Here is a 57,671-nt window from a genome sequence, read left to right as displayed (position 1 = left end):
ATCTCCGCCATTAGTGATACGCTGTATTTATTGCCTGAAACTCAAAATTGGGAAATGACACCACCGCAAATGGGCGCTTTGGAGGATGCCAAACAAGTTTTTACAGATTTTCAATCTTTAGAAAAACCAAGCAACTATGAGTTGAATATCAATGATGAAAGCTATGCATTACAAGAAAACCTAACTTTTCAACCCCTTTCTACACAAAGGTTGTTGACTCCTATTCGAGTAAAATTTGGAGCAAAACAAGTAAAGCAAGCCAGCCAACTGCGTCGTTGGGGAGTATTGGGTAAACCGTATGCAGATTTAGCCATTGAGGCATTAAAAGACACCCACGAAGTAGAGATAGGACAAGTATTGAATATCAGACGGTATGTCTATAATACCTCCGATACCCCTTTTAGCGATAGCACTTTTTTGCATTGGCAAATTATTCAGAATGGAGAAGTTTTGGAGAGTCAACAAGAGCCTCTTTCGTCTTTTGTGGCGCATGATTCAATAGCACTACCTGTTTTTTCAAAAGCATTTGAGCAGGCTGGCGACTATGTTTTACGTTTTGTGGTAAATCCATCTCGTAAACATGAAGCCAATTTTAGTAATAATTCAACCCAAGTTTTGGTAAACGTCAAACAAGATAATATCGCACCTACCATGCTTGTGCAAGTGAATGGGAGAATAGCCCAAAACTTCGAGCATTTTAGTCCAAATCCAACATTGGAAATACAGTTATGGGACAATAATCGCTTTGTTTTTTTGAGAAAAGAAAATGTAGAAATTTCGATAAAGCATTGCCAAACTTGTGCTTGGGTTGCTGGAAATAATTCTAACATTACCGCTATAACAGAGGAAAAAGGAAAGCTTTCGTTAACCTATCAGGCTACAGATTGGCTTAAAGACACCGTTTGGATAGCCATTAATGCTAGCGATAGAGTAGGAGCAAAGGTGTCGACTAAAGCATATCAAATACAGATGGTAATTGATGAGAAAGTTACTCCTGTTCAATTAAAGGTCTTTCCAAATCCTTTGCATACGTGGACAAGATGGAGTATTGAAAATTTACCAGAACATGATTACTGGGTAACTTGTCAGATTTTTGATGTCTCCGGGAAAAAGGTTTATGAGGTTCAACAGACAGTGAATGCGACCGAAAAAGAAATATTTTGGGATGGACGAAATCAAGAAGGTAATTTTTTGCCTAATGCGCTGTATTTTTACAAGCTAACATTACAAAATAAAGAACCAAAGGATTCGTTGTCGATAGCAGATACCTTTACTGGCAAAATTGTATTGGAGAGAAAGTGAAAATGATTTTCCTATTCCTCTTCAAATACTTTTGTCAAAATCACTAAATCACCCATTCGCTAATTCGCTCAATAATTATTCTATGTTAACAGTCGATATTTATAGTAAAAACACATGGTGGAAAATCGCTTTTCTATTCGTTTGCGTTATTATCGGGGCATTTTCCTTGTACTTCACTGACCGAATTGTTTCGAAATTGGAAGAACGAGAGAAAGATCAAATTCAACTTTATGCTGAGTCGTTTAAGTTTATGATGACCAATGATTTGGATAAAGATGTGAATTTCTTTTTCGAAAAAATCAAGAAATCTAATGAGAATATTACGATTCCTGTCATCTTGAAAGACGGTTCAGGATATTTGACCGCTTCAGAAAGTATCCAGATTCCACCGGGATTGAATTCAAAAGAGCAACAAGCTTTTTTGCGTGATAAATTGAATGAAATCATGCGTGATGATAACCCACCGATTGAGCTTGATATGGATTTTCATAAGGAATATGTATATTATGGAAATTCTCATTTGCTAAATATGCTTAGGTATTATCCTGTATTTCAGTTGATTGTAGTGTTGATTTTTGGCTTGGCAGCGTATCTGTTTTTTGATGCTTCACGCCGCTCTGAGCAAAATAGAGTTTGGGTAGGTTTGGCTAAAGAAACAGCACACCAGTTGGGCACGCCACTATCTTCATTAACAGCTTGGGTGGAGTTTTTTAAATCAGATCCTACTTTCGATCAAGAAATTGTAAAGGAATTAGAGAAGGATGTTCAGCGACTCGATGTAATCACGACACGTTTTTCTAACATAGGTTCGATACCTGTGCTCAAAGAAGAAAATGTAGCTGAGACCGTTGAGGTATTTTTGAGCTATCTCAAACGAAGAATTTCATCTAAAGTATCATTGACGATTGAAAATCATTTGACACATCCAACGGTCAAAATTAATAAGTATTTGTTTGAATGGGTTATTGAAAATATTTGTAAAAATGCGGTAGACGCCATGACGGGTGTGGGAGCGTTGAAAGTGACGATGGAAAATGGCAAACACAATCAAATTATCATTGATATTTCGGACACAGGAAAAGGTATCAGTAAACAGAATTTGAGTAAGGTTTTTAATGCAGGTTTCAGTACCAAAAAGCGAGGATGGGGCTTAGGTTTGACACTTGCCAAAAGGATTATCGAAAATTATCATAGTGGTAAGCTTTTCGTTAAATATTCAGAAGTGGGCAAAGGCACTACATTCAGAATCATTATTGCAGGTGTGAATGATGAGGAAGTTTAGAGAGAAAGGCTTGGGAGATATCTCAAGCCTTTTGTTTTCGAAACAAAACTACATTAGCATTGTTACTAAAGAGTAGTATTAGTAAAGCTATTACTACTCTTTTATATTTGTGGTAAAGTCGAAATGAAGTACTCCCCCAAACTAAGAAATATTTAGAAATAGCGTTGATGAATATATGAAGAAGGCAATTAATCCAGTCGTTGAATTAGTAAAGGCTTGGGAAGTGTTTGAGAACGAGAATCCAACAGGTAACTTGGAAGAATTTTGTCAGGATTACTTACAAAAACAACAATTAGCAAGATTTAAGCAAGTCGATGAAGAATATATACATCATACAGGAGGTAGAGTAGTGAAGCCATCCAACGGCCTAGGTAAAGCACTTGTTCGAGTTCAGAAGTACCTTCATTTTTATGTAAAAAAACAATGCAAAATCTACCAGTCGATAATATTGAAGATTTCGCGTACTTGTCAGATTTGCATTTCATGGGTGCTATGCGAAAAAGCGAATTAATTCATCGAAATATTTCTGAGTTTACCTCAGGCACCAATGTAATTAACCGTCTTATAAAGAATAACCTTGTAGAAGAATTTAATGATCCAGACGACGCGCGCTCAAAGCAAGTAAAAATAACATCATCGGGTGTGAGTTGGATAATGAGTTGTTTGCCCGAGATGATCAAGGTAGATGCAGTACTATTCCAAGTGCTTAAATCAGATGAAAGGGAATTGCTTTTTCATGTTCTAGCCAAACTCGATCGTTTCCATACCAGTGTTTATTCTGAAATGCGAGCGTTAGAAATTGAAGATATTTTGAAAAGAATCACTGGTAAAATATAAACTTATTTTCATGGGACTACCTTATGCTACAATTAAAAAGAATCAAAGTATTTCCTACGAAATTATTAGTACATTTTAACCTAGTACCTATAGCTCATAGACCACAATATGTTAATGCAAATTTATGTTGCATTAATACTCAGCATTATATTAGCTAAATTTCTACTATACCCAGCTTTTTTTAAGTAGGCATATTTTTTTTGATAATGAGACATTTGCATTTTTATACATCTTAAAAAGCTGAATATTCTATTCTCAATAGCTGTATCTGTCAGTATTGCTTGCCGGAATAATTCTTGAATCATATTTATACCCTTTCTAAGAAAACTATTGGATTTATAACCATGCTTTTTCTTTTTGATTTTTTGTACTTTAGCGTGAAAGTAAATTCCCATACTTATACAAACGGCATATGATATAGCGACTAAGGCAATGAGTTTTTTAATCTTTTTCAAACATTTTAAATGCGTTTTTTCTAAGTTAAAACCTCTACCTTTCAATCCTTGAAAACAAGTCTCTATAGTCCATCTTTTAGCATATAGCTGCCCCATAAATTCTACATTTACTGTACCCAATAAATATAAAAAATCACCGTTTTGCAAGGCCTTGACCCAAACATTGGCCACTACACCATCTACTAGACAATCTCTTAATATCACAGCTTTGTTAATTTTTAAATTCAAGCACTCTATTTTGAACACACTAACATCTGGTTTTTGTAATAAATGATGTTTTGGCAAGCGCATTATAAAATTTATACCATTGTCTTTCAGATATTTAATCCATGAATGGCCGATAAACTCACGGTCTCCAACTATGTATCCTATTCGTTCTTTGCCAATCAAATTTACACACATTTCTACGATAGCTTTACGGTCTCGGGTAGATGAATTTCCACTCTTATTATCCAACATTTCCCAATATAAAGGAAGCTGATAATCTCCACAACCTACTACTACCATCAAAATATTTATCTGACAGGAGCCAAAATCCCATTCTGTTCTATCAAGGCATAAACGTAACTTTTTATTAGTCGGTAAGAACTGCAACAACAGCAAAGCTACATAAAAATAATCAATATTAACCTCCCTGAAAAAATCCTGTATTCGAACTTCATTGGAGCTTAATTTAGCCTTGACATTTAGATGTTGAGCTACATCGCAAAATTGTATGGCACGGGCCGCCCCGATTTCTACTTTTTATTAATCCTAAAATAAATGAGCAAATGAATTTTTTGCGTGATAAATTCTTAACAATTGGAAATTTTGATAAAACACTGGTAATTTCGCTTTCGAGCCGTTGGTTCATGGGAAGTGGGATGTTTTGGAGCTTGGTAACTACAAAACTCTTACTTCCCTTTCTTTTTACCTAATTTGTCCCATTTTTTAGTAGGGTAGAGTACTAAATTTCTTATGTTAGTATAATGTTTCCTTGTATTCAATACATTGTCAACCTTCGTTTCTTCTATTTAGAGTGTTTGTTTTTGTTGTGTTTTGCTTTATAAAATGGTGTATCCTGTGTTGGCAGTACCATAAAATAAAAAAAAACAAGATAAAGTAATCTACTAACAAATCGAACCTGTTCTTCTTATAGCTTTACATCAAGAAAAAGGATATACTATTCGAGGTAGTCTTTTTGATGATTAGCTATTATTCTTATAAATAAATCAACCGTCTGAAAATATTCACTTTTAACTAGTTAGAGAGGTTTTGTCTCAAACTAGTGGTTATGTGTTTTGCCCAAAAATTGATATTTAGCATTGAATCTCAAGATTAAAAACAATATACTACATATGATTATTGAACTATTAAAATGAAGTTACCATGATGAAAAAACTACTTTTAATTTTATTAGTAGCTTCGATAAGTTTTAGAGGTTTTTCTCAACTTATCAAGCCTGTTGCACCTAAATCAAATACTAACTCGATTAAGTTCGGTATAGGGCTTTTAGGAGGTACAACACCCGGATTTGACGTTTCGGCTCGGTTTACGCCCAACATTTCAGTAAGATTGATGAACACATTTTTAAATTACACCATGTCCAACAAGTTAACAGTTTCAGATGAAGACATACAACTAAATGGCAACTTGGATATGAACGCACTAGGGTTAGGGGTGGAGCTTTACCCTTCGTCAAAAAGCTCATTTAAGTTTATTTTGGGACTTAGTTATATTCAGAAAGGACGTGTATTGGTTGTGGCTTCACCCACAGAGAATTACAAAATAGGTGAAACCGAATTTACTCCTAAGGAAATCGGAGAATTTAACTTTGATTTGAGTTACAATGGAGGTGTAGCCAGATTTATCGGATTAGGCTTTGGGAGAGCCGTCCCTAAAAAAAGAGTTGGATTTGGGTTTGAATTAGGTACATATTATTTGTCTGAACCCAAAGTATCTTTAACTGGTACTGAAAGACTAAGTAGCATGAGTGAGCAAGAAAGTAAAATTCAAAACAATATGAAAGATTGGAGGTATTGGCCTATGTTCAACCTTAGGTTGGCAGTAAGACTGAACTAAAAAACAAATCGAACACATACATTTTAATACGATACGGCTATGAATAAATTACCAAACATAACACTTTTTATGCGCCTTTCTGGAGTCCTAATATTGATCTTTGGCGCACTAAATGCCTGTCAAAAAATAAACCCATTTGAAGATTTAGAACTTACCGTAAATACCGATATTTACAAGGCTCCAGTATTAATTGAGTTTGTAGATGCAAACCCGGAAGTAAAGGGTCGTCCTCAGAATCTCAAGGTAACTATTTCGGGTCCAGGTAAAGATTTAGTACTGAGTGATGCAGGAAAAAAGAACTATACCCCATCAGGAAATGTATTAAGTTTAGTTTTAAATAAAAATGTTGCACCGACAACTAAAGCTCCTATTGAATTTACTGTGGCCGTCTCTGGGGAGGGTTATGTATCTACAAGCAAAACAATTATTATTACTGACCCTAAAGATGCTCTGAACTTCAGAGTTCCTCTTACAAATATTGCAACTCCACCTGTTGGAGCAGCAACAGAAAAAGCAACTGTAGACTTAAGTAAAGGGAAGAGTGTAGAAGTACCTTCTACTCCTGATAAGCCTGAAACAGCTAGTATTACAATTACTCCAGGCACAGAGATAAAAGATGCATCAGGTACGATTATTAATTCTAAAGAGGTGGCAGTAACAGTAGTGCAATATACCACCGAAACACAAGAATCAATAGAAAGCTTTCCTGGTGGATTTGCGGCAGAAAATGTGGCTATGAATAGTGGCTCATCAGTTGATGGCTCTTTTATAACGGGAGGGTTTGTTGCTGTCGAAATGGAAGCTGCTGGAAAAGATGTAAAAAGTTTCTCAAAACCAATTGAAGTTACTGTAGGATTAAATCCCGATTTGAAAAATCCCAATACAGGTCAGTTAATGAAGGAGGGAGATTCTATCCCGACTTGGAGTTATGATAGCGATACTGGAGCTTGGAAAGAAGAGGGGGTTGCAAATGTGATACGAAATAACAAAGGCGAATTGGTAGCACAATTCAAAGCTCCACATTTATCTTATTGGAATTTGGATTGGTTTTATTCTAGCTGCCGTTCGTGGGAGCCTCTTACATTCAATGTAAGCTCTAACGTTACACGTTATGCTAATAGCAATGATTTTTATGCAAAAGTGTATTGTATTAGTGAGGCTGGTGTGAAAAATTATGTAAAAACTATGTATGATTTTGATGTCACCAATGGTAATAGTTCAAACGGTCTTTTTAATGCAAATCCGCCGGCAAATTTTAAACTTCAAGTAGAAGTCTATTCGCGTCAAGGGGATACTTTTCTGGGGGCTACCTCACAATTTGACCCATGCTCTGTTTCATCAGTTCCTATTTCTCTTAATGTGAAAAGCCTACCAAGCTATTTGAATGTAGAGGTTGATTTTACTGCAAAATGTACTAATAAAAGCCTCAATATTAAGCCTTCAACATGGTTATATTTGATTAGTTTAGATTCATATACGTGGAACTATTCCTACGCTGTAAGTGGGAAGGCTAATTTCAATATAACGGAAGGAAAAACATATTATTTCTTTACCTACTACGATAATAAAACTTACGAAGGCAATGTAACATTCAACAAGACATCTTCTGTTATCACTGCAAATGGGAAAGGCATAACAGGAACAACGAGCTACAATCCAGTAACTGATATCGTATCTGTATTTGCAACATATGAGTCTGAAACCTGTAACTAAGTTTGCTATTCGAAGAGGTTGTCTAACTAAATTCTAATTGTAGTTATCCTATTAGTACTATACTTAGTGTTGTCTTAAAATGAAATTTATAGAAATGGTTTAGATTTCAGATGAAGTAATCAAACTCATGTATTGTGTTTTTTCTTAGACATAGTACATGAGTTTTTTATGAACAATTGTAAGACCATTTAAAAATAATTGCATCGTATATAGTTTACCGTAGAGTTTTTCATAGTGAAGCTATTGAAAATTTTCTCAAAAATTAGTCTTTCAAATTAGTTTTGTGCGAATATGTTATAAGTTAATAGTCTGATTATTAGACAAAATTGAAGTTCCGAGTTTAAGACTTTGTCTTGGACTGACGTTTAAACTGTTTAAAGGTCAGAGGAGAAGATTAAGTGTTTTGGTGAAACTTTCTCATAATCAAAAGGTTATAGTTTGTTTTGAGCTTTCGGTCGTTAGTGATGTACACTTGGTAAAATGCTTATCTGATTTCTTAAGAAATATATTCAAACGTTTAACCTATTGGGTATGGCTGAATACCTATCAACTAAAAACGGTATCGAATTAATTCGATACCGTTTTTAGTTGATAGCTTTTGTTAGTCAAACAAATCTAATTTAACCAAACCCTATTTACACAGAACGTCTGGCATAGAGCTATTGATAGAGTGAACGCTACCCGAGGTTACAGTTTGATTATCGTAGTAAAACAGAATACCACCCACATCAAACATAAAGTCATATACACCACCTCTTTTCAAAATAGTAGAAGTGGCAGTAATGATATTTGAAGCATTTCTAGTCGCTTTACCAACATAGAAATATCCATCACCAGGCTTTTTCGCATACATATGAATATTGTCAGCATTTGACGTTTTGTTTGCGTCTTTACACTTTAAGTTAGCTTGTAACTCGATAAAGTTTGGTGGTGCTGGCATATTGATTGTTGCTGACTGACCACTTGGATATGGGTTATTGACAGTTGTGATTACTTCACCTAATGAGTTTTTGACCACAATTTTAGTGATTTCATTTGGCGTAATGATAGAGTTATTTAATCTATCAGTCGTTTCAAACACAACTACGCCGTCGTTTACATCTACAATAAACGTTTCGCTAGCATATTGTCCAACTGAACCCCCAAATGCCAATGTATAAGTTTTAATAGCATTAATCATAGCAGGAGTAACATTATCGCCAAACGCTGCCTTTGCAGCTGCAATATCCGCTGGACTATTTGAGTTTCCTGCAACGGTAATACCATTGAATGACGCAAAAAATACAGAAGTTAAGTGGTTGATAGTTCCTTTTGCCTCTAATTTGCCATTAGCATTGGTTGTTAATTTTACACTCCCTTCATACTTAAAGACTTTTGTATCTTCGTCATAAGATGCAATCGCAATCAAATCGCCAGCTACTAAAGGCTTGCCTGTAGTTGGGTCAGTAGCTCCAGTTGGAAATTCCGTTTGAACATCAATTTGTCCTGAGAATGATTTTACTTTTTGGTTTTTATCATTCGAAATCTCAATGTCCATACCTACCACTGGTTTAAAAGTAAACGAAGGGATAGGTTGGTTATTTTTATCCAAAACCTTACTCACATCACCAAGGTCAATGTTAACAGGTGTCTTAGTGGCATCAGTTTTAGTAATTACCACATTCACGTTACCACCCACAGTTTGACCATCGCCATCTTTCATCGTAACACCCGATGGGATATTTACAGTTGCCTTTTCTTGTACAGTTGAAGTAGTCGAAGTAGCTGCAGCAATAGGGGTTGAAGTTGTTCCTGATGCAGGAACGGTAGCTGGTTGTTGAACCACAGATACACCTGCAGGAGGCGCTGCAATTTTGGTTAATTTAACAACTAAGTTCTGGTCTTTTGTACTAGTAATTTCTACAGGAGTAATGCTACGCAAGTATCCGTCAGCCTCTGCTATGATAAAAAATTTGATTGGAGCGTTTGCGCTAGGAACACTGTTTGATTTGGCAGCCAGGGTCAAAACATTTTGTTTTACCGCCAATGTTTTTCCACCAACACTATTTACAACCTTGGCTGTATCGGCACCACCAAGTGAGATTTTGATATTGCTAGGTAAGTCGCCCGCGCTAATATTGTCTGGTTGGAATTGAACAACAACATTTGAATTAGCAAGTGCTACTGGAAGTTTAAGCGTTACACCGTCGAGAGGGGGCGTACAGGCATACCAAGCACCAGCTAGCATAAAAGCACCTAAAATATATATAAGCTTTTTCATAAGTATTCGTTTTTGATTAAATTTTACCTTGTAGTTTAATTATTTATTCAGCTTGTAGGTAATGCTGAAAGTGATGTTTGGTACAAATGAGTAGTTTTTGATGTTTTTCTCAATATCAGAGATATTCTGGTCTGTCAAAATCGACTCAATCATGCCTGTACGAGGTACTGCTAGTTTAGGAGAGCCAGTGTAATATGTTCCCAAGTCAACCGAAAAACCTAGTTTGTGCTTAGGAATAGCTCTACCAAAACCAAGTCCTAGATAAGGACGTACTTTATTACCCGAAACAATCAAACGAGCCGTGCCAAATTCTTCCGCATCCAACTCTACATCTTTTGCCAATTTAAAACGCCCTGTTTTCTGAGCTGGCTCTACATCTACATAGAAGTCTCCACTACCGTAAGATACTCCACCAACTAACTTAAAAGAACTTTTCTTGAATGGATGCCAATCTACCTTTGCTCCCAAAAGCATAGAAGTTACAGTTGGATTAATCAAAACATCGGATGCTCCGTCTCCTAGGTTTACTTTAATAGGATTTTTTACGAAATTTTTACTGTCTAAAAATTCGGCCGAGATACGTAAATTAAACTTGCCAGGTTTTAGTTGTCTTGATAAACCTGCTCCAAAACCAAAACTACCAAATTGGATATTAATAGAGTTGCCTAGTGTAGGCTTGCTACTCTGTGCCGTTGCGGCATTGCCCATTAAAAGAGCAGAGAGGATTAAAAGGTAAAACTTTTTCATACATGAGAATTTTTAAAATGAGACTTAATAAAGCACGCTCAAATATCATTCTAAAAATTCTATGAATAGTACTTAATGGACGCAAAACTGAATAGAAATTTATTTTTCGGAGGATAAAAATCAAATAGGTCAAAAAATATCTTTTTAGTTATATTTTGAAAATAAAATTGTTTAGAAAAAAAAGGTTTTCGTATTGTATTGATAATGAGTTTGTTATGTCTACGGAAGGCTTTTCTACTCAATACTGAGTAGAAGATTACTGAAAAACTACAAAAACAAAAAAGTCCAGCCTTTCGACTGGACTTTCCTTTTTATGCTTATTCCCACTCAATGGTAGCTGGTGGTTTTGAAGAAATATCGTATACAACACGATTAACACCTTTTACCTTGTTAATAATGTCGTTAGATACCTCTGCTAAAAATTCATAAGGTAAGTGACACCAGTCAGCAGTCATACCATCTACAGATGTTACAGCACGAAGCGCAACTACCTTTTCGTATGTACGTTCATCGCCCATTACACCTACCGATTGGATAGGTAACAAAATTGCACCTGCTTGCCAAACTTGGTCATACAATCCTTTTTCTTTCAATTTCCCGATAAAGATTGCATCTACGTTTTGAAGAACATCTACTTTTTCTGGAGTAATATCTCCAAGAATACGAATAGCCAAACCTGGACCTGGGAATGGGTGACGACCCAAAATATTTGGATCAATTCCTAAAGTTTTACCTACTAAACGAACTTCATCTTTGAACAAAGTATTAAGTGGCTCAACAACCTTCAACTTCATGTAGTCAGGTAAGCCACCTACGTTATGGTGAGATTTGATGGTAGCAGAAGGACCTTTTACCGAAACAGACTCAATTACGTCTGGATAAATAGTACCTTGACCTAGCCATTTTACATCTTCAATTAAATGAGCTTCTTGGTCAAAAACATCAATAAATGTTTTACCAATAGCTTTTCTTTTTGCTTCAGGATCTGACAAGCCTGCTAACGCTGTATAGAATTGTTCTTTTGCATCAACACCTTTTACGTTCAATCCTAAGTTTTTGTAAGATTCAAGTACCTCTTCAAATTCGTTTTTACGAAGTAATCCGTTATCTACAAAAATACAGTATAAGTTTTTGCCAATAGCTTTATGAATCAATACAGCAGCTACCGAACTATCAACGCCTCCAGAAAGTCCTAAAACAACTTTATCATTACCTAATTTTTCTTTCAAATTAGCAACAGTCGAGTCTACAAATGAGTCCGAAGTCCAGTCTTGGCTACAACCACAAATGCCAACTACGAAGTTTTTCAACATATCTTTTCCTTCCAAAGAGTGAGTTACCTCTGGGTGGAACTGAATGCCGTAAGTAGATTCGTCTTTGATTTTAAAAGCTGCTACTTTCACTGAATCTGTAGAACCAATGATTTCAAAGTTTTCAGGAACAGACATGATTGTATCACCGTGTGACATCCATACTTGAGAGTCTTCCGAAACGCCTTCCCAAAGTTCAGATGATTGAACTTTCGTCATTTTAGCACGACCATACTCACGGTGTCCTGAGTTAAAAACCTCACCACCAGCAGTATGAGCTAGCAATTGTGCCCCATAGCAAATACCTAATAAAGGTAATTTTCCTCTGAAAAGAGACATATCCACACGTGGAGAATCCTCTTCACGTACAGAACAAGGACTACCTGAGAAGATAACCCCTTTTACATCGTCACCAATTTCAGGGATATGATTGAATGGATGAATTTCGCAATAGACGCTTAGCTCGCGCACACGACGTGCAATCAATTGCGTTACTTGAGAACCAAAATCGAGGATTAATATTTTTTCGGTCATGATACTTTGGAATTAGGATATTGATAATTAGGTGTTTAGCCTCTTAGCAAGTCCTACGTGTCTAAAAAGAAGGTGCAAATTTCGGAAAAAAATACATAGCTTATTCAAAAATGCTATAAAATATCTTCCTAAAAATGAAGGAATAGTGTCGTATGTCTCTAAAGTATGATGAATTATACAAGGTTTTTCATTTTTAATGTATTTAGAAATTAAAAACGGCATAAAGAATATTTTGTCTTTATGCCGTTTTACTTAAAACTGAAAGTAAATAAATTGCGCTGGTGCCTGATACATACCCATGAATAAGGTAGCGAAGATAATTCCGTAATATAGTAGCCAACGAAACCAAAGTGGTTTTTGGCTAAGTCTTTCTCTAATATGAACTCCTCTTTGTGCCCAATGAACGCTTTCCATCATAATAAGTGCCAAGATGACCACTACAAAATTGAGTTCGCCTTTGTTGAGCATTACATTTTTGGCAAAAAACTCACCATTACTCAATTGGTTTATTTGATGTGGTAAATCAGTAAATAAGTGACTCACAATGTAAGATGCCGTTTGGAAGTCTTTGGCACGGAAAAAAATCCAAGCAAAACTGGTTAGTCCAAAAATCGTCAATACCTGAAGAATATTGTAGAAAATAGGCCAAGTGTTTAAGCCAAGAGAACTTATAATTTTATTTCGAATATCCTTTGTTTGATTAGCGAAAATCAGATAAAAACCATGAATAGCTCCCCAAATAACAAAGTTCCAACTAGCACCATGCCAAATGCCACTTACTAGGAAAACGATAAATAAGTTCACTTCTCGACGCCATTTTGAGACCCTGTTCCCACCTAGAGAGATGTACAAATAGTCCCTAAACCAAGTAGATAGTGAGATATGCCAGCGACGCCAAAATTCTGAAATAGTTTTTGAGAAATAAGGACGGTCAAAATTCTTCATCAACTCAAATCCCATCACCTGTGCTGAGCCTAAAGCAATATCTGAGTAACCCGAGAAATCACAGAATATTTGAATTGAAAACAAGCAAGTCGCAATAATTAATGGCAAACCTGTATATCCTTGCGGATGGTCATATACTTGTCCAACCATAGCCGCTAATCTATCGGCAATGACTACTTTCTTAAACATCCCCCAAGCCATTAGCTTGAGTCCATTGGTTACATTTTTATAGTCAAAATAATGTTCCTCATGAAATTGATGCAGTACATTTTGTGGACGCTCTATGGGACCAGCTACCAGTTGTGGATAAAACATCACATAGAGCGAGTAAATCCCAAAATGCCTTTCTGCTTTTTGATTGCCTCGGTAAACCTCTATGGTGTAACTCATTGCCTGAAAAGTATGAAATGACAAACCAATTGGTAGAAGTATTTCTAAATAAGGAATAGGATTTTGAAGCGCAAAACCTTTTAATAACCAAGTGATATTTTCGTTAATAAAATTATAATATTTAAAAACGGCTAAAACCCCAATATTGGCAATCAGACTCATTACCAGAAACCATTTTCGCCGACTACCCTCGCTTTGTTCTATCAATATACCCGCGTAGTAGTCAACGATGATGGTGAAGCCTAGAATAACCATGTAAATGGGTACAAATGCCATATAAAAATAGCAAGATGCTACTAAAAGCCACAACCATCTGAATTTGTGCGGTAACAAGAAATAGCCAATCGTCACGATTGGGAAAAACACTAAAAATTCTATTGAGTTAAAAAGCATAATGTAAAAAATACCTGTAGGGGAGCCCCCTACAGGTTGTTGATTTCTTCTTCTGAGAGTCCAGTGAGCATTTTGATATTTTCAATGCCTAACCCCATAATCTTTGCTTGACGAGCTATGTGCCTTTGTTCTTCTTTTTTTCCTTCTAAAATACCTTCTTGGATGCCTTTTTCCATTCCCTCTTGAATTCCTTTCTCCATGCCTTCTTGGATACCCTTTTCCATTCCCTCCTGAATTCCTTTTTGAATTCCCTCTTTCAACCCTTCCTGCATACCTTTTAAGAGTCCTTCCTCATGGGCTGTTTCGACTGCATAATCGTAGGTGGCTTTATTGTCTCTAAATACTTTAAGACTGTATTCGTATCGTTCCCAATCCTCCCTATCCATTTTGGCTAGCTCAGCGACTTGAAAAGCGTGAGTAAATACTTCATCTTTAAACAACTCTGGAATGTTTTGAAAGTCTTCGAGGTTTTTGATAAAATACAACCATTTATCTAGTCTTGTAGCCAACTCATGTTCTTCTTTTTTGAAATTAGGCATTTCCAGATAGATATAAGTCAACTTGTCGTAGAAGACCTTTCCATGCTGATTTTTGAGATTGATGGTATGAACGACTTCTGATTTTTCAGGTTCAGATTCGTAATCATCAAAGGTGAAATCTAGCACGCCTATGCAGTATACCGCTTTGAGATTGTAGTTCCAAATACCTTTTTCAGCTTGTTCTCGAATCGGGAAAGTGGAATAGTAAATGGTTCTTTCTCTAAAATAATTCTGTTTGGCTTTTTGTAGTTCTACGATAAACTTTTCACCATTTTGATTTTCACAATAGATATCATAAATGGCTTTTCGGTCGTAGGGTGTAAAGCCTAATTGCTCATTGTTTTTGAAGGTGAGTTCTACGATTTGGTCTCTTTCGGGCAAAAGGGAGTTTAGGAAGTCAATAAGTTGTGGCTTACTGGCTTCTTCACCAAAGATTTTCTTGAACCCGAAGTCCGTAAATGGATTAAGATATTTTGCTTTCATGTTTATAAAGGAGTAGTTCTAAAATCCAAAGTTAGACAATTTTTATGATTTACTCTTTATAAAGATAGAAGCTTGATTTCCATGGTTTTGACCTAAAAGTCAAAACTGTCCAATAATTCTACAATTCGGTAGGTCCAAATCTTTCGTCCTTCTGCATTGGGGTGATTTTGAGAATCAAAATATAAAGCATCGTCCATGACACCCGTCAGACTATTTCCGATAATAGGACAAAATAAGGTGTTATTCAATACGCTTTCATACTGCTGAATAGCCTTCTGATTTTGTTCAAAATATCCTTGCGAGCAACTGCCTATTACCCAAAATAGTTTTGCTTGTTTTTGGGTGGCGTATCTATTAAAGCTATTTACTTCTTCGATTTGTTGATTTAGGGTACTATCTACTACTAATGCTGGTAACGAATTCTTGAAATAGGGGGGCTGTCCCAAATGCGAAACTAAATCACCTTTTGAGTCAAAGCCTCGACTTGTATACACATTACTAAAAGAAGATTCTTTAGAAATATGGGCCATATCCCATATGCTTAAAAAAAAAGACCTTGAAATGTACCAATAATAGGCTAGATGCCCATTCAAACGTTCTGAAAGGGTAAATGAGGAACGCCAATCACGAGCCTCTGACAGATAGTCTCCCGTAATTAATTGTGGAAGAAGGTTTCCTTTTTGAGAAGTCTGATAATCGACGACCAATAATACAATATCGTTTGGTTGAAGATGACCTTCGAGCTGTTTTAGCATAAAACTACTACCCAAATCAGAGTCAAGTGCCATGTTTACCACAGGCAAATTAAAGTCATTATGTAAAATAGTGCTATTGATGCCAAAAGCAGCGGATGAGCTGCCTGTAATGATGATTCGAGGCGAAGGCGTTTCTTCCAAAAGCTTCTGCTTTTGAAGAATTGCGGCGTGATAACAGTTTTTTGAAGAAGGTATTACGTTGAGATAAGTAAACACAATTAACCATAGAAACACTGAAGCTCCTACTAGGTACTTTAAGATTTTTAAGATGCTTGGGTACAGGTTATATGCGTACTCTAAATACTTCACAGAGTCGATGTGTCAGAAAATACAATGCGTTGATTTGACAAAAATAGCATAATATCACAGATGCCAACCTATTTCTTTTCAAAATAAAACAGAATGCTATTGGATGCTTAATTTATATTAAATGAGTGGATGTTTGAGGATACGAAACATTTGTTTTTTATTTGTAGATTGAAAAGTAAACGTAATAAGTTTTAACCTTCGTTATGATTTCATAATCTGCCAACAAACTTTGTTTGTAGATTTGAATGTACCATTAATGTTTTTTAGAAAATCTCAAAAAACATCCCTACGATAAAAGCTTTAACGCTTGAAATATTTGAATTATGACTAATTTTCCTAGATATATCTCCAATCGTATTCAGAATACGGCATCTCAATCTTTTTCGGCTACAGTTACCAAAATCGGCATTGGCAGCATCGCTCTAGGATTGATGGTTATGATTATTGCTTTTGGAATATTGTTTGGCTTCAAGGATGCAATCCGACAAAAACTCTTTAGTATTACCCCTCACATTCGTGTAGCTAAATTTTCAGCCAATGAATCTTATGAGGAATATCCTATTACGAAACAAACTGACTTGTATCGTCATTATAAAAATATTCCTGACATCAAACATTTACAGGTTTCGGCTCAGAAAGCAGGTATTTTGAAGACTCCTGAAGAAATGCTAGGCGTAGTAATGAAAGGAATAAGTCGTGATTTTGATACAACCAACTTTCACTCGGTGATGATTGCAGGAAAGCCGATTCAGTTCAATGATACGACTTATTCAAAAGATATTTTGATTAGTAAAATCATTGCTGATAAACTCAAATTGAATGTAGGTGACAATGCGATTATTTACTTTTTGAATGCACCAGATCGTCCTAGAAAATTGAATGTTTCTGGAATCTATGAAACAGGCTTAGAAGAATTTGATAAAACCCTGATTATAGGCGATTTGGGATTGATTCAAAAATAAATGGCTGGGGAGCAGATTCTGTCGGAGCTTATGAGATTTATTTGAAAGATTTTGATGCCATACAAACTTCCTCAAAAGTAGTTCAGGATAAGATGCAGCCTGATATGAAGCTCGAAAAAGTAACCGATAAGTTTATGGGTTTGTTTGATTGGTTAGGGATGTTGGATCGCAATATGGTGATTTTTCTTACCTTAATCTTGTTTGTGGCTTGCTTCAATATGATTTCAATATTGTTGGTACTCATGATGGAACGTACTCCAATGATTGGGCTTTTTAAAGCACTTGGTAGTTCCAACTGGCAAATTCGTAAGATATTTCTTTGGAGTGGCTTTTTGATGATTTTTAAAGGAATGGTTTATGGAAATATTATTGGTATCGGCTTTTGCCTTATTCAACAACATTTTAAACTAATTCCCCTTGATCCTGCCAACTACTACATGAACACCGTCCCAATAACCATGAATTGGGGTGTCATTATGCTTCTGAATCTTGCAACGGTGTCTTTAGTGTTGTTTGTTTTATTGATTCCTACCTTTGTAATTACAAGGATTCAACCAATCAAAGCCATAATTTTTAAGAAGTAAAAAAGATTGATTGTGACTTTTTCATGAGTAATCGTCTGATAAAGTAGAAGGTACATATTCCTTCCTGCTATTATTGATCACTTAAACAGTATCCTCATGAAAAAGTTCTCTTTGGCTGTATTGGCTATTTTTATAGCCAACTGTTTTCCTATTTTCTCTATTTCACAAGCACAAACTTTACCTTGGAGTATTGGTGTAAAGACTGGATTTGGTTCTATTATCGGCGACGGACAAGCATTTACAGGTAGTTTGACCTATGGTATGTTTATCGAAAAAAGAATGACAGAAAAGTTTTCGCTAAATGCTAGTTTTGATTTCGGTTCGATTGCGACTAATGCTTATTCTGGCTATACATATACAGGCAAAACAAGCTTCTTCCAGACGGCAGTTTTAGCCAAATACCAATTGGGAAAAGGAGAGGGGAAAAAGCCAACTTTTTCTCCATTTGTTGGTTTGGGAGTGATTGCTTACAATCCAAAGGTTAGCCAAAATGGTACAGTCATTCGCTATGCTGATGGTACAGCAAGCAGTCCTGAGGGGGTAAATGACTTGATAATTCCATTTGGATTTGAGGTAGGTTTTAAACTTTCAGAAAAAGCAAAACTTTCGTTTGTTGCACAATCAGGATTTGCCTTTACCGATCGTTTGAATGGTACTGTAGGGGTAAGTAATCCTTCTGCTAGCATGCCAGATGGGCATAAGTTTGTAGGTAAAATTAGTGATGTTTCAGGGGCTTCAAGCAATGACTTTACAAGCTTTTTTGGTCTAAAATTAGGATTTTCTATTGGTGATAAAACTGATAAATAATTGATGTAGGATTACGTATAAGGGGATAGGGTGCTTACTTTATCCCCTTTTTGTATGTAATGCTAATTCAAAAAAGAGTAAAATAGCTTCATTGGAAAGAGCTTCAAAGTCCACCATATCGACTGAATTTAGCAATAGCGCATCTTCTGCGTGCAATAGTCTATCTTGAACCTCGAAAGCTCCATCAACCACATATACTAAGACATCTTTATGCTTATTGCTTAACGATAATTTACCTTTTTGTCTTCCATCAAACTGTCCTATCCACGATGACGCAGGTATTGGTAGCAATTCATTTTTACTCACCTGAATCGAAATATCGTTAAGTTCTTCTGCTAGTACATTGGAATATTTTGCAATAAAAAATGTGACCATTTCATCTTGATAAGGATTAAGTATCTCAGAATATAGGTTTGCTTGCAAAGAAAATGTTTGATGTTCTTCAATACATTTTTGCCCTATTCGGGTATTTTCTACATATAAATCACCAATGTAGGGAATAATCAAGACAGAGTGGACGGAAGAAACAGGTAAACTAAAGGTGCAGTTAGGCAAAAGCAATACCTTTTCTACATATTCTAGCTCGTAGTTTTGTGTTTCACCTTTTTCCCAAATATGTGTCTTGTGAAAAGTTGGGGTTTGCGTATGTGGTTGCATCTCAGATAATATGATGCGGCCTTCAGTCTGTGTAATCATAGCTAGTTAAGTATTGGAGTAGCTTTAAATGAACTAATATTAAGCAATGGCTGCAATGCAATCAAGTCGGTTTCGTGTTCTTCTTGAAGATCGGTCGAATGACTTACCAAGAGCTGGTTAGCAATGGTATCTATCCACAAAAGTGGTTTGCTGTAAAAATAGATAGCTATTTTGTGTTGCTGTTTGTCGCTGATATGGGATTGAATAATTTCAAACCTGAAATTTTCAAATGATAAACAAAGCTTCCCGAACGCATTAGTGATTTCAGGAACAATACCATTAAGCTGTTGAATATACCCAACTGCAGCGGTACTAACCAAAAATTGAAGCTTTTCTGCTTGCGGATTTTTCTCAAGAATTTCGTGATATGTTTTAAGTTTTCCTTCTTGATGATACAATTGCGCTTGCATAAAAAACTCTTGATGGGTATCATCAAACACATACTTGTCCCAAAGCTTGGTAGAGTTGGCGTCTATGATTTTACGATAACATAGTTGTATGATTCCTTTGGACATGGTTGGATTTTTATTAGTGAACAGGGATAAGGCACTGAGGCACAAAGTGTTTTTTAGGGGTTAGTGTATAGTTGTTAGTTTGGCAAAAAGTAGAAAAAAATGTTTAACACCGAGTAGGTAGGGGTGTATTGCAATTTTTTTCTACTTGCCTCTTGCCTCTTGCCTCTTGCCTCTTGCCTAGGCTGATACTACAATGTTGTGAGTCAAAACATATCCGTCGGTTGTGTTGCCTGTAACGGTTGACATTTCATAAGTTACACCATCTCCAAAGACGTTATCTTTTGCATTGGTAGTATCTGCTTGCCCATGGCTGGCATACACACCTTGTGCATATACAATTTTAGAAATATCTTCAGGAAATGCGATTTGTGTAACCAACAATGACGTTCCCGAACTATTGTATACATGCACGTGGATGTGTGGCGCTCTACTAGAATACCAACCTGGGTAAATACTAGTAAAAGTAACCAAACCCGTACTGTCTGTAACTTGGCGACCTCTTAAAAAGTGTACTGTCGTATAATTCGTAGCTTGCATACCAGTACCACCATATTCTGAATAGTTGCCAGCAGCATCACAATGCCAAATGTCTACAATAGCATTTGCTAAACCAGCACAACTTGCATTCTTGTTTTGGATGTTAATCTTAATCGTAAGTTTGGTTCCTGTACGGTCTGAAGTAATATTACTTTGTACTAAAGACGAAGGAGTTTTTGTAGGAAATGGTCCTTCTGTTTCAGATGGAGTACTAGTACAGCTTGTATTGGTGGAGCCACTAGTTGTGGTTGACGACGAGCTAGAGCTACTAGAGCTTGAGGTTGGATCAACACTTTCGGTTTTGCATGCTACGATTTGTGCTGTTACTAAACCCAAACCTGCTCTTTTCAAAAAATCAATTCTTTTCATAACACAGTTGTTTATTAGATTCGATACCAATTTTCGAGATATGTCTTGTTGTTTACTTTCATGACCTAGTTTAATCATGAAGCGTTACGAAAGGGCGTATTTTTGAGGTAAACACTAATAATGTGTCGGTGAAAGATATGTTTTGAAAAGAAATAAACGGATTCCTACAAGAGTACTTTTAATCTAACCCTTTTAACCTTGCCAATAAAACCTTTTCATATGTGGGACCCAGTGGAATTTCGAAATTGGGTAAATACACTACTTTATTCCGCAAGGCTTTAATTTTATGGAAAGAAATAATATAGGATTTATGAACTCTGACAAACAGTTTCTCAGGCAATTTGAGTTGTAAATTTTTCAAGGTCATACGAGCAACAATAGGTTTACCTGTTGTACAATGAATTTTTACATAATCATCAAGTGCTTCCACTAAAATAATATCTTCGAAGGCTATTTGATGTAAACTATAGTCGGCTCTAATTTGGAGATACTCAGGTATATTTTCTTCTTCTTGCGTGCTCAATATTTTTTCATAATACAATAAAGCCTTTTGACAAGCTTGTTCAAAGCGTTCGGGGGTGATGGGTTTTAGTAAATAATCAATCGCTTGGAGATTGAAGCCTTCCAAGGCAAATTCACTAAAAGCTGTTGTAAAAATGAGCATTACAGGTTGTGAAATACTTTTGAAAAAATCAATGCCAGAAATTGTGGGCATATTGATGTCTAGAAAAAGTAAATCAACTGGGTTGTTTTGTAAAAAAGCAGTAGCTTCGGAAGGCTTGGTAAAAGTTTGTACAAGATTGATATTAGGATTCTGCTTGCACAAGCTACCTAGTACCTTCAAAGCTGGTGGTTCGTCGTCGAGGGCTATGGCTTTTAATGTTGGCATTTCAAAAGGGTTTAGTAGCAGTATTGGGAATTAATCCTGTAGGAAAGATTTCAAACTATCCATTTCGGATGTGTAACCTACTTTTTTATATAAAAAACACAGGCATTCTATTACATTTCCAAAATCTTCAATAGTTCGAAATCCTTCGTGTAACACTAATTTTGAGTCAATTATTTATTCAACTCCAACGATAAGGATACCGAAAAAAGATGACTATTATTGATGATCAAACAATTTTTGTTGGGGTAATTCAACTCCAATCGTTGCTGTGTGTTCTGTAAACCTAGTCCAGTGCTTTCTTTGTGTAAAATGTTGGGGTGAATTTTATTTTCTACTAAAAGAGTTAAATGCTGTTCTTGGATACTCAGATGTATCTTGATAGGAGAATCATCTTCTGGAGAAATTCCATATTTAAAAGCATTTTCAATAATCGAAATCAGCAACAATGGAGCAATTTTTAAGGATTGGCTATTTCCTTCTATCTTAAAATCAATTTGAGCGGTATCTCCCAATCTCAACTCTTGAAGAGCAACATAGTTTTTGATATAGGTAATCTCTTTTTCCAAATCAACCAAATCTGCATGGGCATCCGAAATCACATAGCGCATCATATTGGATAACTGCAAAACTGCTTTGCCTGATTGTGGAGCCTCTTCTTCAATACACATAGCATAAACACTATTGAGAGAATTGAATAGAAAATGTGGATGAATTTGTGCTTTGAGATACTTTAACTCTGCATCGGTTTTGGCTTGCGTCAGCGCATACTGAAACTGTCGAGTACGGAACAAGGTTGTGAAAAGAATACCCAGCAGATATAAAATTACAGATTTCCCAAAATCAAAAATAATACCTGGGGGATTCATAGGACCATGATGACCCATATCTGGATGATCAGATGGTGGTGGAGTAAGGTGTATTAGGTGTGGGGGAGGAGGCAATAGGTTATTTTGCGATTCGCCAAGAATAATAGGCCAATTGATTTGGTTTGAAATAACATAAATAAAACCAAACAGCAATAGCAATATCCCTAAAAACGAAAGATATTTCTCAGTGAGATATAGGCGTGGTGTAAACCAATAATAGTTGGCATAAAAGCAACCAAACATAAGGGTGTACGAAAAAAGATTGCTCAGTTCATGTGGATTACGTTTGAGCATTTCCCAAGCTAAAAGATCTTCGGGAGTAAATATATAAATCAGTCCAATAAACGAAAGGACTGGAATACTTTGCAATAGAATGGTCGAAAGTCGCTGTTTCATATTGCAAAGTATTGATAATTTCTTAGATGCTCAAAACTCCTATTTTACAATCCAACGATTGAGGGTATTATGTGGGCTTTCTAACACAATTTTGTAGAAACTTGAGGCAGGAATATCTTTGATAATCAAATGCTCCTTAGCCAAATCTGTCGTTCCGATTAATTGGTATTGATCTTCACCACCTTCTTCAAAATGGTTGGTTGTGCTTAACCAGACTTTCATTTTACCTTGTTTTTCTAGAGCTTTCCAAGATACTTCCAATTGCTTATCAAGAAGTTTTACTTCTGGCAAAATAGCTGAAACAGGTTTGTTAAGAGCTACGCCATCTATTTCAAAAGCTTGTTTTTGAGGAAATTTGATATTCATAAAATGCGCAATACTTGGCATAATATCAACGACTGCTGGCTGGTAATCCTTAAAATAAGTATTAAGATTTTGGGCATTGGTCGTCATCCAAGTGGTGCGTTCACGTTCTGATTGTCCTCCGTGATTACGACCTGTTTGTGCATCGCGTCCGTGGTCAGTTGTGATAAAGATTAACCATTTTTCTTTATGCTTTTTCTCTCTTTCTTGAATCGCCGACCACACTTTTCCTACTTGTTGGTCTACATATTCGATGGCCTTTTGCATTTGTGGGCTATCGCCATATTTATGTCCCATATCATCCGAATATTCCATATATAACCAAGTCATATCTGGGGCATTTTCAAGAATACCTTTTTGTGCATCATCACTCACTTTTTCATCTATCTGATGAATATACCAACGCTCTTTGTCATGCTTATAAGTCGCAGTATCTAACTCATAACCATCAGAATGATAGTCAACTTTGAGTTGCTTGGTTTGTGCCAAACCATCGCCAACGAGCTTGGTACGATTGTCAAGCCAAGTAGAATATACCGCAATTTTTTTCTGAGGATACTGTTCTTTGAAGAATCTAAAAATAGTCCAATAATTATAATTAGGAGCTTTGATATCGTTGTCCCATACGTTGTGTTTGTTGACCCATGTACCTGTCAAAAGACTATTGTATCCAACCGCAGAAATCGTTGGAGTCTGAGAATAAGTTCCTTTTTGACCACCCACATAGGCACGTTTAAAGCCGCCAACTTTTGCAATAGCTGACAGGGTGGGGGTAGAAGCTTTTTCAATTACATCGGCAGGAATCCCATCTACAATGATAAATACTGCTTTGGGTGTTAGTTTTTGAGCAAAAGAAAATAGCGTATTAAAAAGAAGAAATGGAATGAGCAAACTGTATTTTTTCATAAAGGTAGTATCGTTATGGTAAGAAAATTGAGTTGAGAAAAGTTTAAGCTACAAAATTGAGAAAGGAATAAGGTATTTTTCAAACGGTTTGGATTAAGCTTAGGTTAATTTCAGATAAAGGGAAGTTACCGAGAGTTTTTTATATAATAGATAAAGCCTAATTTTGATTAGTAATCAATATACCAGTTTTGTTATAAAACGCTAAATATCCATAACCTCATGTTTATACTCAATGCCCAAAATTCGATAGCGAATCAATTTTTAGCAGAAATGCGAGACATCACTGTTCAAAACGACTCTATGCGATTCCGTAAGAATATGGAGCGTTTGGGTGAAATTTTGGCCTATGAAATCTCAAAAACCTTAGACTATCAGCCAGCTACCGTACAAACGCCATTGGCAGAAGCATCAACAGCGTTATTGACTGAACAGCCTGTTTTGGTAGCGATTCTTCGCGCTAGTTTGCCTTTCTATCAAGGCTTTTTAAATTTATTTGACCAATCCGAAAATGCCTTCATTGGTGCCTATCGTGGCAAACACCGTGCCGACGAGACGTTTGATATTCAGATGGATTATCTGGCTTGTCCGTCCTTGGAGGGGAAAACCGTCATGCTCATTGACCCAATGCTTGCTACAGGTAAATCTTTGGTAAAATCTTACCAAGCACTATTACAATATGGAAAACCTGCCAAATTGATTATTGCAGCGGCCATAGCAGCACCTGAAGGATTGGCATATATTCAAGAACAAATTCCAGAAGCTTCGTTATTTGTCGGAGCTAAAGACGAACGCCTCAACGAAAAATTTTATATCATTCCTGGCCTTGGCGACGCTGGTGATTTGGCATACGGTGGGAAACTGTAAAGCCCAAAAACTAGGTGAAAGATAGAAAATTCCATCGGCAAGTACTCGTAGTTTGCTTGCTGATGGAATTTCAAAATCCTATTTCTCTATTGAAGCTTTTATAATTCTACAATATTAATTTTTCTCCATTTTACCCTGATTCCACCGCCAGAATGAATTTGCAAAGCAATAGAGCCTGAGCGAGAACCAATTTTTTCATCGTCAAGCGTAATCATTTCCACACCGTTGAGCCATGTAGTTACTTTATTTCCCACTACTTTGATTTTCATGGTATTCCATTCACCCATATTCAAGGCTTTGTCTTTTTCTTCAGCAGGTTTAATCAACCATCCTCTACCATACGATTCATAAATCCCACCAGTTGAATGCCCCGGAGGAGCTACCTCTGCTTGCCAACCACTAATTTTGGTTCCTTCGATACTCGAATGAAAAAATACCCCACTATTACCATCGGCTTCTTGCAAAAATTGAAGGGTCAATTCAAAATCCTTGAAGGTTTTATCTGTTGCCAGATAACCATATTCCTTGTCGGGTCCACTTTCGCAGATGAGTAATCCTTTCTCTACATACCATTTTTCGGTACCATAGATTTTCCAACCGCTAAGGTCTTTTTTGTTGAACAACGATTGTTTTTTTTGTGCAAACCCAAAGCTGGCGCACGCTACCCACAGGAGTAGGAGGAGAGATACTTTTTTCATAGTTAAAATTGGGTATAAATTGAGTAAAAGAGCTTGGCAACCAAGTAATGAAGCGCTGAAAATATTGAATCGCTTTCAAACAGAGTGTCGCTTACTTGAAAGGAAAATTAAAAGATAGAACGTTATAGAATATCCTTTTCTGTGGTAGTATAAAAAAAGGCAAAGAGGAATATATCACATCTTTGCCTTTTCATCAAAATTATCTGGTCAATCTATAAATCAAGATGGCAGTGCGCTTGATTAAGGCAGGGAGTTCCTTGATATTGAGGGTTTCGCCAGGAGCGTGAGCACCTTTGCCCGAAGCTCCCAATCCGTCTAAACAAGCTACATATTCTGCCACATACGAAATATCACCTGCACCTCTCGAACCCGGATCGCCAGCTTTTACTTCGCCATAGCCCAAATCTTTACTTACTTGATTGAGTTGTGCTAAAATTTGTTCATTGGCTGCTGTTGGCTCCATGGCAGGAATACCATCTGAGAAACTAATCTCAGCTTTTGTCTCGGTAAGATTTTTGGCAACAATAGCCTTCATCACTTCACGAGCCTTATTTTTTGGGTTTCTGTCAAAAAGCGTAAATCGCCATTTACGACAGTTTCGGGCGAAATAATATTCGTTTTTCCTACAGCTGAACCATTGGCTTTTCCTTCGTTGTATTTGATTTCGGCACCGCCTAAAATCATGCCAGGGTTAAAAGTGAGATATTTTTCAGAACTTAATTGCTCTCTAAATTCATTTAGGATACGTGCTGCTTCATAAATTGAGCCATATCCCATTTCGGGACTAAATACTCTTGATGAATGTCCAGTTTTTCCGTAGGTTTTTAATGACCAACCACTCGCGCCACGACGAGCCGTAGCAACGGTATGTAAGCCCACAGCCGTTTCGAATGCCAATGCTACATCATGTGTTTTGGCACGGTCAATAAAATCTTTACGACTTACAGAAGTTGGCTTACCAGCACTTTCTTCATCGCCTGTAAAATACGCGGTTATGGTAGCATTATCTAATAATTTTTGAGCTTGTAGTGCTTGAAGTGCTGCTATGACCACGACATCACCACCTTTCATGTCATTGACCCCTTGTCCTGTTATGGTGGAGTCATTGATATAGGTATAGGGAGAAAACGTCATTTCTTTTTCAAAAACGGTATCTAAGTGTCCAATCAAGAAAAGCTTTTTACCTGCTTTCCCTTTTTTCTCAGCTACTAAATGCCCTGCTCTTTTGAGCGAATCAGGTAGATTGACCCAAGTGGTGGCAAACCCAATTTTTTCAAATTCTTTTTTAAAAATATCACCAACTTGTTTTACTCCAGCAGTGTTGAGCGTGCCACTATTGATATTTACAGCATCTTTCAAGAGTTGCTCAGTTTGAGCAAAATGGGCATCGATGTATTGAGCAATTTTTTGTTCGGTAGGGTTTAGTTTTTGTGCTTGTGCGCCAAAATTCAAGCCCAAAGCAAGGAGAGAGGGAAGTACGATTTTTTTCATCTAATTTAGAAAAGCGTTTGTTGGTTAAGAATTCAAATATCTAATATAGCTTATAATGGTTTTTTTGACAATAAAATAGGTTTTTTCAGCACTTACTTTAGTACATATTTTATTAGAAATTGATTATAAAATGTGTTAAATTAACTCTGAGTAAGTACTTTCGTCCTCTTTTTACGTTTTCTAGCTCCAACGCGTAATGATTGTTTCGTATCAGGACTTGAATTTCCTCCCCACTCACTGACTTAACTCAAGGCTTATGAGAATTTTATTAATAGAAGATGAGGTAAAAACGGTTAGAATTATCCAACAGGGTCTCGAAGAGCAACAATACGAAGTAGATGTTGCCTATGACGGTCCGATGGGTTTTCAGTTAGCCTCACGCCATCCTTACAGTTTGATTATTACTGATATTATTTTGCCAGGTTTTAATGGACTCGAACTTTGTAAAAAAATTCGGGAGGCCAAAATCGCCACACCTGTCTTGATGCTGACGGCATTAGGAACTACCGATGACAAAATTGTGGGTCTCGATGCAGGTGCCGACGATTATCTTGCAAAACCCTTTGAATTTCGAGAGCTGGTAGCACGTATTCGGGCACTTACACGTCGTGGTAGTGCGCCGTTGCAAACGACCAACGTACTCAAAATTGCTGACCTCGAAATGGATTTGGATATGAAGTCTGTAACAAGAGGAGGCAAAACGATTCCGTTGACAGCCAAGGAATTTGGTTTGCTAGAATATTTTATCCGCCATCAAGGACGTGTGATATCGAAGGTAGAACTCGCCGAGAAAATTTGGGATGTAACCTTCGACACGGGCACAAATGTGATAGAAGTGTATGTGAATTTTTTACGTAAAAAATCGATAAAGATTTTACTGTAAAACTCCTTCATACGCATATAGGCATGGGATACGTACTCAAGGTGATAAATTAGGGAAATCCTTCAGCAATCCAATTTATGAATATCCGTCTCAGACTTACATTTCAGTTTATCGCCCTTGTGACCGCCATTATGATTTTGTTTTCGGTTGGGGTATATTTTTTTAGTAAACTCTATTTGGAAAAACGTTTTTACAAACGCCTTCAAAATAGCGCTGTTACGACTGCCACTTTACTGTTTGAGATTCAGGCAGCAGATACCACGGTACTAAAACTGGTTAATATTTCTGATAAAGAAATACTGCACGATGAATCGGTTTCGGTCTATAGTCAGACTGACAATAAGTTTATTTTTTCAACTGAAAAAGGTAATGAAAAGATTCATGCGCAGGTGCTTCCTCGCGTAATAAGCACACAAGCGAGTAGTTATCTGATGGTAGATGATTATCAGGTTTTTGGGATGTCTATCCAGTACAAAGGAAATAATCATTGGATTATAGTAAGTGCTGTTGATGAAGCTGGGAAAGAAGCATTGTCTGACTTGAGGAAGATTTTAATGATTATGACCTTGGTGGCTATTCTATTGGTGGGCTTGAGTGGATGGATTTTTGCTGATAAAGCGCTAGCGCCTATGTCGGCTATTACTAGGCAGGTTAACTCTATTTTTCCGAAAAATATTGGAAAAAGGGTTGAGCATCCCGACCGAGAAGATGAAATTGGGTTGTTGGTAGATACCTTCAACCGTTTGCTTGATCGAGTAGAACAAACCCTTTTGACGCAAAAAATATTCATTGCAAACGTTTCGCATGAGCTCAAAAATCCCTTAACCAAAATCTATTCGCAGCTCGAAATTACTCTGCTACAGCCACGTACGGTGGAGGTTTATCAAAAACTTTTGTCGTCTTTGAAAGATGATACCCGTACCCTAACACAGCTTACAAATACTTTACTGGATTTGGCAAATACTGTGGTAGATTCAAAAGCCATTGCCAAGACCTCAGTGCGAATGGATGAACTACTTTGGGATGCCAAAAGTCAGGTTCAAAAATGGCATGAGGATTATCAAATTAATATTTCTTTCAATGATTTTCCTGAAGAAGAAGATACGCTGGTCATCAATGGCAACGAAGCTGCCCTGAAAGTGGTATTAATGAATTTGATGGATAATGCTTGTAAGTTTTCAGAAAATAAGACCGTCAAAGTAGACTTTTCAACAAATGATTATTGGATAAAATTATCATTCTTTAACGACGGTCCAGCGATTCCTGCCAAAGACCTTCCCAATATTTTTGAACCGTTTTATAGGAGTAATGCCACTGCACAATCCGTGAAAGGACATGGAGTTGGGCTAACAATTGTCCATCGAATTACTCAACTACATAACGGACAAATAGAAGTAGAATCGTCCTCAGAGGGAACTACTTTCCGTGTAAGTTTTCCAAGTATATTAATGCCAGTCCCATTGAGTGATTTGTGATTGTGTGTGTGTGATTGTTTTAAAAATGGTAAAGACATTATACTTTAGGTCTAAATAACCGATTAAAATCAAAAAAGTGGTTAGGAAATCAATTTCTGACCACTTTTTGATTTTAATCGGTTAAAGAACACATTCTGGTAAAGTTTTGAAAGGTATTTTGGGAAAATTTCGTCAACTATAGGAAAGCTGAAATAGATACTGTGTTACAGACAATGAAGATGTTTTTTGGAGTTCCGAAATCAAAAATCTCCAATCCACAATTTTTAAGGTCGATTTAAGGTTGATTTAACTCCTCTTTAAAAGCGTTACAGTTATTTTGCTCATGTAAAACGAACGAAAACAGGAACTTATAAATGATTGTGGTAACTAATTTTTTCCTTACTTTTTAAAATTTATTCTTAAAACAATCCCAACCATTCATTTTAAAGCAAATTAATAACTATGGAGAATAATAATAATCAGACCTTCTTTAAGGTAGCATTAGGTGTTACAGTAGGTGTTATCGCTTTGTTGAGTTATTTGTTCATTGGCGCTCGTAACGAAACATTTGAGTTACAAAAAGCACTTACAACAAAAGTAGAACAGTTATCGAGTACACAAATCAAATTAGATTCTATCTCAAAATCGTTAGATGAGAAAATCAAAGAGGTTGAGATGTTGGGCGGTAATGTTGCTGAACTAGAAAAAGTAAAAGCTCAATTAGAATCGGATAAGAAAAAATTGAAGTCAGATTTGAGTTTTTCTATCCAAAAATACGAAGCTAAAATCAAGGAATACGAAACATTTTTGGCTACCAAAGATGAGGAATTGACTAAGCTAAGAGAAGAAAATGGAGACTTGCTGGCTCGTAACAAAAACTTAGAGTCTGAAAAAGAAGCAGCTTTGAACGAAAATGCTGGTTTGAAATCAGACAAGGATAATTTGAGCAAAACAGTTGCTGATTATACTTCTCAAAATGAAGAGTTGAAGCGTAAAGTAACGATCGCTTCGGCCATGAAAGCAACTAATGTGGAGGTATATGCCTTAGCTTCTAACGGTAAAGTGCGCGATGGTGGACGTTATAAAGCTTCAAAAATTGATCGTTTGAAAATATCTTTTGGTTTAGCTTCTAATCCAGTAGCAGAGAGAAATAACAAAGATATCTATATCCGTATCATGGATGCTACTGGTGCTGTAATAAGTGCAGATGGTTCGTCAGGAACGATGCAATACGATGGCAAAGAGTTGGGCTTTACTGTGAAACAAAACGTATTGTTCGAAAACAACGATCAAAAAGTAGACGTAGTGTATGCTAAAGGTTCTGCTTACAAATCAGGAAAGTATTCAATTGAACTATATTCTGAAGGATTCAAAATAGGTACAGGTACTTTCGAAGTAAAATAGTTTTTGCCCTTTATTTACTGAGTATATCTAGAACGGTGTAGGCATGCTTACATCGTTCTTTTGTTAAACCACTAATTGATCTCTTGAGGTCAATTTCTTAAACACAACACACATGAAGACGCTACACATCACATTTCCGAGGCATATTGCCATTCTCTATTGGATGATTCGGACTAGCGAAGCATTCGAGACTATGCAAGAATTCATTAGCTTGTTGTGGACAGCCCTTCGTCGTTATCCGTTTTCGTTTGTGGGTTTGAGTTATATGTTTTTGAGTATGGCATTTTGTTACTGGCCTATCTCAGGACATTGGTTCGCAGGATTTATGATGATGTCTTTACCCGTTGCGTTGATTTGGGGTGGTTTAGCAACGATTTTCTTATTGGTTAAAAAACAAAGAGTTGTTGCAACGATAGGAGTGGTTTGGTGCTTGCTAGCAACGCCATTAGCTCGTAGATTTATGGGTATTGGTACCGAAAAACCAATGACTGCGTTGCAAAACGCCAATTCGCTTAAAGTATTGAGTTTTAATAGCGCCAAGTTTGCTGATTTTCCAAGTGATTTTGCCCAATGGAATGAGCTTGATGCCGATATTGCTTGTTTTCAAGAATATTCGCCTAACGCAACTGTTGAGAAAAACTATTCCGAAAAAGCAGTACTACTGGCAGACGATTTGAATGAGGAGGTTGGCTTGGGGCTTTTGTCTAAGTACCCTATTGTAAAAAAATATGGTCGTATCTGGAATCGTGAAGGTCAGCCTAATATCAATGGTTATATCGTTGCTGATATTGCCTATAAAGGAGATACCGTAAGAGTTGTAAATGTACATTTTTGGTCGATGGGAATTCGTATCAACCAAGCTTTTGACGCACTGCAAGAAGGTAAAATCGCAAGCTTTTTTAGAGAGCTAGGCGATAGTTTTGGAAGATTAAAGTTTGGATTTGATTCGCGCTACCAGCAAATTGACGAGGTGCAAGAATATGTGGCAGGGAGTCGTTACCCTGTAATTCTTTGTGGTGATTTTAATGAAACGCCGTTTGGTTACGCATACGGAAAAATGAGTTTATTATACAAAAATGCTTTCGAGGAAGTTGGTAAAGGCATGGGTTTTACCCTAAATCGTCAGCCATATTTTGTTAGAATAGACCAACAATTTTATAGCCATCAATGGCAAATTCAAAGCTGCGAAACCGTTTCTTCGGTAGGCTTTTCTGACCATTTTCCATTGATGGCTCACTATACACTCAATAAGCCTGTGGATTTAAACCCACAAGTACTTGTTGCCAAAGTTGACTAAACAGACAAACTCTATATTAATACGCTTTAGGTTGTAAGCCCTAGGCATTAGGCAAAAAAGTTTCTATTATATCATGAGAAACACTTTTAATTCTTAGCCTATGGCATAAAGACTAGAGCCTAAAGCTGGCAAAATTAATTTTGCCAGCTTTAGGCCATAAAAAAGGGATTAGGCAATTATGCCTAATCCCTTTTAATTTAGTACCGATAGTTGTCTCTTTAATTGATACTTGCGACGTCTCGATAAGTTGGCTTTTAGGTTATTACTTAAAACCAATGATTCTGTTTTTGAATCATAACCAAGTAAATGGTCACAGTTGATAATGAATGTTTTATGGATACGCTCAAAACTGTAATCTTTGAGCATATCCTCAAATAGTTTGATTGTTCGAGCGAATATAAATCGTTTGCCATCACTCAAATATACATGAGTGTAGTTGCTATCTGCTTGAAGCATGACAATGTCTTCGATAGCGATTTTAATTTTTTGGAATTTAAAGTCAAGGTTGCCTTGAGAAACGATGCAAAAATTTTCAAAACTCATAGCGAAATAATTTTAAGTGTGTTACAATAAGGACAGACGGTAGACAATACGAGGTTTTTCTTACTAAAGTTCAATTGACGTTTCGGGTTATGGGGTTAAAAATCATATAGTTATAATTATATGATTGCTGAGAAATAAGAGAAAAGTACAGTAACAAAGATATAAGACTGTATATTAATAAAATGTAAAATTGTGTGAATGTCGGTTTTTAGTATGTGAAAACCGCTTTAAAGTATGTCAAACTGCTTATTTGAGAGATTTGAAAAACAAGGTTCGAAATACTATAAATGGTAGTAGATATTTAAGATTATAAAGATTGGCTAAAGCCTTGAATAACGCGATTGTACAGCAAAATGTAGCGATAGATGCGGTTAAATAAAGTCATTATTATAGAAGATAACATGACTATCAAATCATAATGTGTATGAATAAAACTGACAAAACCAGATGTTTTGGGGCGGTTGAGGTTTTGTTAAAATAAGTTAGGTATTTAATTTCAGAAAAACAAGTTTTTGGCTGCTTAATAAACTGAAAGTAAGTGAATTAGTTTGGGTTAAAACTCCAGTGTAAGTTGCTTTCCTTCCATATCTTGTTCATTACTGAGGTTTGAGATTGCAATTCCCAATAGCCGAATTCCCTTGCTGGGAGGCATTATTTGATCTAATAGCTCATAGGCAATTCTTTCAAATAAAGATAAATCAAAAATAGGGGAGAGTGTCGTCCGACTACGAGTTACGATTTGAAAGTCGTTGTATTTTACCTTGAGAGATACCGTTCTACCAAATATCTCATGCTTGGTACAATATCGCCATACATCTTCAATTAAGGGTTCGAGCCCAAGCTGAATTTCGGCACGTGCCTCTAGGTCTTGCATAAAGGTATTTTCGGAACCTACCGACTTACGAATGCGTTCAGGATTTACGATTCTGGTATCAATCCCTCTGGCAATTTGGTAGTAATAGCGTCCAATTTTCCCAAAGTGTTTTACCAGAAAAGCCTCATCATATTCTCGTAGGTCTTTTCCTGTAAAAATACCCATCTTGTGCATTTTTTGAGCTGTCACTTTACCTATGCCATGAAAACGGTCAATTTCTAAGGTTTCTACGAACAAAGGACCTTGTTTGGGCTTTATGATGTATAAACCATCTGGTTTGTTGAAATCAGAGGCTATCTTGGCTAAAAATTTGTTGTACGAAACACCCGCAGAAGCAGTAAGCTGTGTGCGCATTTTGATTTTTTCTTTTATCTCAATCGCAATTTGGGTGGCACTTTCAATTCCTTTGAGGTTGTTGGTGACGTCCAAATAGGCTTCGTCGAGGGAAAGTGGCTCGATTAAAGGTGTGTATTCTGCAAAAATTTCTCTAATTTGATGCGAAACAGCTCGGTAACTCTCAAAGCGCGGTTTAACAAAAATTAAATGAGGACATTTTTGAGCAGCTATCTTGGACGACATAGCCGAACGTACTCCATATTTGCGTGCTTCATAACTTGCCGCTGCCACAACGCCACGCTCGCTCGAACCGCCCACAGCCACAGGCTTGCCTTTCAGCGAAGGGTTATCCCGTTGCTCGACCGAGGCAAAAAAGGCGTCCATATCAATATGTATGATTTTTCGAGTTTCCACGTTTAAAGTAATAGCTGCTAAATGAGTTTTGTAGTCTACAAGTGTGAGTTAGTGCTTAAGCGATTTATGATTTCGGAAATTTTTGAGAATAAGATAAAGATTAAATGAATAAGTAATCGTGCAAAAGAAGATTTAAGATGTTTAGGCATTAGGCAAAGAGTTAATAACTAGAGCCCATCGCCGAAAGCCGATACCTGAACGCTTAAAGTACAAAAAGCCCACTAACTCAATAGATCATTGGTATCCTTCTGGTGAGTGCCTTCAAATAGCAGATACACCGTTAACATATAACATCTTCTAACCAGTTTGAAAATACAGCATTAATTAAAATTCCGAAAAACGGCTTTATGAATATTTTAGAAATAGATTTTTTACCCGAACTACAATTCCAAGCCTCGCGCAGTAGCGGTGCTGGTGGACAAAATGTAAACAAAGTTTCTTCAAAAGTAGAACTTCGTTTTAATGTAGTAAATTCCCAATTACTCGATGAATCTCAGAAAGCCTTGATTTTACAAAAGTTAAAAAATCAAATTAACTCAGAGGGTGAGCTCATTGTGGTATCTCAGGAAGATAGGAGTCAGCTTAAGAATAAAACACTTGTTATCAAGAAATTTAAAGCTCTATTGGTAAAGGCTTTGACCGTTGCTCCTAAAAGAAAACCCACCAAACCTACAGCCGCTATGATAGCAGAGCGCTTGAAGGACAAAAAGAAGAATGCTGAAAGAAAGACTCAACGAGGCAAAGTAGTGTATTGATCGGAATGTTCACAAAATTAACATCTTATTAAAAATTTGCCAGTAAGTGGTTGTTAATCAGCTGTTTGGTTATTTAAGTTTACTGCCTCAAGATATGGCGTACAGAAAATTCAGGTTACAAGGCAAGGTTTTTGTAACTTTGCGGTTTAAAATGAAGTAGACATGACTCCGAAGCAACAAGGATTTTTTTTCCCGCCTGAATGGCATCCACACGTAGCTACTTGGCTGACGTTCCCACATAATGAAGCATCTTGGCAAGGCAACAAACGCCACCTCATGTATTCACAGTATTTTGGTCTTATCAAAGCTATCTCTAAAGGTGAGAAAGTAGGCTTGAATGTTAATGATGAGACCTTGAAAAATTTCATTTTAGGCGAGTTACCAAAATATGAAATTGACCTTAATCAAATCGAAATTTTAGTAAACCCTACTAACGACGCTTGGTGTCGTGACCACGGTCCTGCTTTCTTGATTAATCCTGAAACAAAGGAACGTATGATTGTCAATTGGGGCTATAATGCTTGGGGTGGAAAGTATCCTCCATTCGACGACGACAATAATTTGCCTACAGCTATTGCCAAACATAGAGGTTTGAATTATGTAACACCAGGTATTATTATGGAAGGCGGTTCGGTAGAATTTAATGGCGCTGGGACGATTCTTACCAGTCGCGAATGTTTGTTAAACGAAAACCGTAACCCACATTTAACTCAAGGGCAAATCGAACAGTATTTGTATGATTACTATGGTGCCGAACAAGTACTTTGGGTAAATGACGGAATCGTTGGGGATGATACTGACGGACATATTGATGATACAGTTCGTTTTGTTAATGAAGACACCGTTATCACAATGGTAGAACCTAATAAGGCCGACGATAATCACGAGATTTTGGAAGAAAACCTTCAGTTACTCAAGCAAATGCGTTTGTTGAATGGCAAACAGTTGAATATTGTAGAAATTCCAATGCCATCGCCAGTGGTCGTAGATGATTTCAGAACACCAGCTTCTTATGCTAATTTCTTAATTTGCAATGCAGGAGTATTGGTACCTACTTTCGATTGTAAAAATGATGACGTGGCTTTAGATATTCTTTCTCAGGTATTTACTGACCGTCCAGTAATTGGATTACCATCTAATAAAATCATTTGGGGACAAGGAAGTTTTCACTGTCTCACACAGCAAGAACCTGCCGTGTAATTTCATGTGGTATCTCTATTTTAGTATTCGTGCAGAATTATTTTAAGTTTTGTGTTTTAGGCAAAAGGCAAAGAGTGTTAAATTGTTTTTTAGTAACGATAGATATGTTTTTGCCAAATGCCTATAGCTGAAAGCCAAGAGCTAAAAAATAAATTTGATTTTGCGTACTTACTTTCGTAAAAATAGAGATACCTATAATTTTTTTGCACACCATGAAAAAACAATTAGTGTATTTCGCTTCATTTGGACTTGTATGGGCGTTGGGTGCGTGCAAAACCGCCAAACCTGTTACTCAATCTACTTCGCAACAAAACACGCCAGTTGTCGAAACGATTGTGAAAACCGACTACCAAACTCGTATGCAAGTAAAGCAGCTGAAAGCTGTAGATTTGGAAGAAGATTTATCCTTTGCCGATGAAATAGTATTAAATTATACCCTAACAGCTGTTGACGATCAAGGAAAAATTGCTCAGGTAGTTACTGGGTCGTTTGGGGTAGAGTCTGTCAAAGCAGGGCAAATTCTCACTTCAGAGCGTTTCAAGCCAATCGAGTTGGTCGTTCCAGAAAACGGGCGATTATTGGTTTCTGTCGTGTTAAATGAAATTGACGATTATACAAAAGCGCAAGAGTTAGTCAAAAAAATCAATGAATTTGGAGGTATTGCTAAAATTCCTGCCGTTATGGTAAGTATTGCAGAGTATCAAACACCATTAGCCATCGTGTTTGGTAGTTTGCAAGCCGCAGGTTTAGGGCTCAAAGCCGCCGAACGTTTTGATAAAGACGACCTTTTAGGGCAAAATACTTTTCAATTGTCAGCTCAGGAGCTCAAATCAGGTAAGACACTTTATACCGTACCATTGGTATTTAAAGGAGAACACCTCAAAAACTCCTTCCAGTATGAGCTAACGTATGACCTACAACTCAAACTAATCAAGACTAGCATTCAGAAATCATCTTCCAACTAAGTGGAGTATGATAAGTCACAGCCGTGACTTAATCTCAATTTTATTGTTATTTTTGTTTTTTTGTACAATATTCCACTGTGCTTGCCAGTTAAAATGAACAAGTCAGGAAAGTTTTTCTGATTTAGTATGAATGAAAGAATGAACAAGTTATTTAAAATATACACGGTCATAGCTGCCTCTTTTGGATTGGCGACTCATGAGCAAACGGCTCTGGCGCAAAGCGAAGTGCCTGCTATTACTATAGGATCAAAAATCATCAGTTCAAGAGATTTTGAACTAACTTACAAAAAGCTTGTCCAGAGTGACAGCGTCAAAAAAGAGAACTCCAAAGCATTTTTACAAGATTTTATTAATTATAAACTTAGTGTATTTGCGGCTGAAAAAGCTGGTTTGGATACTTCCAGAGCATTTGTTGACGAGCTTGATACCTATCGTAAAGAGCTAGCTATCCCTTATCTCACCGATAAAGCGATGCTTGAAAAGTTGATTCAAGAAGCTTATGAACGTATGAAAGAGGAGGTGAGAGTGGCTCAAATCTTTATTCCGATAAGCTCACATGCCACTCCTGCAGATACATTAGCAGCGTATGATGAAATCAAAAATCTTCGTGTTCGAATTTTAAGAGGGGAAGCTTTTGAACAAATTGCCAAAGACTATTCCAAAGACCTTAAATCTGCTCCTCGTGGAGGCGATTTGGGTTATTTGGCTGTGTTAGACAACAATTATGTTTTTGAATCTGCTGCCTATAACACGCCCAAAGGTGAGGTCTCTATGCCTTTTCGTACCGAAAAGGGCTATCATATTATCAAGGTTTTAGATCGTCGTTCGTTTAGAGGAAAGGTACGTTTGGCGCATATTTTGGTTTCGGTGTCAGCGAGTATGTCGGAGGCTGAAAAAGCTGCTGCCAAAAAGCGTATTGATGACGCCTATGCTTATCTCAAAAAAAATGAGCCATTTGAAGGTGTATGTCGTACATTCTCTGACGATGCTAGTACCAAGTCGAGAGGAGGAGTACTCGGAAGATGGTACGAAGCAGGTACTTTGATTGATGAAAAAATTACAGATTTAGTATTTTCCCTTAAAGAAAAAGGCGACTATACAACTCCCATTCAGACTTCTTTGGGATGGCATATCTTTAGATTAGTAGAGAAAAAAAGTTTGTTGAAATTTGAAGAAATCGCTCCTTACATTCGCCAAAAAATCAATGCAGATGCTTCTAGAGGTGCACTGGCAAGAGGTACTTTGGTCAAAAAACTTGTGAGAGATAATAATTTCTTAGAATATATTTCGGTCAAACAAGACGCCTTTGATAAATTCTATAAAGATCGTACAGGACAAGAAGATTATTTAGGAAAGACCTTATTTTCGATTAACTCAAAGCCTTACAAGACGAAGGACTTTTATGATTTTGTGTTAAAACAACAGCGCCAAATGTTGAAAGTGGGCGTTGTAGAAGACAAATCTGTAGATACTTGGTACAAACAATTTGTAGAACAGGCTAATATTGCTTTTGAAGAAGCCAATCTTGAAGTGAGATATCCTGAGTTTCGTTCAGTTGTGCAGGAGTACCGTGAAGGAATTTTGCAAAAAGAAATGTTCGAAAAGTATGTTTTGACACCTTCTTTGGATTCTTTGGGTCAAGTAAGATTTTTTCAACAAAATCCAGATCGCTATCAATATACCAACCGTGTTTTGGCGAAATTGATTACTACAGATAGAAAAGAAACATTGGAACAGGCAAAGCAGGTATTGCAGAAGGGACCTTATCCTATGAACCGTCGTTTCCCTGAAATTTATTTTGAAAAAGATAAAGCTGACTTTACGCCTGATGCTCAGAAAATGCTTTACGAATTGGCAGTTATCATGATTAAGAATCGTGATTACACGGTAGAAATTACAGGAAATTCTGATGCAGATGAGCCCGAAAATATTTCAGCAGAACGTGCTAGAAATATCGTAAATAGCTTAATCAATAAAGGTATTTCGGCTACTAGAGTTATTGAGAAAGATGATGGTAAATTTAAACCAGCTTCAAAAAACGATCATAGTAAGAATATGCGTGTGTCTATCAAGTTCTTCTCAACGTCGATGGATGATGTGGTAAAAAGATTTAATACCCTCAAGCCTAATAGTCTTACCGCAGAAGAACGCTATTTTAAACGTGGTGAAAACGAATTTGTAGATGTAGCAAATTGGGCCGTGGGCGAACAGACATTTGAGTCAAAAGGTCGTCAAGTTTGGATAGATATCAATAAAGTGGAATTGCCTAGAGCCAAGACTTTCCAAGAAGCGCGTGGGCAAATTATCAAAGATTACCAAAAGCAGTTATACGATAACTGGATTTCGAAATTGAAAGAACGTTACCCTGTTTCAATCAACGAAAACGAAGTACGTCGTATCATTGAGTAGAATACAAGTCTCAAAATAGTGAAATTGTCAGAGGAATTTCTGTGGCAGTTTCACTATTTTTTTGATTTTCTATTCAATAAATGTTGCCAAAAAGGCCAATTAACATTTTTTAACGGCGCTATCCACAGGTTTAGAGGATAAAAACGCTTAAATTTGTTAATTGAGAAACTAGAATTCTTCTCCTTTTAGAATGAATTATGGTTTTTGAAAGCGAATGAGGTTTGTGCCATGCGATTAAACCTAATTACATTAAGCATTACATAAGAAATCATATAACAATGAAGAAACCCTTTTATTTACTCTCATTGATGGGTCTGTTACTGGTGATGAGCTTTTCGATGCAAGCTCAATCTTTGGTAATTGATAAAATCATTGCAAAAGTTGACAATCACTATATTCTTAAGTCTGAACTTGAAGCACAGTATCAGCAATATTTGCAAAGCGGACAGGGAAATACGCCTACGCGTTGCCAATTGCTTGAGAGTTTGATTATTGGTAAAGTGATGTTAGCAAAAGCCGAAATTGACTCAGTCCTGATCGATGACAAGAAAGTGGAAATGGAGTTAAGCTCTCGTATGGATCAAATGGAGCAACAATTTGGCTCACAAAAGAACATTGTTGAAGCTTATGGCAAAACAATTGCATCTTTGAAAGACGAGCTTCGTTCGGCCATTAAAGAACAGCTTACTACTCGTAAAATGCAGGAAAAAATTACGGGCGATGTAAAAGTTACTCCAAAAGAAGTACGCAAGTTTTTTGAATCTATCCCAAGAGACTCTTTGCCGTATTTGCCTTCAGAAGTAGAAGTAGGGCATATTGTTCGCTTAGCTAAAGTGACCAAAAATCAAAAAGATGAGCTTATCAAGAAATTGCTAGACTATAAACGTAGAGTAGAAAATGGCGAAGACTTTGCAGAACTGGCCAAATTATATTCTGAAGATTTAGGTTCAGGAAAACGTGGAGGAGATTTAGGTTTTGCTAAACGTGGTCAAATGGTAGCGCCTTTTGAGTCTGCTGCCCTAAAGTTGAAACCTAATCAATTGTCGGACGTTGTTGAGTCAGAGTTTGGTTATCACTTAATTCAATTATTGGAGATTCGTGGTCAAGAATACCATGCACGTCATATTTTGTTGCGTCCTGATTATCAGAAAATGGACTTAACAGAGCCAACCAACTATTTGGATAGTATTAGAGTATTGGTACAACGTGATTCATTGAAGTTTGAAAAAGCTGCTCAATTACACTCTGAAGATAAAGGTACTCAAGATGCTGGTGGTATGTTGATTGACCCAAGTACACGTTCTATCAAAATGCCATTAGATGGTAGTATGGAATCTGGTTTGTATTTCACTTTAGATTCAATGACAGTAGGAACACTTACGAAGCCGATTCAATACCGTACAGAGGATGGCCGTACTGCTGTTAGAGTATTGTACTACAAAGCAAAACACCCACCTCACTTTGCAAACTTGGAAGATGACTTCCAGAAATTAGCAACGATTACTTTGAACAGAAAACGTAACAATGCTATTGAAGAATGGTTTGCTAAAGCTAAAGGTGAAGTATTTATCTATATTTCGGACGAATACAAAGATTGTAACGTCATGAAAGGCACAGGGCAATAAATGTAGTGTTGAAAGAGTTGAAAATTTAACACTGCCAAGCAATATTGAGAACGGTCAGCTTTATGCTGACCGTTTTTGTTTTCCAAAAACTTAATGAATGACTCAATAACTTTGACATTAAAGACGTTAGCAAACTGTTTGGTCGAAAGTTTTGAATAAACCCCACCAAATCACTACAAATTGGCAGGTTATTTGATTAACTTTACGGTACACGCTATTCAATCATACTCTTGTAACACCAATGATTTATTTGAAGCAATACGTCTAAGAATTACCTCTGTATTCAGAAAATACCTATTTTTAGGATAATATCATGGAGTAAAAGAGTTCAAAAATCTAAACATAGTTAATATCACAAGCATGGCGCAATACAAGTCGGATGTGGAAGCGGTAAACGCTTTGAAAGAATCTTATCAAAAACTTACTTCAGAAATCGGTAAAGTTATTATTGGTCAGGAAGACACTGTTAGACTCTTACTTACAGCTATTTTTTGTCAAGGACACTGTTTATTAGTTGGAGTTCCGGGATTGGCAAAAACGTTGCTGATTCAAACAATTGCTGAAGCTCTGGACCTCGATTTTAATCGTATCCAGTTTACCCCAGACTTGATGCCGTCAGATATTGTAGGTTCTGAAACCCTCGATAACGAACGTAATTTTAAGTTTGTAAAAGGTCCAATTTTTGCAAACATCATTTTGGCGGATGAAATCAACCGTACTCCTCCCAAAACCCAATCAGCACTTTTGGAAGCGATGCAAGAATATGCAGTGACGGTCTCGGGCAAAAAATATCCATTGAGTCGTCCATTTTTTGTATTGGCTACTCAAAACCCTATCGAACAAGAAGGTACTTATCCGTTGCCAGAGGCACAGCTTGACCGTTTTATGTTTATGGTCAATTTGGATTATCCATCATATCGTGCTGAGGTCGAAATTGTAAAGAATACAACTACTTCCACCAAATACAAAGTACAAAAACAGGTTTCGGGAGAAGAAATACTAGCTTTTCAAGAGCTAGTTCGTAAAGTTCCTGTGGCTGATAATGTAGTAGAATACGCCGTAAAATTGGTTCACAAAACGCGTCCTAAATCAGAATTGAGCGATGCTGTGACTAACCAATATTTGGAGTGGGGTGCTGGTCCGCGTGCTTCTCAAAACCTAATTTTGGCTGCAAAATGCAATGCTTTAATTAATGGAAAATATTCACCAGACATCGAAGATGTACAAGCAGTAGCATTACCGATTTTACGCCATCGTATCGTACGTAACTTCAAAGCTGAGGCTGAAGGCGTTTCTGTAGAAGATATTATCAAGAAATTGGTGTAGTCTTAGCATTTATTGAGTGAATTTTTGATGGAGTGAATGAGTGATTGTTCTCAACATCCATTTCAGTAGTAGAGACTCAATGCCTTGCGTCGAAAGATGTGTCATTGAGCATTGTAGTAATATCAAATCATTCCGAATTTTAGAATTGGGATTATTCTCTAAATGTTCATCAAAAAAGCGGTTGGAAAACAATTTCCAACCGCTTTTTTGATACTACTATGTTATGTCTGACTCGGCTTAAGACGCAAAGCATTGCATCTCTACAACTAGAATACAAATCTTAGAATAACCATTTATATACTCTATCTCAACTCTCAAAATTTCAAATTTTCAAATCATCAAATTTTCAAATCATTAACACTATTTTCTCAAATCCTGTAAAAGTTTACTTGAGAATAAGAATTCGTTTAATTCTGGAACAGTATTTTGAAGAATATTAGAGTTGTCGCCTTCCCACAATTTTTTGCCTTTATACAAAAACATAATACTTTCCCCAATTCCCATTACCGAACTCATATCATGGGTAATAACTACGGTGGTGATTCCAAACTCATCGGTAATTTCTTTGATAAGCTCATCAATCCTGACTGAGGTTAAAGGATCGAGACCAGAGTTAGGCTCATCACAAAATAGATATTTGGGATTCATTACGATAGCGCGAGCAATACCCACACGCTTTTTCATACCACCCGAAATTTCAGAAGGAGTACGTTGTCCCGCATTTTCCAAACCTACCCTTTGAAGGCAGAATTCTGCACGATCGATTTTTTCCTTTTCCGACATATTTGTCAACATATCCAATGGAAACTTGACATTTTCTAAAACGGTTTTAGAGTCAAAAAGTGCTCCACCTTGAAATAGCACGCCCATTTCACGACGAATATCCTTTTGTATCTCTTCTGAGGAATTATGAAAATCACGCCCATCGTACAAAATATGTCCCGACTCAGGTTTGATAATCCCAATCATACATTTGAGCAGTACACTTTTTCCTGTACCACTACCGCCAATAATCAAGGAGGTATCACCTGGCTTGAATTGTCCACTGATTCCTAATAATATATCTCGGCCATTGAAGGCTTTACAAACGTCTTTTATCTCTATCATACCCAAATTTAGTAGGCATTCAGAACTCGGCAATATAGTTTTTAAGTTTTTTTTGGAATAGTGATAAACCTTGATAGTCGGTTTACAATTTTTCAATATGCTCTAAATAAAAATCTGCTTGTTTTAGTAGCTCTTGTCTTTGATTTTGGGCCATCTTGTTGAGCGTTACGTAAGACATTCCTATTCTTGGATTCTTTTCTAAAAGGTTGCGATTTCTTTCAAAAAAATGCCAATAGAGACTGTTAAAAGGACATGCCTTGTCACCAGTTTTTTTGTTTTTGTCATAAAAACAATTGCCACAATAATGGCTCATTTTGTCGATATAATTGGCAGAACCCACATAAGGTTTTGAGCCAATGATTCCACCATCTGCGTACTGGCTCATTCCTCGTGTATTGGTAATCTCGACCCACTCAATGGCATCAATATAAATCCCCAAATACCATGCGTCGGCTTCATCAGGATGAATACCTGCCAATAGCATAAAATTTCCTGTCAACATCAATCTTTGGATATGATGGGCGTAGGCATAATCCAAACTTTGAGTTATAGCATGACGTAAACAAGCCATTTTTGTTTGACCATTCCAGAACCATGAGGGAAGCTTTCTGTCATGTCCAAAGAAATTCATTTGGGCAAATTCAGGCATTTTTGCCCAGTAAATTCCTCGCATGTATTCTCGCCAGCCAAGAATTTGTCTGACAAACCCCTCAATCTGAGCAATCGTAATTGTATCTTGATGTTGTTCCCAATATTCTACACTTTTCTGAATAACTTCTAATGGATGTAGTAATTTCAGATTGAGCGAAAAGGATAGTCGAGAATGATAAATCGACCAATAGGAGGGATGCATGGCATCTTCATAGGTGCCAAATTGTGGCAGACAATTTTCTAAGAAAAACGCTAATAAAGCCAAACTCTCTTGTCGAGTGGTAGGCCACAAGAAATTTTTAGCATCGATGTTTCCAATGGATGATACGCCAGATTGAGAAAGCAGTTTAACGATATCATCTACATTCTTTGAGAAAACTAAAGGTTCTACTGGACGATGATCTTTAGGTAGTTTTTTGCGATTGTCGGCATCAAAATTCCATTGTCCAGAAGTAGGTTCATTGCCATCCATCAATACATTATACTTTTTCCGCATCATGCGATAAAAGTTTTCCATGAGAAAGGTTTTCTTTCCTTTGAAAAAAGTAGCTAGCTCATCTCGCTGACTCAAAAAGTGTTCAGAATCAAATGCCTTTGAGGGTATTGCAAGAATCTGGCAAAAGTTTTTAAGTTGTAAATCAAGGCGATATTCGTCGGGTAGTAGGTATTCAAATTGTTCAATATCTAATTCTTGAATAAGCCAAAGAAGATTTTGAGGAAGCGATTGGGTATTTATTTCGTCGTCTAGGGTGATATACGCTACCTGATGCCCCTTCTGTTTTAGTTCTTCTGCAAACTGGCGCATAGCCATAAAAAAGCCTACAATTTTCTGGATATGGTGCGTAACATAGTCAGTTTCCTGACGCATTTCCATCATTACGTAAGTGATATCTTGATTGACCGTGTCAAACCATGAATGCTGGCTATTGAGTTGATCTCCAAGAATAAGTCGAAGTGTTTTCATGTAAACAAAACCGCCCAATAGGATGTATTGTTTGTGCTGATGTGATGTAATTAGTTGACTTATATTTATTATCAGTATAATTATGAGTCATCCCAAACTTAGCGATGGAGAGATTGAGCGAACGAGTGATTATTTAACAGAGAAAATTTCCTAGTAGAGACGTTATGCTTTACGTTTGAAAAAGTGTCATTTTGAAATATAGTATCAAAAAAGGCGGTCGAAAAACTAATTTCGACCGCCTTTTTTGATAAACACTTGGAAAATAACCTAGAAGTTAAAATCCTCAACGACATATATTAAGTATGAAGTCTTGTGGCTTTATGGGTAAAAGGAGATTTAAGGAACAATCACTCAGTCACTCAATCTCAATTCACTCAATTTTGCCACAAATTATTCGTGTTCTTTTGATGACAATACAGCACCAAAGTATTCACGGTTCATACGAGCAATGTTTTCCAATGAAATACCTTTTGGACATTCTGCTTCACAAGCACCTGTGTTTGTACAAGCACCGAAACCTTCGATATCCATCTGAGCAACCATTTTCTCAGCACGCATTTCACGTTCAGCTTGACCTTGTGGTAACAATGCCAATTGAGAAATTTTTGCTGAAGTAAATAACATAGCCGAGGCATTTTTACAAGCTGCTACACAAGCACCACAACCAATACAAGCTGCTGCTGCAAATGCTTCGTCAGCTTTTTCTTTCGCGATTGGCAATGCGTTAGCATCTTGAGCGTTACCAGTGTTTACTGAAACGAACCCACCCGCAGAGATAATACGGTCGAAAGACGAACGGTTTACAGTTAAGTCTTTGATTACTGGGAATGCTGCTGCTCTCCAAGGCTCAACAGTGATAGTATCTCCAGACTTAAACGAACGCATGTGTAATTGACAAGTAGTTACACCACGGTTTGGACCGTGCGGGCTACCATTAATGTACATAGAACACATACCGCAGATACCTTCACGACAGTCGTGATCAAAAGCGATAGGTTCTTTACCATCGTTGATTAATCTTTCGTTAAGAACGTCAAACATTTCGAGGAAAGACATATCCTCTGAAATTCCTTGAACGTCATAATTTTCGAAGTTTCCTTCTGTATTGGTATTTTTTTGACGCCATACCTTCAACGTCAAGTTCATATTTCCTTCCATTGTTGTTATCTGTTAACCGTTACCAGAGTATTTAAACTCTAGGGATTGAATTAGAAAATATTTAACTCCTAATGTTTTCCGCGTTCTCGTTCTGCTTCGACTTTTGCTCTATTTAGATAATTGATGTACCCATTTAAAAGAGCCGTACAAGTATTGATTTGGACTTGTAGTTGTATGAAATTTTCTTTTGAAATAAAATCTTCTTCAACTGCTATGAGTAGGTGGTCTTCTAATTCTGATAACGAACCTCTACTTTGTCTACAAAACTGTACATTTTCCAAATAATGGTACCGCCCAAACCCCTCTGCTATATTATTAGTTACTGAGCGAGAAGCTCTAACTATTTGGTCTTTTAGGCGATATTTTTCATCACTAGGGAGAAGTTGCAAAACAGTTCTTAACATTATTCTAAGTTTTACAGCTTCTTTCCAACATTTTAAGTCTTGAAAAGATGAAATTTCCATAATTTGAATCAGATGCAGAAAGAGATGAAAGTTAGCAGTAATTAATTTTAACCTAAGTAGCAGGAAAGATTAAATTAATAGTATATCAGAGGTAAAATTTGACTGTAACCTTTTGATTATGAATATCTTCAAATAACCAATATACTGTTAACTATTAACGTTTTCCTACCTATTACTGCTAACCGATAACGGATAATATCTTATTTATAGCTACGTTGTGCAATTTTGATGTTTTCGTACACTAGCTCTTCTTTGTGTAATTCGTAGTCAGAATCGCCTTTGTACTCCCATGCAGCTACGTAAGCGTAGTTTTCGTCATCACGTTTTGCTTCGCCTTCTTCAGTTTGATATTCTTCACGGAAGTGACCACCACAAGACTCGTTACGGTTCAAGGCATCGATACACATCAATTCACCTAGTTCAAGGAAGTCGGCCACACGACCAGCTTTCTCTAATTCAGGGTTAAATTCATTAGCATCGCCCGGAATACGAACGTTTGACCAGAACTCTTTACGAAGTGCTTTGATTTCTTCGATAGCTTCTTTCAAACCAACTTCGTTACGAGCCATACCGCACTTATCCCACATGATTAAGCCTAATTTTTTGTGGTAGTAATCTACAGATTTTGTTCCTTGGATAGACATCAATTTGTCGATGGTATCTTGAACGGCTTTCTCTGCAGCCACAAACTCAGGAGCATCTGTTGGAATCGCTTTTGTACGAATATCTCCAGACAAATAAGCACCAATTGTGTATGGAATTACGAAATAACCATCAGCCAAACCTTGCATCAAGGCAGAAGCACCCAAACGGTTTGCACCGTGATCGGAGAAGTTTGCTTCTCCCAAAGCATAAAGACCTGGTACTGTAGTCATCAAGTTGTAGTCTACCCAAAGTCCACCCATTGTATAGTGAACCGCTGGATAAATACGCATTGGAACTTCATAAGGGTCTTCTCCAGTAATTTGTTTGTACATGTCAAACAAGTTACCGTATTTCTCTTTCACTACCTCTTTACCCATTACTTGAAGCTCTTCGTTAGATGCATTGTGCATACCTCTTTTCGTAGCTTCAACACGACCATAACGTAAGATAGCTGCAGCATAGTCAAGGTAAACCGCTTTTTTAGAAGCACCTACACCATAACCTGCATCGCAACGCTCCTTAGCAGCACGTGAAGCAATATCACGAGGTACCAAGTTACCAAACGCAGGGTAACGACGCTCTAAGTAATAGTCGCGTTCATCTTCTGGAATTTGGTTAGCTGGACGTGTATCGTTTGGTTTTTTAGGAACCCAAATACGACCATCGTTACGTAAAGACTCTGACATCAAAGTCAATTTAGATTGGTGGTCGCCAGACACAGGGATACATGTCGGGTGAATTTGTGTGTAACATGGGTTACCAAAGAAAGCACCTTTTTTGTGAGCCTTCCAAGCAGCTGTTACATTCGATCCCATTGCGTTGGTTGATAAGTAGAATACGTTTCCGTAACCACCTGTACACAACAATACTGCGTGACCGAAGTGACGCTCTAATTTACCAGAGATCAAATCACGAGCAATGATACCACGAGCTTTACCGTCTACCATTACTACGTCCATCATTTCGTGGCGAGTATACATAGTTACGTTGCCCAAACCAACTTGACGTTGTAGTGCAGAATAAGCACCCAACAACAATTGTTGACCAGTTTGACCTGCCGCGTAGAACGTACGTTGTACTTGAGTACCACCAAACGAACGGTTTGATAACAAACCACCGTATTCACGAGCAAATGGTACACCTTGAGCCACACATTGGTCAATAATATTACCAGATACCTCTGACAAACGGTGAACGTTAGCCTCTCTTGCACGGTAGTCACCGCCTTTGATCGTATCATAGAAAAGACGATACACAGAGTCACCGTCGTTCTGATAGTTTTTAGCAGCGTTGACACCACCCTGTGCTGCAATTGAGTGAGCACGGCGAGGAGAATCTTGAAAACAGAAAGCTTTTACTTTATATCCCATTTCGGCCAAAGAAGCCGCTGCCGAAGCACCCGCCAAACCTGTACCTACTACGATGATTTCGATATTCCGCTTGTTTGCGGGGTTTACTAATGGTACTGTCGAACGGAATTTTGTCCATTTTTCAGACAGCTGACCATCAGGGATTTTAGCATCTAATCTTGGTGAAGTTGCCATAACTTAAGAATTATGTAATGATAAAAATTTTAGATATAGTGTTGTCAAAAAATAACAAACAACTATGAACTATTTAATAAGTCCTAAATGCATTGCGATTGGCATTGCTGCAAACACAACTGGAATGATAATAGCAAACCAACTTCCGAAAGCCTTTACAAACGGAGTGTACTTAGGGTGGTTCCATCCAATTGATTGGAATGCACTTTGAACACCATGTAATAAGTGGTATGCCAAAGAAATACAACCAACTACATACACAATTACAGGTATTGGACTAGCAAAAACTTCCTGCATTTCTTGGAAAAGTGTTTTTTGACCGCCAGTAATCACATCTGTAAAACGGCTTACTACCCAAAAATGCTTTAAGTGCATCACTAAGAAAAGTAATAATAATGTACCCAATAAACCCATTGAGCGAGAGTACCATGTGCTATTCTCTTTTGATACAACAGCATATTGTACTGGGCGTTTTTTCTTATTAGCCGACCACAACATTAAACCGTCTACAATGTGAAGGATTAAACCCGCAAATAGTCCGATTTCAGCAGCACGGATGAAAAAGTTTTTAGCCATAAATTCTGCGGCCTCATTGAAGGTTTCACCTCCGTCATTCAAAAAAATGCACGCATTGATACCACAATGGACGAGAAGGAAGGCTACCAACGATAAGCCTGTTACCGCCATGATGAGCTTTCGGCCCAACGAACTTGATAATGTTTTTGTTACCCAAGACATTTTTTTATAAGTTATTGGTTGTTAATTAGTTAACAATTAATAGGGCTGGTTCTTAATCTATACAAAGAAAACCCTGTATGGATTAATTGCTATTAACTATTAATTAGTTGAAAAATTGAACCCAAAACTACAATTGAATCACCTGTCAATCAAATAATCTATAAGATTTTAGCAATTATTTATAATCTTTCTACGTTTTTGTACTGTATTATTGGATTTAGCCAACGATTTAGGAATTATACCAACCAATCGGTTTTGCTATAATTAACGATACTTTGGAGGGTCTTTCATAGGATTTGTGTTTTTGATTCACTTTTCCAACTTTGTGTTTGATTTTTTTGTTTTGTTAGTTGTAAAAAAAATTATTCTCTAAATTGTGCCAGTAAAGTGTGTAGGTCAGTTATCATTACCTTATACCAAGGCTTTTTGAAGAGGCTGTCCTCAAAACTTTTTATTCACTAACGTATGAGACCAAACTTTATCTACATTCTCATTTTTACCTTTTTTGTAGGCCTTTTTTCATTTCATTCCGCAAGGGCAACTCACATGAAAGGGGGCGAAATTACCGTGCGTCGTGTATCGAGTACGGCTCTTACTTACGAATTTACCCTCACGATATATTGTGAAAATAACGTGGCTTGGCAGCAACAACGCGAAGTCCTTTTTTGCTTTGGAGATGGGTTGGGCTCTCAGTGGGCTCCTCGTTCTAATGGCAATGGCTTGGGCGAAGACATTGGTAATGGGACAATGAAGGGTATTTATAAAGTCACTTACACCTACGCAGCGCCAAGTATCTACAAGGTAAACGTAGGTATCGAAAACCGTAATGCCAACGTTCGAAATATCCCTAATTCGGATATGGTGGGCTTTTATGTCGAGACCGTATTTAAAATAGACCCAGGCCTAGGGCTTAACTCAACGCCTCTGCTCATGAACCCTGCGGTAGACCTTACTGCTGTGGTTGGACAAAGGTTTATTCACAACCCCAACGCAGTAGATATTGAAGGGGATAGCTTGGCTTATCGCCTTATCGACTGTCGTACGGGCTTGCAAACTACCTGTACTGGACGTGGTAATGCTATAGCTGGTTTTCGTCAACCTAACTTAGTAGCGGCAACGGCTTCTAGTTTTACCATCAATAGTCGTACGGGTGATTTGATCTGGAATGTACCGCAAGAAACGGGTCTTTATAACTGTGCTTTTATTATTGAAGAATGGCGAAATGGGGTGAAAATATCCGAGACGGTTCGTGATATGCAAATTGAGGTAAAGGATGCCGATAACAAAGCTCCTATTATCAAAGTGCCAGACGATATATGTGTGGAAGCTGGAACCTTTATTCAACAAAATGTTACTGCTGATGATACTCCTTCTAGTACAGGACGTAAAGATCAACTGAATTTATTTTCAACAGGCTCTGTCTATAGACCAACTGATGGAACGGCTTTCTTTGCTCAACCTTATGCGACCTTTACGGCGACCAATCCCTCAAATCCTATTGCTACAGGTGTATTTAGGTGGCAAACAAGTTGTGCACATATACGAGAGCAAACCTATGATATTCTCTTCAAGGTAGAGGACGTTCCGCCATCGAGGGTAGGAAGTACTATCCCTAAATTGGTAGATAGTAAAATTTGGAAGGTAAAAATCGTTGCACCAAGAGTGAAAAACCTAAAAGCTACTGGCGATGCAGGTAACAAGGCTATCACTTTGACTTGGGATGCGTATTCTTGCCAAAATGCAGGAGCAGAGTTAATCATTTACCGTAAACAAGGTTGTGATAATTTTGTGCCAGATGTGTGTCAAACGGGTATTCCTGCGGGATTGGGCTATGTTGAAATAGGTAGAGTTCCTGTCAATGCTACTACCTATGTAGATAACAACGGATTGAAACGCGATACTGATTATAGCTACCGAGTAGTAGCATCTTTTGCAGCGCCTTCGGGAGGTAAAAGTGTATCGTCGGATCAAATCTGTCTAAAACTAGAAGCACAAGTACCTGTTATTACCAATGTAACAGTAGATAAGACATCTTCTACACAAGGGGAAATCACAGTAAAATGGACTCGTCCAATTGATTTCAAACCAGAGCAATTCAAAGGACCGTATCAATATCGCTTATTCCGTGCTACTGGTTTGACGGGTACGTCTTTTGCACAAGTAGGGGCGAATATTAATACAGATTTATCTGGAACGGTAGCCGATACTGTATTTGTTGATAAAAATCTCAACACACAAGATAATGCGTATCGTTATCGCTTGCTGTTCTATTACACAAGCGCTACAGGCTTGACCTTATTGGATAGCACAGAAGCTGCTTCGAGTGTGCGTTTGACCACTACTGCTGATGTTCGTAAAGTTGTGCTTACTTGGCAGGCAAATACGCCTTGGTCTAACGATAATCAAACGCATCGTGTGTATCGTGAAACTCGTCCAGGTTCTGGAGTATTTACACGTATTGCCGATGTAACGGTACAAGGCGCATCTACTTATACTTTTACAGATGATGGACAAGATAGAATTGCTTCAGACGGCTCTTTCCCTGTGACAATGTCACCAGATTCATCGTATTGCTACAAGGTAGAAACTGTAGGTTCATATAATTCTGCTAGAATCAAACCTAGTTTGTTGTATAACTTCTCTCAAATTAGTTGTGCAACGCCAAAAAGTGATTTGATTCCTTGTCCGCCAGTACTCAATATCGACCTTCTTGATTGTGATGCTTACACGAAAGACAATAGTAATTGTAATCAAACAACTTTTGATAATAAGCTTACATGGACAGACGCAACAGGAGCTAATTGTGATAAGGATATTGTAAAATATACTTTGTATTACGCTTCTGGACCTGATGGGGCATTTACAAAAATTGCAGATATTACTACGCCAAATCCTCCTGCACACAACTATACGCATACCAAAACAGATTCGTATATGGGATGTTATTATGTAACTGCCACAAATAAGTATGGGACAGAAAGTGCACGTAGTAATGTCGTTTGTAAAGATAATTGTCCTAGTTTCTCATTACCAAATGTCTTTACGCCAAATGGAGATGGTAAAAATGATATTTTCCAAGCTTTAAAATGTCCACGTTTTGTGCAGGAAGTGACTATTTCGATTTATAATAGAAATGGACAAAAAGTGTATGATTACACAGGGCCAAAACTAGAGTGGGATGGTCGAGATAATTCTGGTAATGAGTCTCCTTCGGGAACATATTTCTATAATTGTTCAGTGAAGTTCTTGACATTAGATACAGCCAAAAATAGTTTAACATTAAAAGGCTATATCGAACTAGTAAAATAATAATCAAAGAAATATCAATAAAAGACGAGCTTGTGGAGTACATAAGCTCGTCTTTTTTGTTAGTAAGATATAAAGTTTATAAAGCTATGAACGAAGACGCTCTAAAACAACATTCTTATGACCTTATCCTGTTTGATGGGGTGTGTAATTTTTGTAATTCCTCAATCAATTTTGTCATTGATCACGATTCACAAAAACGATTCAAATTTGCATCCTTGCAATCAGAGGTGGGACAACAATATTTGGCTCAGTTTTCTCGAAATAAAAAAGATTTTGATTCTGTTTTGTTAGTAAAAAATGGACGAGTATTTGAGAAATCTGATGCTGCACTTCATATAGCGAGGCATTTGGATGGAGTTTGGAAGTGGTTGTATTTTTTGAGATGGGTTCCACGAGTTGTTAGAGATATGATTTATGACTTGGTTGCGAAGAATAGATACCGAATTTTTGGGAAATCAGATGCGTGTCGTTTGCCAAATCCAGAGCTACGTGAAAGGTTTTTGGCCTAGAATTGGGAGATGTAGAACTTGAAGTAGTATTTTTGCGGACTTCTTTGAAAACACCTTCGTTAAGAGGAGCGGTTCAAAGGCAATTATTTGAGAATTAGCTTAAGCCCTTTTTCTCAGACAATTGTGGAGATAATACATAAAACTTGTTTTAATTTATTAAACAGAGTCTTTTGTTTCCACTAGTACTAAATCATATATCATAAAAATTCCTAAGAATGAAAGCATACGTTTTCCCAGGTCAAGGTTCTCAATTTATTGGTATGGGCAAAGACCTTTACGAAAAATCAGAATCAGCAAAGGCATTATTTGAAAAAGCTAACGAAATTTTAGGTTTTAGCATTACTGATGTTATGTTCAATGGAACTGACGAAGAGTTAAAACAAACGAAAGTAACGCAACCTGCTATTTTTCTTCACTCTGTAATTTTAGCCAAAGAAACACCAGATTTCCAGCCTGATATGGTTGCAGGTCACTCGCTAGGCGAATTCTCTGCATTGGTTGCTGCTGGAGCTTTGAGCTTTGAAGATGGCTTGGTATTAGTTTCTAAGCGTGCATTGGCTATGCAAAAAGCGTGTGAAGCTAATCCTTCAACTATGGCAGCCGTTTTGAACTTAGCAGATAATGTAATCGAAGATATTTGTGCTTCAGTTGACGACGTAGTAGTTGCTGCTAATTATAACTGCCCAGGGCAAGTAGTAATTTCGGGAACCAACGAAGGCGTTGCTTTGGCTGGCGAAAAATTAAAAGAAGCAGGTGCAAAGCGTGTATTGCTTCTTCCTGTAGGTGGAGCATTCCACTCACCATTGATGGAACCTGCTCGTGAAGAATTAGCTGCTGCTATCGAAGCTACCAATTTCAACGCGCCAGTTTGTCCAATTTACCAAAACGTAAATGCACAGTCTTCAACGGATGTTGCTACGATCAAAGCGAACTTGATTGCTCAGTTGACGGGTGCTGTCAAATGGACTCAATCTGTGCAAAATATGGTAGCTGATGGCGCAACTAGTTTTGTAGAGTGTGGCCCAGGTAAAGTATTACAAGGCTTAGTGAAAAAAATAGCACCTACTGCTGAAACTAGTGGTGTAGTGTTGTAAAAGAGATACCAGCACACAAAAAAATCATTTTTTTTGTGCTGGTAAGCTTCAAATAGTCAGTGACTTAAAGTGGGTGTTATAAATTTTGTTTATTTTTTTTGAAAAAGGACTTGACAAACAAAATAAAACGCCCTAATTTTGCACCACAATTCAGTTGTACTGACCGATGGTGTAACGGTAACACTACGGTTTTTGGTACCGTCATTCATGGTTCGAATCCATGTCGGTTAACAAAACCTCTCTTTTTAATCCATTTAATTGGAGAGGTTTTATTTTCAAGTCAGCACAACAATGAATTAGATTGACCGATGGTGTAACGGTAACACTACGGTTTTTGGTACCGTCATTCATGGTTCGAATCCATGTCGGTTAACATTAAATTAGGAAATCATTCGTGATTCTTTGTTCAGCTAAAAGCTAACAGTTATTAATTTTAAAGTGTGTATTGACCCATGGTGTAAGGGTAGCACATCAGATTTTGGTTCTGCTAGTCTAGGTTCGAATCCTAGTGGGTTAACAAAAGCCTCTCAAGTTCGCTTGAGAGGCTTTTTCATTTTATAGGATTTCTATCCATTTCATTGAGTAAAATCTGTTGTTTTTGGAACGAGTTTTGTGATAAAATCTGTTCAACAAAATAAGTACGACCGAATACTATCTTTTCTGTAGAATCCGTTTTAACTTGGTTGTATTAAGGCAAAATTTCTTCAAATTATATTAGATTTGCACAGAATTTGCTCATGAATTAATAATTTTCTAACACACTCGACGTGTTTTAATAATCCATTAAACCTCCCATCGCTAACGTGACATTAATTAAATCTATATCAGGAATTAGAGGAACTATCGGAGGAAAGGCAGGGGATGCCCTTACACCCTTAGATGTAGTGAAGTTTACGGCCGCTTATGGTACTTGGCTTAAACGTAAAAACCCTAGCAATAAAAAAATTGTCTTGGGGCGTGATGCACGTTTGTCTGGCGATATGGTATCTAAGTTGGTGGTTGGTACTTTACAAGGACTTGGACTAGATGTCCTAGATTTAGGTCTTTCTACAACTCCGACAGTTGAAGTAGCAGTGCCCGTAGAAAATGCGGCAGGAGGTATTATCCTTACAGCAAGTCATAATCCGATTCAATGGAACGCCTTGAAACTATTGAATGAAGTCGGAGAATTTATTTCAGGAGCTGATGGTGAAGCGCTATTAGCTATCGCAGAGGCTGAAGATTTTGATTTTGTAGATGTGAAAAAATTAGGTTCTTATGCTCAAGATGACACTTGGATTAAGAAACACATCGACATGATTTTGGCTTTACCTTTAGTGGATAAAGAAGCCATCAAAGAACGAAATTTTAAAGTAATTGTAGATGCAGTAAACTCTACAGGTGGTATTGCGGTTCCGATGTTGCTTGAAGCACTCGGTGTAACCCAAATTACAAAATTACATTGTGAGCCTACTGGTAATTTTGCTCACAACCCTGAGCCACTTCCAGAAAACTTAACTGATATTACTAAGGCCATCGAAAAAACGAAATATGACCTTGGTATTGTCGTAGATCCAGACGTTGACCGTTTGTGTTTTTTCTGTGAAGATGCCTCTCCTTTTGGTGAAGAATATACACTTGTTGCAGTGGCTGATTATATTCTCCAGCATACAAAAGGAAATACTGTTTCCAATTTATCATCAACCCGTGCTTTACGTGATGTGACGGAAAAACACGGCAATAAATATTACGCTTCGGCAGTAGGAGAAGTTAATGTTGTAACGTTGATGAAATCTTCGAAGGCTATCATTGGTGGCGAAGGTAACGGCGGTATTATTTATCCAGAGTTACACTATGGACGTGATGCTTTGGTAGGTATTGCGCTATTCTTAACGCATTTGGCTAAATCTGGCAAAAAGATTTCGGTTATGCGTAAAGGATATCCAGAGTATTATATCTCAAAAAACAAAATCGAGCTTACTGCTGATATTAATGTTGATGAGGTACTTGAAGCTGTGAAAAAGAAATATGCTAAAAATCCTATCAATGCAATTGATGGTGTTCGAATAGATTTTGATAAAGAATGGGTACATTTGCGTAAGTCAAATACAGAACCAATCATTCGTATTTACTCAGAGTCAGATTCTATGACGAAGGCTGAAAATTTAGCAAAAAAACTCATCAGCGATATCAAAGAGGTAGTGGCTGCTACGATGTAGTCATTTTGGGGTTCTTTACCGGTATAAATACAAAATGTCAGAAGTAGCCCTTCTGACATTTTGTATTTATACCTTTTCCAAGTAAGCATAGAGAAATGGTAGAGTTTTTAGCGTTATGTAGTGTTTGAAATCCTTCGTACACTCCTAATCCAATATCCGAAATTTTAATAAGCCCTTATTTATCAACAAATATTTTCAACCCTTTTATATGAGTCATTTATTTGACTCACACATTTCCCCAACCAAATTAATATGATACAACAACGTGTTTATTTGGACAATGCCGCTACCACACCGCTCGACAGAGCAGTAATTGAGGCAATGTTACCAATGATGGAAAAAAACTTCGGTAATCCGTCATCGATTCATGCACATGGACGTGAGGTACGTAATGCGATTGAACGTGCGCGTAAAACTGTTGCTGGTCTTTTGAATACTTCTCCTGCAGAGATTTTCTTTACTTCTGGTGGTACAGAAGCTGATAATACAGCGATTGCTTGCTCGATTGAAGAGTATGGTATCAAACATGCCGTAACGTCGTCGCTTG

At 37.2% G+C, this 57,671-nt stretch carries 48 protein-coding genes, 3 tRNA genes and 1 pseudogene (2 of these 52 cut by a window edge); 28 read left to right on the top strand and 24 right to left on the bottom strand.

Features of this window, described 5'->3' with window-relative positions:
• From BWI92_RS08405 to BWI92_RS08395, 4 genes are all read left to right on the top strand, one after another.
• Positions 1 to 1,302, top strand: the 3' end of a protein-coding gene (locus tag BWI92_RS08405; protein ID WP_095161881.1) for a C25 family cysteine peptidase. Its footprint begins 3,279 nt before the window's first position; 1,302 of the gene's 4,581 nt are visible here — the last part of the coding sequence; its start codon lies off the left edge, out of view; it ends in the stop codon at positions 1,300 to 1,302.
• A gap of 82 nt (positions 1,303 to 1,384) precedes the next feature.
• A complete protein-coding gene (locus tag BWI92_RS08400; protein WP_095162023.1) occupies positions 1,385 to 2,584 on the top strand; it encodes a PAS domain-containing sensor histidine kinase in 1,200 nt (399 codons plus the stop codon).
• A 175-nt stretch (positions 2,585 to 2,759) separates the two neighbouring features.
• Positions 2,760 to 3,095, top strand: a complete 336-nt coding sequence (locus BWI92_RS27245) for a hypothetical protein (protein WP_176464377.1) — start codon at positions 2,760 to 2,762, stop codon at positions 3,093 to 3,095.
• Complete coding sequence (locus tag BWI92_RS08395; RefSeq protein WP_176464376.1) at positions 3,068 to 3,421, top strand: MarR family winged helix-turn-helix transcriptional regulator; 354 nt, start codon at positions 3,068 to 3,070, stop codon at positions 3,419 to 3,421. Before BWI92_RS27245 ends, BWI92_RS08395 begins: the two co-directional genes overlap by 28 nt.
• Before the next feature lie 122 nt (positions 3,422 to 3,543).
• Here the strand turns inward: BWI92_RS08395 and BWI92_RS08390 are convergent, their stop codons facing one another.
• On the bottom strand, positions 3,544 to 4,593 hold the full coding sequence (locus BWI92_RS08390) for an IS4 family transposase (RefSeq protein WP_217903392.1): 1,050 nt from the start codon (positions 4,591 to 4,593) through the stop codon (positions 3,544 to 3,546).
• A 651-nt stretch (positions 4,594 to 5,244) separates the two neighbouring features.
• Between BWI92_RS08390 and BWI92_RS08385 the strand changes: the two genes are divergently transcribed.
• The gene (locus BWI92_RS08385) at positions 5,245 to 5,937 is read left to right on the top strand and encodes a hypothetical protein (RefSeq protein ID WP_095161875.1); all 693 of its coding nucleotides are present in this window, start codon (positions 5,245 to 5,247) and stop codon (positions 5,935 to 5,937) included.
• A 39-nt stretch (positions 5,938 to 5,976) separates the two neighbouring features.
• Positions 5,977 to 7,650: an astroprincin family protein gene (locus BWI92_RS08380; protein ID WP_141234723.1), complete on the top strand. Its 1,674-nt coding sequence runs from the start codon at positions 5,977 to 5,979 to the stop codon at positions 7,648 to 7,650.
• Positions 7,651 to 8,281: 631 nt separating this feature from the next.
• Here BWI92_RS08380 and BWI92_RS08375 read toward each other — a convergent pair.
• The 6 genes from BWI92_RS08375 to BWI92_RS08350 all read right to left on the bottom strand — a co-directional run bounded on the left by BWI92_RS08375 (position 8,282) and on the right by BWI92_RS08350 (position 16,315).
• Complete coding sequence (locus BWI92_RS08375; protein WP_095161871.1) at positions 8,282 to 9,910, bottom strand: hypothetical protein; 1,629 nt, start codon at positions 9,908 to 9,910, stop codon at positions 8,282 to 8,284.
• 39 nt (positions 9,911 to 9,949) lie between these two features.
• Positions 9,950 to 10,657: a hypothetical protein gene (locus BWI92_RS08370; RefSeq protein ID WP_095161869.1), complete on the bottom strand. Its 708-nt coding sequence runs from the start codon at positions 10,655 to 10,657 to the stop codon at positions 9,950 to 9,952.
• Between the two features lie 317 nt (positions 10,658 to 10,974).
• Positions 10,975 to 12,501 (bottom strand): glutamine-hydrolyzing GMP synthase, encoded by a 1,527-nt coding sequence (gene guaA / locus BWI92_RS08365; RefSeq protein ID WP_095161867.1) that lies wholly within the window; start codon positions 12,499 to 12,501, stop codon positions 10,975 to 10,977.
• A gap of 252 nt (positions 12,502 to 12,753) precedes the next feature.
• Positions 12,754 to 14,229 carry an MBOAT family protein gene (locus tag BWI92_RS08360; RefSeq protein WP_095161865.1) on the bottom strand — a complete coding sequence of 492 codons (1,476 nt, stop codon included), beginning with the start codon at positions 14,227 to 14,229 and terminating at the stop codon, positions 12,754 to 12,756.
• 29 nt (positions 14,230 to 14,258) lie between these two features.
• Entirely contained in the window at positions 14,259 to 15,251 is a 993-nt protein-coding gene (locus BWI92_RS08355; RefSeq protein ID WP_095161863.1) for an Rpn family recombination-promoting nuclease/putative transposase, read from the bottom strand.
• Between the two features lie 92 nt (positions 15,252 to 15,343).
• A complete protein-coding gene (locus BWI92_RS08350; protein ID WP_176464375.1) occupies positions 15,344 to 16,315 on the bottom strand; it encodes a hypothetical protein in 972 nt (323 codons plus the stop codon).
• 323 nt (positions 16,316 to 16,638) lie between these two features.
• Between BWI92_RS08350 and BWI92_RS28655 the strand changes: the two genes are divergently transcribed.
• The 3 genes from BWI92_RS28655 to BWI92_RS08340 all read left to right on the top strand — a co-directional run bounded on the left by BWI92_RS28655 (position 16,639) and on the right by BWI92_RS08340 (position 18,668).
• A complete protein-coding gene (locus tag BWI92_RS28655; protein WP_310588882.1) occupies positions 16,639 to 17,277 on the top strand; it encodes an ABC transporter permease in 639 nt (212 codons plus the stop codon).
• A gap of 41 nt (positions 17,278 to 17,318) precedes the next feature.
• The gene (locus BWI92_RS28650) at positions 17,319 to 17,861 is read left to right on the top strand and encodes an FtsX-like permease family protein (RefSeq protein WP_310588881.1); all 543 of its coding nucleotides are present in this window, start codon (positions 17,319 to 17,321) and stop codon (positions 17,859 to 17,861) included.
• 96 nt (positions 17,862 to 17,957) lie between these two features.
• A complete protein-coding gene (locus tag BWI92_RS08340; RefSeq protein ID WP_095161859.1) occupies positions 17,958 to 18,668 on the top strand; it encodes a hypothetical protein in 711 nt (236 codons plus the stop codon).
• Between the two features lie 39 nt (positions 18,669 to 18,707).
• Here the strand turns inward: BWI92_RS08340 and BWI92_RS08335 are convergent, their stop codons facing one another.
• From BWI92_RS08335 to BWI92_RS08310, 6 genes are all read right to left on the bottom strand, one after another.
• Positions 18,708 to 19,364, bottom strand: coding sequence for a hypothetical protein (locus BWI92_RS08335; RefSeq protein ID WP_095161857.1), 657 nt, complete (start codon positions 19,362 to 19,364; stop codon positions 18,708 to 18,710).
• Between the two features lie 2 nt (positions 19,365 to 19,366).
• Positions 19,367 to 19,879 (bottom strand): hypothetical protein, encoded by a 513-nt coding sequence (locus BWI92_RS08330; RefSeq protein WP_095161855.1) that lies wholly within the window; start codon positions 19,877 to 19,879, stop codon positions 19,367 to 19,369.
• A gap of 177 nt (positions 19,880 to 20,056) precedes the next feature.
• Complete coding sequence (locus tag BWI92_RS08325) at positions 20,057 to 20,785, bottom strand: intradiol ring-cleavage dioxygenase (RefSeq protein ID WP_095162021.1); 729 nt, start codon at positions 20,783 to 20,785, stop codon at positions 20,057 to 20,059.
• Positions 20,786 to 20,963: 178 nt separating this feature from the next.
• On the bottom strand, positions 20,964 to 21,674 hold the full coding sequence (locus tag BWI92_RS08320; protein WP_095161853.1) for a LytTR family DNA-binding domain-containing protein: 711 nt from the start codon (positions 21,672 to 21,674) through the stop codon (positions 20,964 to 20,966).
• Between the two features lie 170 nt (positions 21,675 to 21,844).
• Positions 21,845 to 22,936, bottom strand: a complete 1,092-nt coding sequence (locus tag BWI92_RS08315; protein ID WP_095161851.1) for a sensor histidine kinase — start codon at positions 22,934 to 22,936, stop codon at positions 21,845 to 21,847.
• 39 nt (positions 22,937 to 22,975) lie between these two features.
• On the bottom strand, positions 22,976 to 24,205 hold the full coding sequence (locus BWI92_RS08310) for an alkaline phosphatase family protein (protein WP_095161849.1): 1,230 nt from the start codon (positions 24,203 to 24,205) through the stop codon (positions 22,976 to 22,978).
• A gap of 219 nt (positions 24,206 to 24,424) precedes the next feature.
• Between BWI92_RS08310 and upp the strand changes: the two genes are divergently transcribed.
• Positions 24,425 to 25,069, top strand: coding sequence for a uracil phosphoribosyltransferase (gene upp / locus BWI92_RS08305; RefSeq protein WP_095161848.1), 645 nt, complete (start codon positions 24,425 to 24,427; stop codon positions 25,067 to 25,069).
• 98 nt (positions 25,070 to 25,167) lie between these two features.
• Here upp and BWI92_RS08300 read toward each other — a convergent pair whose 3' ends face one another.
• The 3 genes from BWI92_RS08300 to BWI92_RS08295 all read right to left on the bottom strand — a co-directional run bounded on the left by BWI92_RS08300 (position 25,168) and on the right by BWI92_RS08295 (position 27,258).
• Positions 25,168 to 25,767, bottom strand: a complete 600-nt coding sequence (locus BWI92_RS08300; RefSeq protein ID WP_095161847.1) for a DUF1080 domain-containing protein — start codon at positions 25,765 to 25,767, stop codon at positions 25,168 to 25,170.
• Between the two features lie 199 nt (positions 25,768 to 25,966).
• Entirely contained in the window at positions 25,967 to 26,302 is a 336-nt protein-coding gene (locus BWI92_RS28645) for a M20/M25/M40 family metallo-hydrolase (protein WP_409024744.1), read from the bottom strand.
• Positions 26,302 to 27,258: a M20/M25/M40 family metallo-hydrolase gene (locus BWI92_RS08295; RefSeq protein ID WP_310588879.1), complete on the bottom strand. Its 957-nt coding sequence runs from the start codon at positions 27,256 to 27,258 to the stop codon at positions 26,302 to 26,304. The genes BWI92_RS28645 and BWI92_RS08295 overlap by 1 nt, the downstream gene beginning before the upstream one ends.
• A 256-nt stretch (positions 27,259 to 27,514) precedes the next feature.
• Here BWI92_RS08295 and BWI92_RS08290 point away from each other — a divergent pair.
• The 4 genes and pseudogenes from BWI92_RS08290 (at position 27,515) to BWI92_RS08275 (ending at position 32,296) form a co-directional block, all read left to right on the top strand.
• Positions 27,515 to 28,194 (top strand): annotated as a pseudogene (locus BWI92_RS08290) (response regulator).
• A 24-nt stretch (positions 28,195 to 28,218) separates the two neighbouring features.
• Positions 28,219 to 29,616: a HAMP domain-containing sensor histidine kinase gene (locus BWI92_RS08285; protein WP_095161846.1), complete on the top strand. Its 1,398-nt coding sequence runs from the start codon at positions 28,219 to 28,221 to the stop codon at positions 29,614 to 29,616.
• Between the two features lie 441 nt (positions 29,617 to 30,057).
• Positions 30,058 to 30,999: a hypothetical protein gene (locus BWI92_RS08280; RefSeq protein ID WP_095161844.1), complete on the top strand. Its 942-nt coding sequence runs from the start codon at positions 30,058 to 30,060 to the stop codon at positions 30,997 to 30,999.
• A gap of 112 nt (positions 31,000 to 31,111) precedes the next feature.
• Positions 31,112 to 32,296: an endonuclease/exonuclease/phosphatase family protein gene (locus BWI92_RS08275; RefSeq protein WP_095161842.1), complete on the top strand. Its 1,185-nt coding sequence runs from the start codon at positions 31,112 to 31,114 to the stop codon at positions 32,294 to 32,296.
• 192 nt (positions 32,297 to 32,488) lie between these two features.
• On the opposite strand, the gene BWI92_RS08270 is transcribed toward BWI92_RS08275, so the two are convergent.
• Entirely contained in the window at positions 32,489 to 32,839 is a 351-nt protein-coding gene (locus BWI92_RS08270; RefSeq protein WP_095161840.1) for a LytTR family DNA-binding domain-containing protein, read from the bottom strand.
• Positions 32,840 to 33,392: 553 nt separating this feature from the next.
• Positions 33,393 to 34,463, bottom strand: coding sequence for a DNA polymerase IV (gene dinB / locus BWI92_RS08265; protein ID WP_095161838.1), 1,071 nt, complete (start codon positions 34,461 to 34,463; stop codon positions 33,393 to 33,395).
• Between the two features lie 347 nt (positions 34,464 to 34,810).
• Between dinB and arfB the strand changes: the two genes are divergently transcribed.
• The 6 genes from arfB to BWI92_RS08235 all read left to right on the top strand — a co-directional run bounded on the left by arfB (position 34,811) and on the right by BWI92_RS08235 (position 42,743).
• Positions 34,811 to 35,218, top strand: a complete 408-nt coding sequence (arfB, locus tag BWI92_RS08260) for an alternative ribosome rescue aminoacyl-tRNA hydrolase ArfB (protein ID WP_095161836.1) — start codon at positions 34,811 to 34,813, stop codon at positions 35,216 to 35,218.
• A 162-nt stretch (positions 35,219 to 35,380) separates the two neighbouring features.
• Positions 35,381 to 36,418, top strand: a complete 1,038-nt coding sequence (locus BWI92_RS08255) for an agmatine/peptidylarginine deiminase (RefSeq protein ID WP_095161834.1) — start codon at positions 35,381 to 35,383, stop codon at positions 36,416 to 36,418.
• Positions 36,419 to 36,630: 212 nt separating this feature from the next.
• A complete protein-coding gene (locus tag BWI92_RS08250) occupies positions 36,631 to 37,383 on the top strand; it encodes a hypothetical protein (RefSeq protein ID WP_095161832.1) in 753 nt (250 codons plus the stop codon).
• Between the two features lie 138 nt (positions 37,384 to 37,521).
• Entirely contained in the window at positions 37,522 to 39,792 is a 2,271-nt protein-coding gene (locus BWI92_RS08245; RefSeq protein WP_176464374.1) for a peptidylprolyl isomerase, read from the top strand.
• Between the two features lie 278 nt (positions 39,793 to 40,070).
• Positions 40,071 to 41,417, top strand: coding sequence for a peptidylprolyl isomerase (locus BWI92_RS08240; RefSeq protein WP_095161828.1), 1,347 nt, complete (start codon positions 40,071 to 40,073; stop codon positions 41,415 to 41,417).
• A 360-nt stretch (positions 41,418 to 41,777) separates the two neighbouring features.
• Positions 41,778 to 42,743, top strand: a complete 966-nt coding sequence (locus BWI92_RS08235; RefSeq protein ID WP_095161826.1) for a MoxR family ATPase — start codon at positions 41,778 to 41,780, stop codon at positions 42,741 to 42,743.
• A gap of 360 nt (positions 42,744 to 43,103) precedes the next feature.
• Here the strand turns inward: BWI92_RS08235 and BWI92_RS08230 are convergent, their stop codons facing one another.
• From BWI92_RS08230 to BWI92_RS08205, 6 genes are all read right to left on the bottom strand, one after another.
• Positions 43,104 to 43,850 (bottom strand): ABC transporter ATP-binding protein, encoded by a 747-nt coding sequence (locus BWI92_RS08230; protein WP_095162019.1) that lies wholly within the window; start codon positions 43,848 to 43,850, stop codon positions 43,104 to 43,106.
• 82 nt (positions 43,851 to 43,932) lie between these two features.
• A complete protein-coding gene (locus tag BWI92_RS08225) occupies positions 43,933 to 45,465 on the bottom strand; it encodes a cryptochrome/photolyase family protein (RefSeq protein WP_095161824.1) in 1,533 nt (510 codons plus the stop codon).
• 390 nt (positions 45,466 to 45,855) lie between these two features.
• The gene (locus BWI92_RS08220) at positions 45,856 to 46,611 is read right to left on the bottom strand and encodes a succinate dehydrogenase/fumarate reductase iron-sulfur subunit (RefSeq protein ID WP_205749659.1); all 756 of its coding nucleotides are present in this window, start codon (positions 46,609 to 46,611) and stop codon (positions 45,856 to 45,858) included.
• 80 nt (positions 46,612 to 46,691) lie between these two features.
• Positions 46,692 to 47,087: a four helix bundle protein gene (locus BWI92_RS08215; protein WP_229362835.1), complete on the bottom strand. Its 396-nt coding sequence runs from the start codon at positions 47,085 to 47,087 to the stop codon at positions 46,692 to 46,694.
• 200 nt (positions 47,088 to 47,287) lie between these two features.
• Positions 47,288 to 49,276, bottom strand: a complete 1,989-nt coding sequence (locus BWI92_RS08210; protein WP_095161818.1) for a fumarate reductase/succinate dehydrogenase flavoprotein subunit — start codon at positions 49,274 to 49,276, stop codon at positions 47,288 to 47,290.
• A 69-nt stretch (positions 49,277 to 49,345) separates the two neighbouring features.
• Positions 49,346 to 50,014: a succinate dehydrogenase cytochrome b subunit gene (locus BWI92_RS08205; protein ID WP_095161816.1), complete on the bottom strand. Its 669-nt coding sequence runs from the start codon at positions 50,012 to 50,014 to the stop codon at positions 49,346 to 49,348.
• Positions 50,015 to 50,560: 546 nt separating this feature from the next.
• Between BWI92_RS08205 and BWI92_RS08200 the strand changes: the two genes are divergently transcribed.
• The 8 genes from BWI92_RS08200 to BWI92_RS08165 form a co-directional block, all read left to right on the top strand.
• Positions 50,561 to 53,323 carry a gliding motility-associated C-terminal domain-containing protein gene (locus BWI92_RS08200; protein WP_176464373.1) on the top strand — a complete coding sequence of 921 codons (2,763 nt, stop codon included), beginning with the start codon at positions 50,561 to 50,563 and terminating at the stop codon, positions 53,321 to 53,323.
• Positions 53,324 to 53,409: 86 nt separating this feature from the next.
• A complete protein-coding gene (locus BWI92_RS08195) occupies positions 53,410 to 53,832 on the top strand; it encodes a thiol-disulfide oxidoreductase DCC family protein (RefSeq protein WP_095161812.1) in 423 nt (140 codons plus the stop codon).
• A gap of 215 nt (positions 53,833 to 54,047) precedes the next feature.
• Positions 54,048 to 54,926, top strand: a complete 879-nt coding sequence (gene fabD, locus BWI92_RS08190) for an ACP S-malonyltransferase (RefSeq protein ID WP_095161810.1) — start codon at positions 54,048 to 54,050, stop codon at positions 54,924 to 54,926.
• 160 nt (positions 54,927 to 55,086) lie between these two features.
• Positions 55,087 to 55,157: transfer RNA gene (locus tag BWI92_RS08185), tRNA-Gln, on the top strand.
• A gap of 71 nt (positions 55,158 to 55,228) precedes the next feature.
• Positions 55,229 to 55,299: transfer RNA gene (locus BWI92_RS08180), tRNA-Gln, on the top strand.
• Between the two features lie 73 nt (positions 55,300 to 55,372).
• Positions 55,373 to 55,443 (top strand) — tRNA-Gln (locus BWI92_RS08175).
• Between the two features lie 286 nt (positions 55,444 to 55,729).
• Positions 55,730 to 57,124, top strand: coding sequence for a phosphoglucosamine mutase (glmM, locus tag BWI92_RS08170; RefSeq protein ID WP_095161808.1), 1,395 nt, complete (start codon positions 55,730 to 55,732; stop codon positions 57,122 to 57,124).
• A gap of 252 nt (positions 57,125 to 57,376) precedes the next feature.
• On the top strand, positions 57,377 to 57,671 hold the start of the coding sequence (locus tag BWI92_RS08165; RefSeq protein WP_095161806.1) for a cysteine desulfurase family protein. The gene runs 854 nt beyond the window's last position; the window shows 295 of its 1,149 coding nt (coding positions 1-295); it begins with the start codon at positions 57,377 to 57,379; its stop codon lies off the right edge, out of view.

This window comes from Flectobacillus sp. BAB-3569 (genome assembly GCF_002270355.1).
Taxonomy (GTDB): domain Bacteria; phylum Bacteroidota; class Bacteroidia; order Cytophagales; family Spirosomataceae; genus Flectobacillus; species Flectobacillus roseus.
This window is presented reverse-complemented; position numbering and strand designations above follow the sequence as displayed.

Excerpts from the sequence above, each read along its gene's own strand:
- BWI92_RS08400 (WP_095162023.1), top strand. The coding sequence starts at position 1,385 with ATGTTAACAGTCGATATTTATAGTAAAAACACATGGTGGAAAATCGCT.
- BWI92_RS27245 (WP_176464377.1), top strand. The coding sequence starts at position 2,760 with ATGAAGAAGGCAATTAATCCAGTCGTTGAATTAGTAAAGGCTTGGGAA.
- BWI92_RS08395 (WP_176464376.1), top strand. The coding sequence starts at position 3,068 with ATGGGTGCTATGCGAAAAAGCGAATTAATTCATCGAAATATTTCTGAG.
- BWI92_RS08385 (WP_095161875.1), top strand. The coding sequence starts at position 5,245 with ATGATGAAAAAACTACTTTTAATTTTATTAGTAGCTTCGATAAGTTTT.
- BWI92_RS08380 (WP_141234723.1), top strand. The coding sequence starts at position 5,977 with ATGAATAAATTACCAAACATAACACTTTTTATGCGCCTTTCTGGAGTC.
- BWI92_RS08375 (WP_095161871.1), bottom strand. The coding sequence starts at position 9,910 with ATGAAAAAGCTTATATATATTTTAGGTGCTTTTATGCTAGCTGGTGCT.
- BWI92_RS08370 (WP_095161869.1), bottom strand. The coding sequence starts at position 10,657 with ATGAAAAAGTTTTACCTTTTAATCCTCTCTGCTCTTTTAATGGGCAAT.
- guaA (WP_095161867.1), bottom strand. The coding sequence starts at position 12,501 with ATGACCGAAAAAATATTAATCCTCGATTTTGGTTCTCAAGTAACGCAA.
- BWI92_RS08360 (WP_095161865.1), bottom strand. The coding sequence starts at position 14,229 with ATGCTTTTTAACTCAATAGAATTTTTAGTGTTTTTCCCAATCGTGACG.
- BWI92_RS08355 (WP_095161863.1), bottom strand. The coding sequence starts at position 15,251 with ATGAAAGCAAAATATCTTAATCCATTTACGGACTTCGGGTTCAAGAAA.
- BWI92_RS28655 (WP_310588882.1), top strand. The coding sequence starts at position 16,639 with ATGACTAATTTTCCTAGATATATCTCCAATCGTATTCAGAATACGGCA.
- BWI92_RS08340 (WP_095161859.1), top strand. The coding sequence starts at position 17,958 with ATGAAAAAGTTCTCTTTGGCTGTATTGGCTATTTTTATAGCCAACTGT.
- BWI92_RS08335 (WP_095161857.1), bottom strand. The coding sequence starts at position 19,364 with ATGATTACACAGACTGAAGGCCGCATCATATTATCTGAGATGCAACCA.
- BWI92_RS08330 (WP_095161855.1), bottom strand. The coding sequence starts at position 19,879 with ATGTCCAAAGGAATCATACAACTATGTTATCGTAAAATCATAGACGCC.
- BWI92_RS08325 (WP_095162021.1), bottom strand. The coding sequence starts at position 20,785 with ATGAAAAGAATTGATTTTTTGAAAAGAGCAGGTTTGGGTTTAGTAACA.
- BWI92_RS08320 (WP_095161853.1), bottom strand. The coding sequence starts at position 21,674 with ATGCCAACATTAAAAGCCATAGCCCTCGACGACGAACCACCAGCTTTG.
- BWI92_RS08315 (WP_095161851.1), bottom strand. The coding sequence starts at position 22,936 with ATGAAACAGCGACTTTCGACCATTCTATTGCAAAGTATTCCAGTCCTT.
- BWI92_RS08310 (WP_095161849.1), bottom strand. The coding sequence starts at position 24,205 with ATGAAAAAATACAGTTTGCTCATTCCATTTCTTCTTTTTAATACGCTA.
- upp (WP_095161848.1), top strand. The coding sequence starts at position 24,425 with ATGTTTATACTCAATGCCCAAAATTCGATAGCGAATCAATTTTTAGCA.
- BWI92_RS08300 (WP_095161847.1), bottom strand. The coding sequence starts at position 25,767 with ATGAAAAAAGTATCTCTCCTCCTACTCCTGTGGGTAGCGTGCGCCAGC.
- BWI92_RS28645 (WP_409024744.1), bottom strand. The coding sequence starts at position 26,302 with ATGAAGGCTATTGTTGCCAAAAATCTTACCGAGACAAAAGCTGAGATT.
- BWI92_RS08295 (WP_310588879.1), bottom strand. The coding sequence starts at position 27,258 with ATGAAAAAAATCGTACTTCCCTCTCTCCTTGCTTTGGGCTTGAATTTT.
- BWI92_RS08285 (WP_095161846.1), top strand. The coding sequence starts at position 28,219 with ATGAATATCCGTCTCAGACTTACATTTCAGTTTATCGCCCTTGTGACC.
- BWI92_RS08280 (WP_095161844.1), top strand. The coding sequence starts at position 30,058 with ATGGAGAATAATAATAATCAGACCTTCTTTAAGGTAGCATTAGGTGTT.
- BWI92_RS08275 (WP_095161842.1), top strand. The coding sequence starts at position 31,112 with ATGAAGACGCTACACATCACATTTCCGAGGCATATTGCCATTCTCTAT.
- BWI92_RS08270 (WP_095161840.1), bottom strand. The coding sequence starts at position 32,839 with ATGAGTTTTGAAAATTTTTGCATCGTTTCTCAAGGCAACCTTGACTTT.
- arfB (WP_095161836.1), top strand. The coding sequence starts at position 34,811 with ATGAATATTTTAGAAATAGATTTTTTACCCGAACTACAATTCCAAGCC.
- BWI92_RS08255 (WP_095161834.1), top strand. The coding sequence starts at position 35,381 with ATGACTCCGAAGCAACAAGGATTTTTTTTCCCGCCTGAATGGCATCCA.
- BWI92_RS08250 (WP_095161832.1), top strand. The coding sequence starts at position 36,631 with ATGAAAAAACAATTAGTGTATTTCGCTTCATTTGGACTTGTATGGGCG.
- BWI92_RS08245 (WP_176464374.1), top strand. The coding sequence starts at position 37,522 with ATGAACAAGTTATTTAAAATATACACGGTCATAGCTGCCTCTTTTGGA.
- BWI92_RS08240 (WP_095161828.1), top strand. The coding sequence starts at position 40,071 with ATGAAGAAACCCTTTTATTTACTCTCATTGATGGGTCTGTTACTGGTG.
- BWI92_RS08235 (WP_095161826.1), top strand. The coding sequence starts at position 41,778 with ATGGCGCAATACAAGTCGGATGTGGAAGCGGTAAACGCTTTGAAAGAA.
- BWI92_RS08230 (WP_095162019.1), bottom strand. The coding sequence starts at position 43,850 with ATGATAGAGATAAAAGACGTTTGTAAAGCCTTCAATGGCCGAGATATA.
- BWI92_RS08225 (WP_095161824.1), bottom strand. The coding sequence starts at position 45,465 with ATGAAAACACTTCGACTTATTCTTGGAGATCAACTCAATAGCCAGCAT.
- BWI92_RS08220 (WP_205749659.1), bottom strand. The coding sequence starts at position 46,611 with ATGAACTTGACGTTGAAGGTATGGCGTCAAAAAAATACCAATACAGAA.
- BWI92_RS08215 (WP_229362835.1), bottom strand. The coding sequence starts at position 47,087 with ATGGAAATTTCATCTTTTCAAGACTTAAAATGTTGGAAAGAAGCTGTA.
- BWI92_RS08210 (WP_095161818.1), bottom strand. The coding sequence starts at position 49,276 with ATGGCAACTTCACCAAGATTAGATGCTAAAATCCCTGATGGTCAGCTG.
- BWI92_RS08205 (WP_095161816.1), bottom strand. The coding sequence starts at position 50,014 with ATGTCTTGGGTAACAAAAACATTATCAAGTTCGTTGGGCCGAAAGCTC.
- BWI92_RS08200 (WP_176464373.1), top strand. The coding sequence starts at position 50,561 with ATGAAAGGGGGCGAAATTACCGTGCGTCGTGTATCGAGTACGGCTCTT.
- BWI92_RS08195 (WP_095161812.1), top strand. The coding sequence starts at position 53,410 with ATGAACGAAGACGCTCTAAAACAACATTCTTATGACCTTATCCTGTTT.
- fabD (WP_095161810.1), top strand. The coding sequence starts at position 54,048 with ATGAAAGCATACGTTTTCCCAGGTCAAGGTTCTCAATTTATTGGTATG.